Origin of the sequence: Cohnella nanjingensis, from assembly GCF_014212125.1 — a bacterium.
GTDB lineage: Bacteria > Bacillota > Bacilli > Paenibacillales > Paenibacillaceae > Cohnella > Cohnella nanjingensis.
Genome location: NZ_JACJVP010000020.1, coordinates 59,865 through 117,535, shown reverse-complemented (window position 1 = coordinate 117,535; position 57,671 = coordinate 59,865). Strand labels below are relative to the sequence as shown.

Here is a 57,671-nt window from a genome sequence, read left to right as displayed (position 1 = left end):
CGTGAAGTTGTTGCCGACCTTGTCGTTGATGAAGCTGAACAGACCAAGCGCGATCGTGAACTTCTCCGGCGTTCGGAGGATGATCCGCGGCGTCAGAAAATCCATGAACGGCGCCATGAACGTGAACAGCGCGACGACCGACAGGATCGGGCACGTCAGCGGGAACAGGATGCGGAAGTAGGACGCGAGATGACCCGCTCCGTCCATCTTGGCCGACTCGTCGAGATCCTTCGGGATGGTGTCCATGTAGCCCTTGACGAGGAACACGTTCATCGGCAGCCCGCCGACGACGTAGAAGATGACGAGACCCGCGAACGTATCGAGCAGGCCTACGAGATTCAACAGCAGGTAGATGGCCACCATCCCCATGAGCACCGGGAACATCTGCATCAGCAGCACGGCGTAGATGCTCGATTTGCGTCCCGCGAACGAATACCGGGAGAAGACGTACGCCACCAGGCCGACCAGAATGACCGAGGCCAACGCGTTGAAGCAAGCGACGATCAGCGTATTTCTGTACCAGAGTACGTAGTTGCTGCGGGGATCCTCGAACAGCCAGCGGTAGTGCTCGAGCGACAAATTGTCGGGGATCATCTTCGCGCTGAACATGCTCGTGCCGGGATTCAGCGAGATGCTCACCGCCCACAGGAGCGGATATAGAATGACGGCGAACATGACGAGCACGGTCAGGTAGATGCCGGCGACTTCCAGCTTGGATTTGAGCGCGCGTCCCATCTTAATACATGCCCTCCTCTCGGAAAGAGCGGGTTCGACGGAATTGGAAGAACGCGAACAGCGCGACGACGAGCCCCATGATGATCGAGATGGCCGCCGCCATCATGTAGTTGTTCTGGTCGAAGGTGAGATTGTACACCCAGGAGATCAGAATATCGGTCGCGCCGGAGCTCTGGCCCGGGACCGGCGGGCCGCCTTTGTTGAACAGGTAGATGATATTGAAGTTGTTGAAATTGTACGAGAACTGCATGATCAGCAACGGTGCGGTCGCGTACATCACATGCGGCAGGGTGATGTGCCGGAGCTTATCCCAGCGCGTGCCGCCGTCGACCTCGGCCGCCTCGTACCAATCTTTCGAGATGCTCTGCAGCACGCCGGTGACGAGCGTGAACACATACGGGAACCCGAGCCAGATCTGGACGAAGATAATCGCGATCCTCGCCCACGTCGGATCCGTCAGCCACGGAATCGTCATCCCGAACAGGGAGACGATATCGCGGTTGATCGTGCCGAACGTATCGTTGAACATCGCCGTGAAGACGAGCACCGTCATGAACGACGGGACCGCCCAAGGAAGGATGAATACCGTGCGGATCAGCCGCTTGAAGCGGACGCGGGCATCGTTCGCCATGACCGCCAGGAAAAAGGCCAGCGCAATCTGCAGCGAGGTTGCCACCAGCGTCCAGACGACGGTCCAGGTGAGGACGGCGAGCAAGCTGCGGGTCCAGACGCCTTCGGTGAACAGGGCGACGAAGTTCTGGAAGCCTACCCAGTCGAGCAAGTGCGCGGGAGGCGAGTTGTAGAGATTGTAATTCGTGAACGCCAGACAGATCATGAACAGCAGCGGAAACACGACGATCATGGTCAACAGGAGAAACGTCGGCACGACGACGAAGTAGGGGAACCCGTGCTCCCAGCTGTCGTGGAAGGCTTGCCGAACCGAGGGGATCCGATGGCCTTGGGATCTGCGCCGGGCGTCCCGCCAGGCATCGCGCAAGTTCAAGACGTACGCGCCCAGGAGGATCAGCGTGACGATGGCCGACAGGATGCCCTCGACGAGCAGCGTGCGGGAATCGTCGACCTCGGGATTCGAGCCGAGCGTGACCAGGCCGTAGATGCCGTTCGCCAGCGGCACGGCAAGCGCGATGCCCAGACAAGCTGCGAGAAGCAGGAACAGCGTTCCTTTGATATAGCGGCGGTTGTAGAACTGGCCGAGTCCGGGTACGATCGAGAGCAGGGCCGCCGTTCCCGGCCTCGCGCCGGCGTACCCGCTGCGGCCGGTTCCGTTCGTTGCGCGTTCTATCTGCATATTTGTGCACCTTCCTTAGGCAAGCAAAAACGGTTTCGCCGTCTTCCCGGAAGAGAGCGACTCGTTTTTACGGAGACGAAAACCTATATTCATCTGATTGGTTTGGCGATCGCACGGGAAGGCCCCGCGCATTTCTGCCTTTCGATGCTTGCCGTTTTGCCTGCTTATTTGGCGCCGGACATCTTGATCTTGTCTTCGATCTGCTTCACGGCGTCGTCCATCGAAGCTTGAACGTCCTTGCCGCCGGCGATGAACTTCAGCGCGTTGGCCATCGGATCCCAGACGGTGTCGAGCTCCGGCACGGTCGGGAACGGCATGCCGTATTGAATCTGCTGCGAGAAACCGGATACGAGCGGATCGTTCGTCAGCTCCGGGTTGTTCAGGACCGTCTTGACCGGCGGCACTTCGCCCGTCTGCTTGAAGTAGTCCAGCGCGTTCTCCCCGTTCGTGAGGAAGGCCGCGAAATCGGCCGCCCACTCCGGATTCTTGGCGTACTTCGAGAGCATCCAGCCCTTCACGCCGATGAAGGAGGTCGGGTTCTTGCCGTTCTCGAGCGTCGGCAGCGGCGCGACAGCGACGTTGTCGCCAAGCTGCTTCTTGTAGTCCTGGATGGCCCACGGCCCATTGATGACCGCGCCGACGTTTCCTTGGGTGAATAAGCCGCCGACGATGTCGCCGTTTACGTCTTTCGGCATGTAACCTTTTTGGAACCAGCTTTGGATCAATCGGGCGCCCTTGACCGCGCCTTCCTTGTTGAAGCCGATATCCTTCGTATCGTAGCCGCCGTTGCCGTCGGGCTTGAAGATGTATCCGTCATTGCCGCCCATGAACGCCCAAGCGTAGTAGAAGTTCGTTCCTTCGAACAGAAAGCCGTACTTTTGCTTTTTCGCGTCGGTCTGATCCTGCATGATCTTCTCCAGGTCGGCGATCGTCTTCGGCACTTCCGTCACGAGCTTCTTGTTGTAGAAGAGCGCGTACGTCTCGGTTACCGCGGGAAGGCCGTACAGCGTGCCCGCTTGGCTCAGCGCGTCAAGCGATTCGGCCGTGTACGTATCGAGCACCTCTTGGGAAGCTTTCAACGGCTGCACGAGTCCCTTGACGACCAATGCGCCGATCCCGGGTTGGTAGAACAGGTCCGGACCTTTGCCGGCCGGGCCGTCGAGCGCGAGCACGTCGGGCTGGTCGTTCATCGCCACCGGCTTGATGACGATCTTGATGCCGGTCTTGTCGGTGTACTTTTTCGCCATCGCTTTGAGCACGTCGACCTTGTCCGCGTTGTCGTCGGGCCAGATCGTCAGCTCCGCCGGCTTCTCCGGCAGGCTGGACGAAGGGGACGCGCTGGCGCCGGCCGAAGCGCTAGGCGAGGCAGCGGCATCGCTCGCGCTCGCGGATGCGCTGGCGGATGGAGAAGCCGCGCCGGCATTGTCTTTGTTGTCGCTGCCGCATGCCGACAGAGCGGTGGCCACGAGCAGGGTGCCAAGCGGAATCGCGATCGTTTTTTTGTTCAACATGTTTGAACTCCCTCTTTTCATCAGCGGTGGGTTGGCGTTGTTGCCTGCTTTCATCTTAAAAAAACCGGAGGCATGCCAACTACCAATTTGATGACCCGAGCGGCTAAGATTGTGACTAGATCGCATTTGCGCGGTATCCCCTTAGATCAGGAAACTTCCCTTCTGCTCGCCTTACGACGATATCCCCTTCGATCAGGAAACTTTCCCTTCTGCCGCTTTACGACGATATCCCTTTCGATCAGGAAACTCTCCCTTCAGCCCGCTTTACGACGATATCCCCTTCGATCAGGGAACGATCAAGTCGCGCCTGGAGGGGAATGCTTGATAACAAACAAAGGAATCCCCCCGCCGCTTACTATGGAAAAGGGATATCGTGCAGACCGCGATCCTGCCGTTCCCTGAGCGAAGGGGATATCGCACAAAATGGGGATCGTGGCGCGGGCTGCTTCGTGCAGGATGGAACCCGTCGTCTCCTGAGCGAGAGGGATATCGTACAAAGCAGAATCCCAGCCGAGCCGCTCCCTGAGCGAAAGGGATATCATGCAAAAGGGATATCGTGTAAAAGGGGATCGTGGCGACGCCTTCGTTCATGAAGAGACACTGTCTTCTCCCTGAGGTTGATTTGCACCGCAGAAGGGTTATAATGAAACGCACAATGTGGCTAGGAGGGAAACGAGAATGGAATATCGCAACTTAGGGGGAAGCGGGCTGAAGGTGTCCGCCCTCGGTCTCGGGACGAATGCGTTCGGCAAGCGGGCCGATCGCGAGACTTCGATCCGGATCGTCCATCAAGCGTTGGACAGCGGGATCACCTTCATCGACACGGCCAACATCTACGCCGGAACGGCTTCCGAGACGATCATCGGCGAGGCGCTGCGAGGAAAGCGGCATGAAGCCGTGCTGGCTACCAAGGCGGGACTCGTCGCCGGATCGGGACCAAACGACCGGGGCTCTTCGCGCTTCCATCTGCAGCGGGAGCTGGATGCCAGTCTGAAGCGGCTCCAGACCGACTACGTCGATCTCTATCAGATTCACACCTTCGACCCGTCGACGCCGCTCGAGGAGACGCTCCGCGCGCTGGACGACTTCGTACGCGCCGGCAAAGTCCGCTATATCGGCGCTTCCAACTATGCCGCCTGGGAACTGATGAAGGCGCTGGGCACCAGCGAACGGCTGGGGCTGAATCGGTTCGTCTCCACCCAGACCAGCTATTCGCTGGCCGACCGGACGCCCGAAGCGGAATTGGTGCCGCTCTGCCTCGATCAAGGCGTCGGCATCATCCCTTATTTCCCGCTGGCGGGCGGCATCCTGACCGGCAAATATGCCGGGACTGCGAGCGAAGCTCCCGCCGGATCGCGCGCGGAGACCGATCCCGGCTTTCAGCGCTTCCTCGGCGAGAGGACGCTCGCGCTCGGCGAAGAAGTGCTCCGGATCGCCGAAGCGGCCGGATTCGCGCCCGGGATTCTGTCGCTCGCTTGGCTGATGGCGCAGCCGGCCGTCGCGACGGTCATCGTCGGCGCCACCAAGACGGAGCAGCTGTCGGCCAACCTGGAGAGCGCCGAGCTGAAGCTGGACGAATCCGCGGTAGCGGCGCTCCGGCAAGCCAGCGATCCGTTCCGTTACGGCGAACCGTTTGCGGTTTATCGGCTGCCTTGAGCAACAATAAGCCCCTTCTCCGTCAGACCGGAGAAGGGGCTTTCGTTTGGCGGAACGGATCTTCATCGTGCCGCGTTCTGTGAACGGCGACTATCGGCGCCATAGACGCGCGCCGGGAGAGGATACGGCGCTTGTTAACGGGGATCCGCCGGCTTGATCGGCATTACGGTGGAGCAGCCCGTTTGGCAGGTCTCGCTGAGCGCGCAGCCTGCGCATTTGCCTTGCTTCGTCTTGCGGATGTACCGGACCAACGTCCAGCCGGCGTAGCCGAAGATCAGCAATCCCAGTCCGATGTTCAGAATCATGCCATTCCCGCCCTTCTGCTGCTGTTAATGAAAGCCCAATAACAATCCGACGCGATAGATGAGAAGCGCCAAAAGATACGCGACAATTAACGCATATCCGACGGAAAACCAAGTCCACTTCGCCGAGTTCGTTTCTTTGCGGATCACGCCGACCGTAGCGAGACAAGGCACGTAGAGCAAGATGAAGACCATGAAGCTGTATGCTTGCAGAGGCGTAAAGAATAAACCCAGCGTCTGCTGCAGGCTCGCTTCGCTAGAGGTCGCATAGATGATTCCCATCGTGGAGACGACGACCTCTTTGGCGAGAAAGCCCGTAATGAGCGCGGCCCCTGCCTGCCAGTTGCCGAAGCCCAGCGGCTCCAGAATCGGCGCCACGCCGCTCCCGATCGCGCGCATGAAGCTCTGGTCGATCGGGACGTTCCAACCGCGGATGCCCGTGTAACTGAGCAGCCAGATCAGCACCGAGCCCCCGAAAATGAAGGTGCCCGCCTTTCTCACAAAGCCCTTTCCTTTCTCCCAGGTGCTTCGAGCCAGCGTCTTCCACTGCGGAATGCGGTAGGGCGGAAGCTCAACGACGAACATCGACGCTTCGTTCCGCGCCAGCGTCCGGGAGAACAGCTTGGCTAGGGCAAGCGCTACGACAACCCCAAGCACATACAAGGAAAAGACGATGATCGCCTTGTGAGATTGGAAAAACACGCCGACGAACAAACTGTAGACGGACAGCCGGGCCGAGCAGGACATCAGCGGCGTCAGCAGGATCGTCAGCAGCCGCTCCCTGGGCTGCTCTATCGTACGCGCGGCCATGATGCCGGGCACGTTGCAGCCGAACCCGATGATCATCGGGATGAACGTCTTGCCGTTCAGTCCCGCGCCTTCCATCAGCTTATCCATAACCGTCGCGATTCGCGCCATATAGCCGGAATCCTCGATGAACGAGATGATGAGGAACAGCATGAAGATCTGGGGCACGAATACGAGCACGCCTCCGACGCCGGCGACGATCCCGTTCAGAACGACCGCCTGAATGAAGTCCGCCGCGCCAAGCTGCTGCAGCAGCCGCGCGAGGCCCGTCGATACGGGGCCGCTCAGAAGCGCGTCCAGCCGATCCGAGATCGGCGTGCCGAACCAGTCGAACGTCAACTTGAACGTGAGATACATGAACAGCAGGAAGATCGGAATGCCCAGCCATCTATGCGTGGCTAGCGCATCCAACTTCTCGCTCAACGAGCTCGATTCGGTCCGGGTCCGTTGACAGCAAGCTTCCAGAATGTCCTTGATGCGCTCCGCCCGCCGCTCGCGAATATACTGCGGCAAACCGCGGCAATTCGTCTGCGCGGCGATATCCGATTCGGTCGTACGATAGAATCGCTCCAGCCACTCCGCAGGGAACAGCGTCTTCAGCCATTCCGCGACGGTCTCATTGCCTTCCAGGAACTGAAGCGCCAGCCATCGTCCGGCTCGGGGCTGTTCCGGGATCCGCGCTTCCAGCTTGGCGATCGCCGCTTCCAGCAGCGGCCCGTAGTCGACCTTCGCCGGCGTCGGGTGAGCGCCCGGTTGAACGATCTCCTGCAAGAGCTCGACGCAGCCCTTCTCGGTTCGCGCGATGACCGGCACGACGGTGGCGCCCAGCAGCGCCGACAGCCGCGCCGGATCTATCTTCAAGCCGCGGCCTTCGGCCACGTCGGTCATATTCAGCGCAATGACGAGCGGATGCCCGTATTCCGCCAATTGAAGCGTCAGATGCAGATTGCGTTCGATCTGCGATGCATCCACGACGTTGAGCACGACATCCGGCGCCGACTGCAGCATATATTCGGTGGTGACGGCTTCGTCTTTGGACAAGGGGCTTAAGGAATAGACGCCCGGCAGATCGACGAGCTCTCCTCGTTTATCCAGCAGTACGCCGACCTTTTTCTCGACCGTTACGCCGGCCCAGTTGCCCACATATTCATAAGAACGCGTGAGCGCGTTGAAGAGGGAAGTTTTCCCCGTATTGGGATTGCCGACGAGCGCAACGGAGATCATAGCGCCTCGACTCTCATAGCCTGCGCTTCTTTGCGTCGAATCGCGATCCATTGGCCGTTGGACTCGATGGTACAGGGACCGCCGAACGGCAGCATCTTGCGCACCGAGACCACTGCGCCCTCTGTCACGCCCAGATCGCACAGCCGCCTGCGAACCAACATACTCACCGAACCCAAGTCCACCACTTTGCCTTTGGAGCCTCGTCGCATCTCCGTCAATGCCATCATGCGCTGTCACACCGATCCATGAAAATGATTATCACTCTTATCTGATGATTGTATTGTAGGAGAACATTCCGGTTATTGCAACGGTTTATTCATCCAAACGCCGGAAAATCCTCAATGCCATTCATCGCCGTACAAGTAAAAACGGCTTCGACGTCCTCAGAAGCTGTCGCGAGCTCGAACCCCTTCATGGCATCCCCGACAAAATATAGAGCCCCGCGCGTCTTCCGCGCGGGGCTGATTCGCATTGCGCCTTCCATCGAACGTTACTTGCGGCTGCGCGACCGCCTGAACGCCCATCGCAGCGGGACATAAGCGATCGATAGACAAACGAGTGCCGCCGCCGACGCGATCGCGAAAGGCCAGGCGTCAGGCATCCGTTGCTCGACATAGGCCCAGTCGGCCCCCTGCACGACGAACAGCGACGGGGCATGCCAGGCCGCCCATGCGACCGCCGCGACGAGCAGCACCGACAGCGCCGTTAAGCCGTTCGCGCCGACCGACCGGCGGTAGGCCCGCTCTCCCCCGGCGATCTGGCGCAGCGCCAGCAGGCAAAGGGCACCCAGCATCATCACCGGCGGCGCGCAGACGATAAGGGCGACGACGGAGAGGCGCTCTATCCGATTCGCCGCCGATGCCGACCCGAGCGAGAAGGCCAGGACGATCGACAGCAACAACACGATCGGGACTACTTTGATGATTCGCTTGCCCAATTCTTGCTCTCCTCTCTATTCCGCATCCCCATTGTTACCAGCATAATCCGAACAAGCGGGCGGCGACAGGATCGCAGGTCTATCGGAGGATGAGGCTTGGGAACTGGAAAAAACCCCGACGAAAGTCGGGGTTGGGCGGATGAAGCACAGGTGCGGCAATTCAGCCATTATGGCCCGACATGCGCTTTCAAGGGAACCCTTTCTTGCGATATTGGCGCTATAGCGCCGCGTCGGCCGGGTAGACGAGCCCCATCTGCCTGCGCGCCTCGTCCATCACTTCCATCACCGCGAGCGACAGCGCGTAGGAGTTCACCTCCGACTCGCGCTTCCCGGCGCGGATCAGGTCGATGAACGCTTGCACTTCGTAACGCATCGTATGCGCCGATTGCGGGACGGAGATGTCCTCCTCGCGGCCGTCCCTGTACCGCAGGACGACCTTGTCCGGCTGGCTGATCTGCTCGATCAGGATGCTGCCCTCTTCTCCCTGGATCTCGCTGTGCAGCGACGAATTCGAGATCTTGGAGTACATGATGACGCCTTCCATGTCCGGGTAGCGGAGGAGCAGGCTGCCTTCTCCGTCGACGCCCGACGCGAGCAGGTATCCGTTGGCTTGGACCGCTTCCGGTCGGCCGAACAGGGCGATGGCCGGATACAGGCAGTAGATGCCCAGATCCATCAGCGCTCCGTTGGAGTATTCGGGATTGAACGCATTCAGCACGGTACCCGCGCGGTACGCGTCGTAACGGGAAGAGTACTGGCCGTAGTTGCCGACGAAGCGGCGGATTTTCCCGATCTTCGGCAGATGCGCTTGAATGGCGCGGAAGTTCGGCATGAACGTCGATTTGAGCGCCTCCATGAGGAGGACGCCGTTCGCCCGCGCGGCTTCGGTCATGCGGCGCACTTCGGCCGCGTTCGAGGCGAGCGGCTTCTCGCACAACACGTGCAGGCCGTGCCGCATGCACAGCTCCGCCTGTTCGGCGTGATACGCGTTGGGGCTCGCGAGGTAGACCGCGTCGATCGTGCCGCTCGACGCCATCGCCGCCAGGTCCGCGAAAACATGCGGAATGCCGTGCTTGGCCGCGAATTCGGCTCCCCGTTCCTGCGTGCGAGAGTACACTGCGCCTAGCGAGAATCCTTCCGTCTCCTTGGCGGCTTCGATCAGGCGATCGGTAATCCAGTTCGTGCCGATGAGGCCGAATCGTATCATGGGCGATGTCTCCTTGGGCGATGAGGTTTCTTCTTGTTATATCACAAAAGCGCGCCGCCGCGAAGAACGGCCGGCCTCGCGCGGCGCTTTGGCCGACGTTGCGATTGCGCTCCCGCGAGCGCAGGAAAGAGGCCGAACGCCCCGCGCCCCGCCTCCTTCAGTCTCATGCACCAGGGATATCCTGGAAAAACAAATTCCGGTATTCGTACTTCGTCGATTTGAACTTGAACGTGAGCGCAACGCCGGACGACTCGATCGCGATCTCCTTCAACGCGGCCGTTCGGATCCGGCTGCGCACCAGCCGAATCGCCGCCGGCCGGTCGTTGCCTCGAATCGCCCGGGCCAAGGATGCCGCGAACCGCGGATTCCCGGCCAGCGACCGATACAGCGGGATGACGGCCTTGGCGACCGCGCGGTGGATCCGCGTCTCGAACGTGTATTGTACCGTTCCGGGCGGGATGGTCACCCCGTCCGCATACTGCCCGATCGGCTCGGCGGCCGAGAACGAGACGAAGTACCCGATCGCGTTGGTGCCGATGCCGAGCGGCTCCTTGCGCGCCCCTCTGGAGACGGCCCGCAGCAGCTTGAGCATGCGGTCCAGATCCAAGGCCAGCAGCGCCCGGGACCACTGGCGCGCGAAGCCGTCTCTGGCCGCTACGGCGCCATAGAAGGGCAGCATCACAGTCGCCATCCTGCGCAGCAGCTCCGCCGTGACGAACCGGTTCGGATTGGTCTTGCGCTTGCTTGCCATTCCCGTTGCCCCCTCCCCCTGCGCCTGGACGTTCCCTTCTATCACAGTATGCGGGAAGGGCGAATGCGTATGGGCGGGTCGGCATGGTTCGAGTTGTGCGACAAATGGCGAGTGCGCATGGGCGGGTCGGCATGGTCTGATTCGTCGGATAGATACCTAGGTCATGAGACCGGGAGGATCGGCTTCGCCTTCTTGCCGGGGCGACAGCTTCGAGAAGGCGTGCCGGACGGCGCTGGCGACGGTAACGTCAATAGATTTGAAATACCGGCTTGTCCGGGAGGAACCGGACGGGAATCGCCGGGTAAGCGCGCGCCAGGCCCGCGGCCAGATCGGCCATGCCCGGCTCTTCGCTCGCCGCGTGGCCGAGCAGGATCAAGGCCTTCGGTTTGCCTTGCGACACCGCGTCGCGCACGTATTCCGGCGATTCCCATTCCGGTCCTTCTCCCGCGAGGACGAGATCCAGCCCCTCGTTCCCGAGGAGCGGTATGACGAGATCTCCGCCGCCCCGGTATCCCGCCAGCAATCCTACGCGCGCGCAGGGCATCCCCGGATCGCCGACGACGCGGACGAACGGCAGTCCGAGCCGCTCCTTCGCCAGCGCGGCCACTTCGCCGACTGTGGCGCCCGGCAGCGTCAGCAGCGTCGCGGCGGGCCTGTGCTCGTCCACGAAGGATACCCAGCCCAACGCCTGCGCAAGCGCTGACGTGATGCCGTCCGGCCGATACAGATGGATGCCGTCGTGGAACCGGTAGACGGCCAGGCCCGATTGCGAGATGAACCGCCGTTTATCCTCATAAACCGCATCTCCCGCCAACGTATCCGTTCGGTCCATATGGCTGTAGTAGACGCCCTCGTGCACGATCAGCAGATTCGCGCCCATGTCGCGCGCCCGTTCGACGACGGCCTGCGATGCCGCGAACGCCACCGCGATCCCCCTTACCCGCGATGCGGGATCTCCGGTCAGGAGAGCGTCGACCGTCCGGGGCGGACGCGTCGCGACCGGCTCCCAGAGCCTGTCGATGATCTCTTGGATAACGATGGTCACCGTCTCAAGCCGCCTTCCTCGCAGCGTTCTCCCTTGCCGATCAGCTAGGGGGAGCGAATTAATAGATGACTCTTCCGCGCGTATCGGGTATGCCGCTCTTGCGCCAGAAGTAGGCGTTAAGGACGTCCCGCCACTCCTTCGCGTGAACCGCTTGCTCTTCGAGCCGCGCCTTCACCTGCGCATAGCGGCCGTCATCCACGCGCCTCTCGAGTCGCGTCCAGCTGTCGAGCAGCGCTTCGGCTCTCTCCGCGCCCTCGAAGCGGGAATCGTAGATGTGCTGAATGACCGTCTTGCCGGACTTCAGCCGGTACGTATAGGGCACGTGGTGAAAGAACAGCAGCAGTTCGTCCGGCGTCCGCTCCAACGACTCGTACTGCGACGCGTTCGGTTCCCGGTACTGCCGGGCATACCCGGTGCCGGTCGCCGCCGTCCGGTCGACGCCGATGCCGTCGCGATCGGCGAAGTGGTACGTCCCCCACATCGAATACTCGTAGCCGTCGACGTCCGGGCCGTAATGGTGGTTCGGCTTGACCATCCAGCCGACGCCGAGCGGCGCCGTGTAGGACTCGTAGATGCTCCAGGAATCCAGCAGCATCGCGCGTACCGTCCGCACGACGAGGTCGTCGGCGCCGAACGTGAGCCTCGTCCACTCCTCGGCGATCCCTTCCGCGGACAGCTCCGGATCCCATGCCAGACGGCCGAACCCGTACAGGTTCGCTTGCGCCAGCAGGTGGCCCGTCCAGTTCGCGTCGTCGCCGATGTTGGAGACGGCCGCGAAGCCGCCGTGCCGGGTGCCGAACAAGGAGCGGTCCACGACGCGCTTGACGGTCGAGCCCGCTCCGCGCGCGCGCGTATCGAAGTCGAGCGCTTCCTTCCATTGCGGCACCAGGTAGCACAAGTGACGCTGCTGGCCTGTATATTCTTGCGTCGCCTGGAATTCGATCGCGAGGTTGGTATGCGCCATCGCGCCGAACAGCGGCGAGACCGGCTCGCGCACCTGGAAGTCCATCGGGCCGTTCTTCACCTGCAGGACGACGTTGTCGCGGAACCGGCCGTCGAGCGGCGTAAAGTGGTCGAATGCCGCGCGCGCCCGATCCGTCTTGCGGTCCCGCCAGTCCTGCTTGCAGTTATAGACGAAGCAGCGCCAGATGACGAGGCCGCCGAACGGCTGCAGCGCCTCGGCCAGCATATTCGCCCCGTCCGCATGATCGCGGCCGTAAGTGAACGGACCCGGTCGGAACTCCGAGTCCGCCTTCACCAGATAGCCGCCGAAGTCCGGCATGCTGCGGTAGATCTCTTCCGTCTTCGCCCGCCACCAGGCGCGCACCTCCGGATCGAGCGGGTCGGCCGCGGACAGGCCGCCGATCTCGATCGGCGCGGCGTAGTTGACGCTGAGGAACAGCCGGATGCCATACGCGCCGAAGACGTCCGCGATCCGGGCGATGCGCGGCAGACAGCGCTCGGTCATGAACAGCGTCTCGGGGCGATGCACGTTGACGTTGTTGATCGCGATCGCGTTGACGCCGACGGAGGCGAGCAGCCGCGCATAATCGCGGATGCGGGACAGGTCCCGGACGATCTCGCCGTCGCGGTAAAAGATCGATCGACCCGCGTAACCGCGCTCGACGCTGCCGTCCGCGTTGTCCCATTGATTGATCATGCGCAGCTCGTTCGCCGGATTCTCGCATAGGTCTGCTCCGGCGAGCGCGGCGCCGGTTCCGATCATTCGCAGCAGGCGGAAGACGCCGTAGAGCACGCCCCGGCCCGTCGCGCCGGCAATCGTGATCCGGCCGCCGTCCTCGCGCACGCGAACGCGGTAGCCTTCGTCGCCGACGGCGGCCCGCTCGGCGGCATGGAAGGCCGCCGCAGCCTTCGCGCTTCCCCCGAACGTGCCTAGCACGATGCAGGGCGCGCCGTCGGACGCGCGGATCCGCGCGGGGCGCTCGCCCATCAGCTTCGTTAGACCGTCGGCAAGCTCCGCTGCCGCCGTCTCGATATGCGGATCGTCTTCCGCGACGTGAAGCGCTTGCCCCCAGGTTGCCTTCAGGGCAAGCCTCGCGCTGTCCGTCAACCGTTCGCGGCCGAGCCAGGCCGCGTACCCCGGCTCCGCGCTTAAGGTCGCATAGTCAGTCATGTTGTCGTCCTCCTGATCGAATAACGTCATATTCGGAAGTCCCTTTTCAGTCGACGAATACGTCCATCCTAGCAGGGGCGCGAAAGACAAACCATAGCCAAACCGGGCGATTATTTACCCAAATCGGGCGAACGGATATACTGAACCTACAGTTGACTGCCGGAGAGACCGAAAGGAGATGCGACGATGACCGCCCCGCGCCTGCCGACCGGCTTCGAACGAACGGATGCCGAGATTCTGTTCCCCGACGTCAAGACGACCTTGAACCTGTTCGGGATCCATATGCGCCGCGTGCCCGGGAATTGGTCCTATCCGTCCCACGAGCATCCGCAATACGAGATCAATTACCTGCTCGAAGGCAAGCAGACGATGACGGTGAACGGTAACCGCGTCGCGCAGCGGTCCGGCGATCTCCTCCTGCTGAAGCCCGGGGACGTTCACGACAGCCGGAGCGGGGACGGCGAACCGTTCACCTATTTCTGCATTCACTTCGACCTGGACGACCGGCTGTTCCTCTCGCTGCTGAGCCGGCTGGAGCAGGTCCTGTTCCCGGCCGACGGCACGGTCGCGCGCAAGGTCGCGCCGGCGCTCGGCAGGATGATGGAGCCGGGCAGCGCGTTCGACGCGGGCTCGATCGCCGGCCGCATGCGCCTCCAAGCCTGCGCGTTCGAGCTGTTCGCCCAGCTCTGGGAGGCGATCTCCGAAGAGACCGCCAGCCTGCCTATGCAATCCTACGGCAAAGTCGCGCTCGCGCACGAGATCGCCCGCCGGCTGCAGGCGCTCGCGAGCCAGACGTTCCATCAAGGCCAGCCCGCCGAATCGCATTACGGCATCGAGGAGATCGCGGACGAGCTCGGCATCAGCGGCTCCCATGCGAGCCGCACGTTCCGGGACGTATACGGCAAGTCTCCGCGGGCTTATTGGTCCGAGCTCGTCCTGCACGAAGCGAAGCAGCTGCTGGCCGACCCGAGACACGCCGTCCAGGCGATCGCCGCCATCCTCGGCTATCGGGACATTGCACACTTCAGCCGGCAGTTCAAGCGCTGGACCGGGTTCGCCCCGAGCGACTACCGCAGGCTGTCCGGCAGCCGGTCGGCCGAACAGCCGGATTAGATGCCGAAGTACGCCTCCGCGTTCCGGTAGCAGATATCGCGGACGATCTCCCCGACGTAACCGTAGTCCGCCGGAAGCTCCCCCTCTTCCATCCATCCGCCGAACAGGCCGCACAGCACCCGCCGGAAGTATTCGTGGCGGGGGAACGACAGGAAGCTGCGCGAATCCGTGAGCATGCCGACGAAGGCGCTGACGAGCCCGATGTTCGCCAGCGACTGCAGCTGCTGACGCATGCCTTCCTTCTGATCGTGGAACCACCATGCCGAACCGAGTTGAAGCTTGCCGCGCACGCCGCCGCCCTGGAAGTTGCCGATCGTCGTCGCGATCATGTCGTACTGCGCCGGATATAGCGTATAGACGATCGTCTTGGGCAGCCGATCCTGCTCGTCCATCGCATTCAGCAAGCCGTTGAGCGATCGGGCCAGGTGGTAATCGAGGATCGAATCGTATCCGCTGTCCTTGCCGAGGCGCGCCGACATGCGGGCGTTATTGTTGCGGATGGCGCCGATATGCAGCTGCATCGCCCAGCCGTGCGCATGGTACAGCTCGCCGAGCCGGAGCATCAGGAAAGTCTGATATTGGCGCGCCTCCGACTCCGACACCGTCCGGCCCTGTATGGCGCGCAGGAAGATCGCCGCCGCGGCTTGCTCGGTCGCGGGCGCGAAGGGCAGCTCGCCGAACCCGTGGTCGGACAAGCGGCAGCCCTGTTCGTGGAAGTAACGCACCCGTGACGCGATCGCTTCGAGCAGCTGCGGCAGCGCGCCGATCTCCACGTTCGCGGCTTCGCCGAGCTGCTTCATATAGTCGCGGAAGTCCGCTCTTCCGATATCGAGGATGCGATCCGGGCGGAAGGTAGGCACTACCTTCGCCTGAACGGACGAAGACGCCCGGATTCGCCGATGGTCGTCCAGCGCGTCCGCGGGATCGTCCGTCGTGCACGCCACCTTGACGCCGAACTTGTTCAGCAGTCCGTCCGCATGCAGCGAAGCCTCTCCCAACCGCGCGTTGCACCGCTCCCATATCTCCTCCGCATTCGCCTCCGTCAATCGTTCCCGGATGCCGAAGTGCCGGTCCAGCTCCAGATGCGTCCAATGATAGAGCGGATTGCCCGCCATCGCGGGCACCGCCCGCGCCCATGCCAAGAACTTGTCTTTGTCCGGGGCCTCCCCGGTGATATAAGCCTCGTCTACCCCTAACCAGCGGAGCGCCCGCCATTTATAGTGGTCTCCGTTCAACCACAGCTCCGTCAGGTTGCGGAATCGGTGGCCGTCCGCGATCTTGCGCGGGTCGAGGTGATTATGGAAGTCGTAGATCGGCATCGACGCCGCATAATCGTGGTACAAGATCCGGGCGGTCTTCGTCGTCAGCAGCAGATGTTCCGTATCGAAGATAGACATAAAGCTCCATTCCTCCTCTAAAATAATAAAATGATTCTTGCGTTCCATACTACCATACAAGTATGGTAGTATGGAATCCTAGGAGGTGATCAGATGGATCAATACCGAATGCCGCCGTCGACCTCCGCCCGGGAAGCCGTCTACGCGAAGCTCCGCCATCAGATTCTGATCCTGGAGCTACCGCCCGGAACGGCTTTGTCGGAGAAGGACGCCTCGCTCGCGTTCGGCGTCAGCCGCACGCCGGTCCGCGAGAGCTTCGTGCGGCTCGCGCAGGAAGGACTGGTGCAGGTGCTGCCGCAGCGGGGCACGTTCGTCTCCCTGATCGATTCGGAGCTGGTGGAGGAGGCCCGCTTCATGCGCGAGCAGCTCGAGAAGGCCGTCATCCGCCTCGCCTGCGAATCGTTCCCCGAGGATCGCCTCGAGGCGCTCGAGGAGAACCTGCGGGAGCAGCGCGAGAGCATGGCCCGCACGGACGACAAGCGCATGTTCGAATTGGACGAAGCCTTTCACCGCACGATCTTCGAAGGGTGCCGCAAGCTGAATACTTGGGCGGCGATCCAGCAGATGAACGTGCATCTGAACCGGAGCCGGCTGCTGCGGCTGGTGACCGATCATCAGTGGAGTCATCTGTATGCGCAGCACGAGCAGATGGCGATCGCCATCCGGAACCGCGATGCGGACCGCGCCGAACGGGTCATGCGGGAGCATCTCTCGCTCAGCATTGCGGATCTGACGATGTTGAAGGAGAAATACCCGCAATATTTTCAATGAGGACGAGGGGGAAATCGGAGATGCAAATGGGATTTCGCTGGTTCGGCGAGACGAACGACACCGTATCGCTGGACCATATCCGGCAGATTCCAGGCGTAACGGGCATCGTGTGGTCGCTGCACGACATGCCCGCGGGCGAGGAATGGCCGATGGACAAGATCTTGCACGTACGCGATCAAGCGGCGCGTGCGGGGCTGAACATCGACGTCGTCGAGAGCGTGAACGTTCACGAGGACATCAAGCTGGGGCTGCCGAGCCGCTCCGTCTATATCGAGAATTACAAAAAAACGATCGAGAAGCTGGCGCAAGTCGGCGTCAAGGTCATCTGCTACAACTTCATGCCCGTCTTCGACTGGCTGCGCACCGATCTGCGCAAGGAGATGGCGGACGGCTCGACGGCGTTGTTCTACGAGCGAAGCAAGATCGAGGATATCGATCCCTTCGAGCTGGTCGAGCGCATCAACGCGAATTCGGAGCTGACGATGCCGGGCTGGGAACCGGAGCGTCTGGCGCATCTGACTTCGCTCTTCGAAGCGTACAAGGACGTCACCGAAGACAATCTGTGGGACAATCTCGCTTACTTCCTGAACGAGATCATCCCCGTCGCCGCCAGGCACAACATCAAGATGGCGATCCACCCGGACGATCCGCCGTGGCCGGTGTTCGGCCTGCCGCGCATCATCACGGGCCAGGCCAATCTGCGGCGCTTTCTGAAGCTGCACGACAGCCCGTTCAACGGCATCACCCTTTGCAGCGGCTCGCTGGGCGCCAATCCGGCCAACGATATCATCGGCATGATTCATGAATTCGCCGACCGGATTCCGTTCGCGCACATCCGCAACGTACGCGTCTACGAGAACGGCGACTTCATCGAGACGTCGCACCGCACGGCGGACGGCACCGTCGATATTGCCGGCATCGTGCAGGCTTATCACGACATCGGCTTCGCGGGCTATGCGCGTCCGGACCACGGCCGCCACCTCTGGGGCGAAGTCTGCCGGCCGGGCTACGGTCTCTATGATCGGGCGCTCGGGATCATGTACTTGTGGGGCGTGTGGGATGCCGCGGAGCGTCGGGCAGAAAAGCAGGTGAAGCCATGACCGCCTCCCTGCCGATCCATCCCGCATTGGCCGGCAAAGTCGCGGTCGTCACTGGCGGCTCCGGCGTCTTGTGCCGGGTCATGGCGATCGAGCTCGCTCGCCAAGGCGTGAAGGTCGCCATCCTGAACCGGACCGTCGAGAAAGGTCTTCAAGTGGTCCAGGAGATCGAATCCGCCGGCGGCACGGCGATCGCGGTCGCGTGCGACGTCACGAACGCGGAGAGCGTCGAAGCCGCCGCCCGCATCGTGGACGGGCGGTTCGGCCCCTGCGACATTCTCTTGAACGGCGCGGGCGGCAACCATCCGAGCGCCAATACGACGAACGAGATTTTCCGGCCGGAGGACCTGAACCAGCCGGGCGTGACGACGTTCTACGATCTGAGCGTGACGGGCTTTCGCAACGTGCTCGATCTGAACTTCGTCGGCACCCTCATCCCGACGCAGATCTTCTCGCGATCCATGCTGGGCCGTCCGGGCGCCGTCGTCCTCAACGTCTCCTCGATGAGCGCGCCTTCGCCGATGACGAAGGTGCCGGCCTACAGCGCCGCCAAGGCGGCGATCGACAACTTCACGCAGTGGCTCGCCGTCCATCTGGCCGAATCGGGCATTCGCGTGAACGCGATCGCGCCGGGCTTCTTCCTCACCGAACAGAACCGCAAGCTGCTGAAGAAGGAAGACGGCTCGCTCACGGAGCGTTCGGGCAAGATCATCTCGCACACGCCGATGCGGCGGTTCGGACAGCCGGAGGACCTGCTCGGCACGCTGCTCTGGCTCGTGGACGAGACGACGTCCGGCTTCGTCACGGGCACGGTCGTGCCGGTGGACGGCGGTTTCATGGCCTATTCGGGCGTTTAAGCCGCCGCAAGTGCCGTCTGTCGGTCACCTCGAACGGCGTCAAGCCGCTGCCTCGCAAGAGGACGGCGGCTTTTTCGCGTGCGCGAAAGCCGGTTGCGCCCGCTCTCCTTCTGCCTTACGCGCACTCCCGATCTGCCTCGCGCCCGCTCTCCTTCTGCCTTACGCGCACTCCCGATCTGCCTCGCGCCCGCTCTCCGACCGCCACCAAGCGACCGGTTGCCGCCGAGCGGAAGCGCGCTTTTTCCCTCCCCCGCTTATGCGCATTCTGCCGAATGCCTAAAACTCGAAAATGACGCCTCCCCGCGAAACCTGCGCACAAGCGCAAAAAACCGTTCGGAAGCGCTTGCCAAACGGCGTCGAACTCTGTAGAATCAACAAAGGATTTAGGACTATAACCCCATTATCGGAGGAATTCGCCCCCCATGAGACGTGAGATCGGCGTACATGAAAGACCCCCGCTCGGCCAAAGCATCATGCTGAGCTTGCAGCACCTCTTCGCCATGTTCGGCTCTACGGTGCTCGTCCCGAACCTGCTCGGCGTAGACCCCGCGATCTGCTTGCTGATGAACGGCATCGGCACGCTGCTGTATATCTTGATCTGCAAAGGGAAAATCCCGGCCTACCTCGGCTCGAGCTTCGCCTTCATCGCGCCCGTCACCGCCATTATCGAAGCGCATACGATGCCCGATGCGGGATATGCGGCGGCGCTCGGCGGCTTCGTCGTCGCGGGCCTCGTGTTCATCGTCGTTGCCCTGATCGTCCAGCTCGCAGGCACGAACTGGATCCACGTCGTATTCCCCCCGGCCGCCATGGGCGCCATCGTCGCGGTCATCGGCCTGGAGCTGATTCCCGTCGCTGCGGGGCCGAATATGGCTGGCTGGATCGGCGGTGGCGTAGAAGGTTGGAAGCCGGACGCCGACACGATCATCGTGTCGACCGCCACGCTGCTCGTCACCGTGCTCGGCTCCGTCTTGTTCCGCGGCTTCATGCGGATCATCCCGATCCTGTTCGGGATCGTGTTCGGCTACGTGCTCGCTTGGCTGATGGGGCTTACGAACTTCGACAAGGTGAACGAGGCCTCTTGGATCACCCATCCTACCTTCACGTCCCCGACTTTCGAAGCTTCCGCGATTCTGACGCTCATCCCGGCGGCGCTGGTCGTCATCGTCGAGCACGTCGGACACTTGATCGTTACCGGCAACATCGTCGGCAAGGATTTGTCCAAAGACCCCGGTCTGCACCGTTCGCTGTTCAGCAACGGCATCTCCACGTTCGTCTCCGGCTTCGTCGGCGCGACGCCGAACACGACCTACGGCGAGAACATCGGCGTGTTGGCGATCACGCGCGTCTACTCGACCTTCGTCATCGGCGGCGCGGCCGTCATCGCGATCGTGCTGTCGTTCTTCGGCAAGTTCTCCGCCCTGGTGGCCGCGATTCCGGGCCCTGTCATGGGCGGCGTCTCCCTGCTGCTGTTCGGAGTCATCGCCGCCTCCGGATTGCGCATGCTCGTCGAATCCAAGGTGGACTACAGCAAGCCGACCAACATGTTCCTGACGACGGTCGTGCTCGTCACCGGCTTGTCCGGCGTGAAGATCACGATCGGCGACTTCTCCCTCTCGGGCATGGCGCTCGCCACCGTCGTCGCCATCGTCCTAAGCCTGCTGTTCAAGCTGTTCGAAGTGGCCGGCTTGTCCAACGACAAAGAAGCGGCGGATCATTAATCGGTCGCCGACATGGATCCATCAACAGAAAAAAGGGGCCGTCCCGTCAGTCATTCAAGATGACTAAGGGACGGCCCCTGCTTCTTCGTTAGCGATAGAAATTTTTGCGGGATGTATCCCCTTCCGGTTGCTGTTGCCGCCATGAAATCCGAATAAGTAACCCCGTAACAAGGGGATTTCACGGCGGCAAAGGCAAACGCTTCGCTCCTCCAGGAGATACATGCCCTTCTTTCCTCATCGTTTCTTCGAGAAAAACTACATCTCTAAACGCAGCCTGTCGTCCATCGGGTCGATGACGGCGATGCCGTTCATCGAGTATCGGCTGGCTTGTTCGAAGATCAACCATTGGCTCAAAGACGAAGCGATGTCCATCAATCGCCCTATCGGTTTGCACGGCAAAAAAAAAAAAAAACCGGTCCCGAATGGGGACCGGATCATCGCGGGGCCATCCTTCGCAGAAAATCATAGGCGGCTGCGGACGCAAATGGTAAGATGATGGAAAACCGGTCAGCCGGAGAACGCGGCGGACGATCGCCGCCCAACGCCTTTCTCTGGACGTCGCGAAAGGCAACCGCTTCGCATCCGGCAGCCGCATAGACGGGAGACCTGACGCATGCAAGCTTATACGGCCTTAAAAACGACCGCCCCCATCCGCATCGACGGCGATTTGAACAAACCGGCCTGGGCGGAAGCCGAAGAGGCGGTGCTCCTCGATTCGGCTTCGGGCTCGGCGCCCGAACAAGGAACGCGCGCGAAGCTGCGCTGGGACGACCTTTACTTGTACGCATCTTTCCGATGCGAGGACCGCGAGGTTCACGCGACGTACACGGCGTTCAACGAGCCGCTGTACGAGGAGGACGTGGTCGAGCTGTTCGTCAGCCACGACGGCGACTTGAAGCGTTACCTGGAATTCGAGCTCAACCCGCTGAACGCCGTTCTGCAGTATGCGATCTTCAACGACCTGAACGGCTCCATCTTCCCCTACGCACGCCTCGATAACCGGGTGATCAGCGCCGTGCGGCGCGACGATGATCGGCGGATCACCGACTATGAGCTCGCGATTCCGCTGACCGAGTTCGCCTCAGCCGCCCATATTCCGCCGCGGCCCGGCGACGAATGGCGTTTGAACCTGTACCGGATCGACCGCTCGCCGGGCCGCCCGTCTGAGCTGACCGCCTGGTCGCCGACGGGCAAGCCGAACTTCCATCTGCCGGCCGCGTTCGGAAGGCTGATCTTCGCGGAGTAACCGGCCGGTCGCGGATCAAATCCCCAGTCGAAAAAGCCATCCGGGCGTCAGCCCGCTCCCCGATCGGAACGTCTCCCGGCAATGGCTCAGTCCCCGGCGCCGAACGCCGACCGGGTGAAGGCGATCCATTCCCGGGCGGCGCGCGACAGGTAGCCTTCACGGCGCCAGGCCATCGCGAGCCGCCAGGGAATGACCGGGTCCGCCAGCGGGATCGCCCGGACCTTGTCCGGCGACAGCTGCCGGCATACGGTCCCCGGCAGCATCGCGATGCCGAGTTCCGCGCCGACCATCTCGCCGATGAAGTCCCACTGCGCGCTCTCGTGAACGATGCGCGGCGCGAAGCCGCGCGAAGCGCACGCCTCGACGATGCGGTCGTGCAGGGCGAAGTCGTTGTTGAACAGAATGAACGATTCGGCCGCGAGCTCCGCCAGTCCGATCTCGTCCCGGCCGGCCATCGCGTGCGACGGATGCAGAATAACCTTCATCCGGTCGTCGGAGAGCGGGAACGATTCGAATACGTCCTCGGCGATCGGCGCCAGGACGACCCCCGCATCCAGCTCGCCGTTTCCCAGCCGTTCCACGGTCTTGCGCGCGCCGTCCTCCGCGATCTTGATCGCGATGCCCGGATACCGCGACTGGAACCGCTTGAACACGTCCGGGAAAAAGTTCGCGCCCGCCATCGGCGGCAAGCCGATCCGGATGCTGCCTTTGTTCAGATAGGTCAAGTCGTCCAGCTCCGCCTGAAGCCGTTCGAAGCCTTGAAGGATCGGCCCCGCGTGGCGCAGGATCGTCTCGCCCGCATCCGTCAGCCGCAGCCGCTTGCCGTCGCGAACGAACAGCTCGGCGTTCAGCTCGGACTCGAGGTTCTTGATCATCTTGCTGATCGTCGGCTGCGTGATGTGCAGCGATTCCGCCGCCCGCGTGAAGCTGCGGCGGCGCGCGATCTCGGTGACGTATTGCAAGTGCCGGATGTCCACGCCTCGACCTCCCATAGACAATTGGAATGTAAGCGATGCTGTATATTCATTTTACCTATGATACAGCCGCTCGTATACTGAGGAGAGAGAGGAGTCGGAGAAATAAATGAGATCCTTCATCCTGACGGGGCTGCAGATCGCGGCCCTGATCGCGTTATCCCGGCTAGCGGACGCCGCCGTCCGGTTTCTGCATCTGCCCGTGCCCGGCAGCATCGTCGGCATCGGCCTGCTCTTCGTCCTGCTCCGCTTCCGGATCGTCCGTCCCCAGTGGGTCGAACGCGGAGCGAAGTGGCTGATCGCGGAGATGCTGCTGTTCTTCATCCCCGCCGCCGTCGGCATCGTCCAATACAAACAGCTGGTCGTGACCAGCGGCTTCCGCATCGCGGCGACCATCCTGCTGAGCACGCTCGCGGTCATGCTCTGCGCCGGCTGGATCGGCGAGCGCATGACCGGCCGTCAACGGCGCGAGGGGAAGACCTCCTCATGACCGCCCTCTTCTGGCTGGCCGTCACCGTCGCGATCTATGCGGCTTCCAAGCTCTTGTACCGCCGGTGGCCGAAGGTCTATCTGACGCCGCTCGTCGTTACGCCTGCGATCCTGATCGCGGCGCTCGCGTACGCCGGCGTCCCCTACGGGTCCTATGACGCGGGCGCGGGCTGGCTGAGCGATCTGGTGGAACCGGCGACGATCGCGCTAGCCGTCACCTTATACAAGCATACCGATGCCTTGAAGCGGAATATCCGGGCGATCGTATGGGGCGTCGGCTGCGGTGCCGTCGCCGCGATCGTGACGTCGGCCGGGCTCGCGCGCCTGATGGGCTTGACGACCGACATCGTCGACAGTCTGGCCCCGCGGTCGGCGACGACGCCGATCGCCGTCTCCGTCTCCGGCGCGATCGGAGGCTTGCCGACGATCACGGCCGTCGCGACGATGATCACCGGCTTGACGGGCATGGTGCTGGGGCCGCTCGTCGTCCGCTGGTTCGGCATCCGCAGCCCGGCCGCGCGCGGCATCCTGTTCGGCACTAGCGCGCACTCCGCCGGCATCAGCAAAGCGTTCGAATACGACGCCGAAGCCGGCTCGGTGGCCGGCATCGCGATGCTGTGCACCGCCTTCGTCACGCTCTGCGCCGCCCCCTGGCTCATGATGGGGTTCCGGCCTTGACGTCGGCCAGGCCCCCAAGGCCCGCCGACATGGCGGACACCCGGGGGCCTGGCTTCTGAATCCGGCGGCGGTGCGGCTCCTTCCGCTCCTTTGGCTGCCTCCGCCCCGTCCGTCACCACTCCGCGAACGAGCCGTCCTCATGGAACAGCAAGGGCGTATCCCATTCCCCGGGGTACGCACGCTCGCGCAGCATCTCTTCGTTCACCTCGATGCCGAGTCCCGGTCCCCGGGGCAAGTCCACGTACCCGTCCCGAATCTCGAACGGCATCTTCAGGTAGCCTTCCCCCAAATCCCATCGTTCCGCCATCGAAGGATGCTCCTGGATCAGGAAGTTCGGCGTGCAGGCGTCGAGCTGCAGGCAGGAAGCCAGCGAGATCGGGCCGAGCGGATTGTGGGGCGCGACGGAGCCGTAGTACGTCTCCGCCATCGCGGCGATCTTCCTGGCTTCGAAGATGCCGCCCGCATGGCAGAGATCCGGCTGCACGATCGCCACCGCCTGCTTCTCCAGCGCATCTCGAAAGCCCCAACGGGTGAACAGCCGCTCGCCCGTCGCGATCGGGATCGAGGTAGACTGCGCGACGCGGGCTAGCGCATCCACGTTCTCGGGCAGGCACGGCTCTTCGATGAACATCGGATAATACGGCTCGTAAGCCTGCGCGAGACGGATCGACATGGCCGGGCTCACGCGCCCGTGAAAGTCGATCGCGACGTCGAGCTCTCCGCCGACGGCTTCGCGGATCGCCGCCAGCTTCGCGACCTGGCTCTCCACGAACTTCAGCGTGTCCACGTGGCGGACGGGCGCGTCCACGCCGATCTTGATCGCGGTGAACCCGGCTTCGCGCTTGCGCACGGCGTTCGCGGCCATCTCCTCGGGCGTCGCGCCGCCGCAATGGCTGTACATCCGGATCTTGTCCCGGCAGCTGCCGCCGAGCATCTCGTAGACCGGCAGGCCGTAATACTTGCCCTTGATGTCCCATAGCGCCTGCTCGATCCCGCTGATCGCGCTGACGAGCACCGGACCGCCCCGGTAGAAAGTGCCGCGGTACATGACCTGCCAATGGTGCTCGATCTTGAGCGGATCCTGTCCGATCAGATACCGCTTCAGCTCCCCGATCGCCGCGGCGACCGTCTGCGCGCGGCCTTCGACGATCGGCTCGCCCCATCCGCTGATGCCTTCGTCCGTCTCGATCTTCAAGAACTGCCATCTCGGCCGGACATGGTACAGCGTCATTCCCGTGATCTTCACGTTATCCCACGCTCCTCAAGGTTGGTCCGCCAGCACCGGGAGCAGCGCTCCCCCGTCCATATACAGCGTCGTGCCGGTGATGTAGCCCGCTTGCGGCGAAGCGAGATAGACGCACGCCTCGCCGACTTCGTCCGGGGTCGCGAAGCGCCCCATGGGGATGCGCGCGGACGCCTTCTCGATATACGGCCGCGCCTCTTCCCCGCTCGCGCGCTCGATCATCGTGTAGCCCGGCGCGATGCCGACGACCCGGATGCCCTCCGGCGCGAGATCGAGCGCCATGTTCATCGTCAGCTTGTTCACGCCGGCCTTCGCCGCCGCGTAGACGGTCGCGTTGGACCAGGTGCCCAGCGTGTGGTTCGAACTGATATTCACGATCACGCCTCTAGTTCCGTTCGCCTTCATGAGGCGCGCGGCGCGCTGCGAACAGAAGTACAGCCCTCTAAGATCGGTATTCACGACCTCGTCGAACATGGCGGGCGTCGTGTCCAGGAACGGCGCCATCCGCGTGATGCCGGAGTTGTTGACATGCACGTCCAGACGGTCGAACTTCCGGGCGTACGCGGCGAAGAGCGCGTCGACGCCTTCGATCGTCGAGAGGTCCGCCTGTATCGCCTCGGCGCGGCCGCCGAGCGCCGCGATCTGCCGGACGGTATCCTCCGCCAGCTCCCCGCTCGACCGGTAGTGCACGCCGATCTCGTAGCCCGCCCGCGCCAACGCGAGGGCGATGCCCTTGCCGATGCCCCTGCCGGAGCCCGTCACGAGCGCCGTTTTGCGTTCCATAGCGATTACCGCCTTTCCTTAGCCTTTGAGTCCGGTGAAGGATACGCCCTTCTCGATTAACCGCTGGCACGAGATGATGATGATCATGAGCGGCACCGTCGCCACGATCAGGCTGGACATGATGACGTTCGCGCCCATGCTCTGCCGGTTCTGAAAGTCGTTCAGCGCCACGGTGAACGTCCAGACGTCCGGCTTGCGCGCGACGACGAGCGGCCAGAGAAATTCGTTCCAGACGCCGATGAACGTCATGACCGAGACGACCGTGAAGATCGGCGCCGCCATCGGGACGATGATCCGCCAGTAGATCGAGAATTCCTTGGCGCCGTCGATTCTCGCCGCTTGCAGGAGCTCGCCGGGCAGCTGCTCGAAGAAGCCCTTGAACAGGAAAATGACGATGCCCCATGCCGTATGCGGCAGGATGATGCCCCACAACGTATTGACTAAATGCAGCTTATCCATCGTCAGATATAGCGGCACGAGGATCGCGATCTCCGGGATCATGATCGTCGCGACGAAGAACAGCGTCCACCATGCGGACGCGCGGCCGCGAACGAGATGCGCGAGCGCGTAGCCGGCCATGCCACCGATCAGCATGTGGCTCAGGATCGTGCCGAAGGTGACGATCGTGCTGTTCAGCAAAAAGCGGGGAAAGTCGTACGCGTTGTCTTTGCCCCCGGCCATCTGCCAGAGGACGATGTAGTTGTCGAACAGCCGCGTCCAGTCGCTTCGCTCCGTCACCGCAAGCACGCGGCCGTCGATGTAGTTGGCGCCCTCGAGCGTATTCAGCACGCTCGCCGCGGTGTCCGGCAATTCCGCCTCCGACTCCGACGGACCTGTGTAGGCGCTCCTGTCCGGGATCCAGTCGAAGCGCGTCAGCTTCCGCTCGCGGATCATCGGCAGCTTGAGGCGCATCGTCGCGTCGGTGAAGAGCTGCGTCGGCACGATCTGGGGCCTGCCCGAGGTGAAGTTGTAGGAAGGCATCTCCGCTTTGAAGATCGTGACGCCGTCTTTGACCCCGGTGACCCCCAGCGAACCGATCGCGGCGTTCTGCATTTTTTTCCATGTGAACCAGATCGCCTTCATCGCTTCAAGCTCGTAGTCGTCCTTCGTCGACAGCGCCGTCCCGTCGTAATCGAGCGTGACGGTTACCGATTTCGGTACCGTCGGCACCCAAGTCGGCGGGAACCTATAGATCGAGATGTTATCTTTCATAGACGAGCTGATCATCCAGGCCAGCGGGATGATCGATGCGATGATGAACAGCAAGGCGACCGAATAGGATACGGCGCGTACGGAGGCGGCTCCCCGTTCCCGAATGCGTGTGCGTGCCATGGCTTGCTCCTTTCCGCCGGCCTTGGGCGTTCAGTCCGTTCGCGAGAGCCGGATCTGCAGATAGGTGATGAGCGCGATGATGACGAACATGACGAACGAGATGGCCCCCGCCACGCCGAACCGGAATTCCTTGAAGGAGCTGTCGAAGACGAGCATCGACAAGGTCCGGGTGGAATTCGCCGGTCCGCCCCCCGTCATGATGTACATCGGATCGAAGGTCAGGAACACGCCGGAGATGAAGGCGATGAATTGAATGCCGATGACGAACTTCATGCTCGGCAGGATGATGGAGCGCATCCGGCGCCAGGGTCCCGCGCCGTCGATCTTCGCGGCCTCGACGTTCTCGATCGGCACCCCCTGGATCGCGGAGTAGTAGATCAGCACGCTCATCCCCGTTCCGAAGAAGGCGGGCAGGACGATCGCCCACTTGGCCATCGCCGGGTCGTTCAGCCAGCCGTAGGGACCGAGGTGCACGAATTCCAGCAGATAGTTCAGCAGACCGTAATCCGGGTTGTACAGCCACTTCCAGAGCAGGAAGCCGGCGACGGCCGGCACCGCGGTCGGCACCAGGTAGAGCACCCGGATCGACTTGTTCGCGAACTTCACTTCGTTCAGCAGAATCGCTTGCACGATCGGCACCCAGAAGGTCAGCACGAAATAGATCAGGAAAAAGGCGAACGTATTCCAGAGCGCGTTCCAGAACTCGGTGGAGTGGAACAAATACGCGTAATTGTCGAGTCCGACGAACCGGCCGGGCGGGTGGATGACCTTATAGTCGAAAAAGCTCATGTAGACGGCTTGGAACAACGGGTAGTACTTGAACAGCAGGAACGAGACGACGGCCGGCGCGAGGAACAGCGCCGACAGCAGCACGCTTCTCCGGCGGGCTCGCGGCACCGGCATCCAGCGCGGTCTCGCGGAGGGTTTGGGCGCGGTCACCGTTCTCATGGACCGTCATCCTTTCGCAGGCGCCGGACGGGGGGAGCGGTCCCATTGGGCGGCCGCCGCTCCCGTCCGGCCCGGGATTATTTGTGCACGGAGGCGTTGTAGGCGTCGACGACTTCCTTCTGGGCGGCGTCCTGCGCCGTCTTGAGCAAAGCGGCGGGATCGGCGTTCTGATCCGTCAGCGCCTTCTGCACAGCCTTCACCACATAGGGCGTTAGGCGTTCCTTTAGGTAATATTCCAGGTGCGTGTCGGAGGCCGCCCTGTTCACGCCGTCCACGAGATCCTGCGGCACGTTCTGCGTAAACTTGGACGGATCGACGTCCTTGCGGACAGACAGCAGGTTCGGGAAGATGCCGTTGTCCGATTGGAACTGCAGCATCCGCTCCTTCGCTTCCTTGGAGACCATGTACGTCACGTACTTCCATGCGGCATCCTGCTTGGCCTTGGACGACTTCGGATTCAGAATCCAGTAGGCGCCGCCGATCTGCCCCGGCCCCTTGCCGGACGGTCCGACCGGATACGGGGCGAAGCCGATATCGTTCAGATCGAGCCCGTTCGCCGCGAAGTCGCCAAACCCGCCGGAGGCGCCGTTGGACATCGCCGCCCGGCCTTGATAGATGTCGTTCATATTGTCCTGGTAGCTCTGCAGCACGTTGTTCTGGACGATCTTGTGCTTCCACTTCAGGTCTTTGTAGAATTGCAGCGCCGTCACGGCGGGCTCGCTGGTGAAGGTCAGCTTGACCGTCCCGTCCGGCTGGAGCTCCGTCAGATCTCCGCCCGCCTGCCAGACGTAATACTCGAACCACCAATCCGCCCACTCCATCCCGAGCAGCGTAAGGCCGTATTGCTTTTTGCCCGGATCGGTCAGCTGCTTGCCCATGCTGACGAGCTCGTCCCAGTTCGAAGGCGGCTTGTTCGGATCGAGTCCGGCATCCTTGAACAGCTTCTTGTTCCAGAACAGGCCCGTCACGTACATGTCGTTCGGCACGCCGTACACTTTGCCATCGATGCGGCCCGCCGCCATCGAGGATTCGATATACTGGGCGTTGTCGGCATACGAATCCCAGTAAGGGGTCAAATCCAGCGCGAGCCCCTGCCCGACCCAGTCGCCGATGATCGGGAAGTGCGCGGCATGATAGGCGTCCGGCCCGTTGCCGCCGGCCATCGCCGTTACGAACACTTCGCGGTCGTTCGTGCCCTGGGGCATGGCTTCGTGCGTCACCTTGATGTTCGGATTGGCTTTGTCGAAGTCCGCGAAGAGCTGCTCTTTGAGGGATTTGGTCGGATCTTCCGGCGTCGGTTGATCCCATACCGTAATCTCGACCGTGCCCGCATCGGCGGATGAACCGCCGGACGATGCGCTGGGTTGGGCGGACGAAGCGCTCCCGCCGCCGGCGCCGGGGGAAGCGTCCGACGATCCGCCGCCGCTGCACGCCGCAGCGACGACGAGGAGCGAGGCGGCCGCGAGCGCCGCGAGCGTTCTTTTGCCGATAGATCCGTTGTTCGCTGTCAAGGGTAACCCTCCCTTAGGTGAGATCGTTGGAACAATTTCAGTGTAGCCTCTCTTTGGCAGCGCTTTCTATGGATTTTTCTAACCTCTCTTTAGCAAATTTCTAACCAAGTCGCCTTCTTGTCCCGTTGCGAGAGGATTGCGGGGCGGACCGTCGAATACTCACTTACGGCACGAGGAGGTGAGTGATTGGCTGGCCTTGGATTTCGCTTCGGCGGCTACCGCGCGCAATTCCGCACCCGGCTCATTCTTTCGTTTTTTATCGTCGTCAGCCTGACCGCCGCCATCATGGGCTTCTCTTACTACAGGATCATGCGCGAAGAGCTGAAGACGTCGACCGTCCAGGGCTTCGAGCGCCTGATCGGCCAATCGGCGGACGCGCTCTCCCTGCAGCTCGAGACGATCCGCAACATCGGCCTCAGCTATTTCACGGACGTCTCGCTGCAGAAGTATCTGGACAACCCCGTCTCCTTCGAAGACAAGCAGTATTACCGCAACAAGCTGGAAGTGCAGCGCATGCAGATTCCGACGCTTTCCAACCTGACGATCGTCACCCTCGATCAAGACCAAATCTCGAGCATGTATTATTACAATCAGAAGCTGCGCTCGCTGATGAACGACGAGCTGATGCGCGTCGCGCGCCTGGCCGCGGAACGCGACGGAGCGCCGTTATGGACGTCTTCGGTCGCCACCGGCCGCAATTCGCTGACGCCGACGCCGACGATCAGCTTCGTGCAGCAGTTGAAGCGCGTCACGTCGAACGAGCAGCATCCCGTCGGCTATCTCAAGATCGACCTCGATCCCGCCGTCATCCGCCACGCCTTTCAAGGCCTGCGCGGAGAAGCCGCGAACGCCTACTACATCGTCGACGACGCGGGGACCGTCGTCTTCGCGGAAGACGAGACGGAGATCGGCCGCTCGCTCGCCGGCGATCCGCTGTTCGTCGGATACCGGCAGGCCGTAGCCTCTCCGGCGCAAGCGGCCAGCTTCGCGGTGGCCGACGACCGGGCGTCCTACATCGGACTGTACCGCCAGCTGAACCTCAGCGGTTGGGTCGTCCTCGGGAAAGCCCCGCTGAATCGCGTCTACGAGAAGGTGAACCGGTTCCGGAACACGATGCTCGCGATCGGCCTGGCGGCCATCCTGGCGGCCATGCTGCTCTCCTCGCTCATCTCCGCCGGCGTGACCCGTCCGCTGAAGATGCTGAACAAGAAGATGAAGCAGGTCGAGATGGGCGACTTCGACGCCTTCATCGAGGTCAAAGGACGCAACGAGTTCTCGACCATCCAACACAGCTTCAACAAGATGACCGCGGAGATCCGGCATCTGATCACCAAGGTGTACGAGACCGAACTGCTCAAAAAGGAGGCGGAGATCAAAGCGCTGCAATCGCAGATCAACCCGCACTTCCTGTACAATACGCTCGGCACGATCGACAGCCTCTCCGCCATCAACGGCGAGATGCGCATCGTGCATATCTGTCAAGCGCTGGGCGGCATGCTCCGCTACAACTTGAACGGAGGCAGCTTCGCGACGATCCGGGAGGAGCTCAACCATCTGGACCAGTATCTGTCCATCTATGTTATCCGCTTCGCCGGCGACTTCCGCTACGAGATCGAAGCCGAACCGGGTACGGAGACAAGGACGGTGCCGAAGTTCCTGCTGCAGCCGCTGGTGGAGAATGCCGTCATCCACGGTCTGGAGCCGAAGATCGGGACCAAGGAGGTGAAGATCCGGATTCGCTTCGACGGCGGCGAACTGGCGTTCACCATCGAGGACAATGGCGTCGGCATGGCGTCCGAGACGCTGCTTCGGCTGCAAGACCGTCTCTGTTCGCCGGGCGGCTTCGTCTCCGAACGGGTCTCCCCTACCCGCGCGGAGATCGGTCTCGCGAACGTCTGCAGCCGCATCCAGACGACGTACGGACGCGATCCGAGGATGGTCATCCGCAGCCTGCCCCAGACAGGCACCCGCATCGACTTCTCGATTCCCCAAACCGGACTGGAGGGTACGCGATGAAGATCATGATCGTCGAGGACGAGCCTTTGCTGCGGCAAGGACTCATCAGCAAGATCGATTGGAACGGACGCGGCATTCGCTTGGTCGCCGAAGCCGGCAACGGCATCGAAGCGCTCGAGCAGCTGTCGCGGTGCGAGCCGGACGTCGTCTTGACGGACGTGCGGATGCCCGGCATGGACGGCTTGCAGTTGATCGACGAGGCCCGCCGGGCTTACCCGCGGTTGAAGTTCGTCATCCTCAGCGGGTTCAACGAGTTCGACTACGTCCGCGAGGCGATGCGGCATCAAGTGAAGGACTATCTGTTGAAGCCGGTCGACGCCCGCAAGCTGCACGAGCTGCTGGCCGAGATTGGCAACGAAGTCCGCATGGAGCAAGAGGAAGCGATCCGCCGTTCCGAGCTGACGGCATGGGCCCCTCTGCTGGACGAGAGCGACGCGCGGGCGACGGATCACGTGCTGACGCATCGCATCCTGGTGCCCGAAGGCAGCTGGAACCGCCTCCCGCAGCATCTGCTCGGCAGGTCGCGCTACGCGGCCGCGACGGCTCGCATCGCGCTCCCGGCCGGCGGCGGACGCTTCGGAGAGCGGGACCTGCCGCTCGGACGATTCGCGATGCAGAACGTGCTGCAGCACGCGCTCTCTCCGCTGCCCATGGACTGTCTCGTGTTCAAGCACGCTTACGAGCCGGATGAAGTCGTGCTGTTCCTCGGATGCGACGACGCCGATATCGTCAGGGACGCCGTCGCTTGCCTGTCGGACGCGCTCGCATGGACGCGGGAGCGGCTGGGACTGAACGTCGTCGTCGGGCTCGGCGGCGTGCACGGGAGCATCTCCCGCTTGCGGGATTCCTATCTCCAGGCGAAGGAAGCGATGAACGACAGACTGCTGCGAGGAGACGGACGGGTGTACGTCTACGAGGACGACGCGACGGCCACGGGCGAATCCGGACTGCCTCCGTTCGGCGAGGACGCGGAGCGGACGCTGCTGATGCTCCTGGAGGAGAACAAGCGGGAGGAATTCATCGCCCGCGTCCACGAGCGGTTCCGCGAGATCGCGGAGCGGCCGGACGCCCGCTACGGCCGGCTGGCCTACGCCTACGCGGAGATCTGGCACCTGGTTCGCCGGCATGCCGCGAAGCGCGGCGTCGTCCTGCCCGCGCCGCTTTCCGGGGACCCGGCGTCCGAGCTGGCGTCCCTGTCCGCCTGGACGGAGCTGGCCGGCCGGTTCCGCGATGCGCTGCGTTCATGGGGACCGCCGCGGGAGCGCGAGGACGATTGCTCGGGGGACCGCGTCGTCGCGGCCGTGAAGGCCTATGCGGATTCCCGCTTCGACGAAGATCTATCCTTGCAGTGGGTGGCGGATACGTACTTCATTCATCCGAATTACTTCGCCAAGCGGTTCAAACAGCTGGTCGGCGTCAGCTTCGGCGGCTACGTGACGCAGCGGCGCATCGAGCGGTCCCGGGAGCTGCTGCTCACGACGACCCTCAAGATCGCGCGCGTCGCCCAGCTCGTCGGCTACGAGGACCAGAACTATTTCTGCAACGTGTTCAAGAAGCATTCGGGGGTGAGTCCTTCGGCCTTCCGGGGGGAGAGCTGAACGGTTCGAGGACGGCGCCGGGTAGCGCTGAGGACGCCCGGGGAGGACGGAGGGCCGGATAGCGCTGAGGACGCCCGGGGAGGACGGATAGCCGGTAGCGCTGAGGACACCCGGGGAGGACGGATAGCCGGGTAGCGCTGAGGACGCCCGGGGAGGACGGATAGCCGGGTAGCGCTGAGGACGCCCGGGGAGGACGGATAGCCGGGTAGCGCTGAGGACGCCCGGGGAGGACGGATAGCCGGGTAGCGCTGAGGACGCCCGGGGAGGACGGATAGCCGGTAGCGCTGAGGACACCAGGGGAGGACGGATAGCCGGGTAGCGCTGAGGACGCCCGGGGAGGACAGAGGGCCACTCCTGCGCCCGATCTCGCGCCATTTCCCCGTACAGTCGCCCTCCGGCTTGAATGGAACGGGCTCCCCCCCGCCGACATACCATAGTTCAGGTTGGTCCTGATTATGAGCCGGGAGTTGACGACTGGGTGAAGATCGACGTGATGATCCCCGCGATCGAGAAAGATTTAGGCACGCTTCCTCACGTGATCGACGCCGTCCGCCTTCACGTGCGGCATCCGATCGGCCGAATTTATGTCGTCTCGCCGGAGAGCGAGCGCATCCGCAAGCTTTGCAAGCGCAAGGGCTGCACGTTCGTGAACGAGCGCAAGGTGCTCCCGATCACGAAGAACGACATCCATTACAGCTCCAAACGATGGGAGCGCTCCGGCTGGCTTTACCAGCAGCTGCTGAAGCTGGGCGGCACGTCGGTCGTCTCCCGGAAGCACTACCTCGTCGTGGACGCCGATACCGTGTTTATCCGCCCGCACCGCTTTCTCGTCGATGGCAAGACGGTATTCTACTGCCGCAAATGGAGCCAGCCGGAATACTTCGTCACTTACCGGAAGTTGACGGGCGAACGGGCGAAGGCTCCCCGCTCTTTTGTCACCCACTACATGCTGTTCGACAAAACGAAGGTATCCGCGATGAAGCGCGACTTCGAAGCGAAGCATGGCACCCGCTGGTACCGTGCGATCATCCGCAGCATCAACAAGAAAAAGCAGTTCGGCTTCTCCGAGTACGAGACGTACGGCAATTATCTGTACGCCCGCCATCCCGGCAAGGTCGTCATGAAAAGCGCGCAGAACAAGAGCCTGCATTCGAACGCCGGCGCCCTCTCCGCGGAACGGATCCGGAAGCTGGCGACGAAGTTCCGCTCTCTGTCCTTCCACAAACGCAAAGGGTACGCGAAATAATCGCGTATCCTTCGTGTTAAACCAAATGGACATAAAAAAGACTGCCGAGACTTTCTCGACAGTCTGAGGGTACGCGAAATAATCGCGTACCCTTTTTATTTTGAGAAAGCATGAAGGCTGACGGCATATCCATACGATGCCGGCAGCGAAGGCGCGGAACCGGCAGCGCCGGTCAAACCGTCCCTACCGCCTGGCGGCGCTTCGCCTTGCCGGCCGACGCGAATCTGACGATCGCGTACAGCACGAGGAACAGCACCATGAAGCCCGCCGAATACCGGTACATTTGCCCGTAGTCGGTCAGCGTCGCGATCCCGCCCAGAATCATGGCGCCTGCGGCGACGCCCAGGTCGGTGGAGTTGTAGAACATGCTGTTCGCCATCCCGTGCTGCTCGGGGGTCGAGGAGCGCAGCATCCAGGCTTGGATCGTCGGCTGGATCGCGCCGAAGCCGAGCCCGTACAGGAGCGCGGATATGACGAGCGTCGGCGTCGCCGTCGTGTAGGAGAGCACCGTCAGGCTCGCCACGACGCAGACGGCGGCCGGAATGAGGACCGCTGCGTGGCCGTGCTTGTCGAACACCCGGCCGGAGATCGGTCGGATGATGATGATCGTCACCGCGTTGAACAGGAAGAACAGGCCGACCTGCGCCAGTTGCACGGATTCGCCGAACAGGGCGATGAAGCTGAGCAGTCCGCTGTAGGTTACCGCCAGGAGTACGTTCAGCAAGGCGGGAAACAATAACTTCGCGTTAAACCCGGGAGCCGGCTTGAACGCTTCGTCCGGGCGAGCAGCCGGCTTCGCCGGGGCGGACGGGATGGCGCGGGTGAGCAGCAGCGTCGGGATGGCCAGCAGGACGGCTGCCGTGCCCGCGAGCGACAATGTGCCGAATCCGGCATGCTTCATGACGTTGAGGCCGATCATCGGCCCGATGGACATGGCCAGGCTGGTGGACAGGCCGAAGTAACCGATCCCCTCGCCCATGCGGTTGCGGGGAATGATCTGGGAGACGAGCGTCGGAATGATCGTGCTCGCCATGCCGAAGCCGATGCCGTAACCGACCCGCATGAGGAGGAGCGAGCCGATCGTATCGGCGGCCACATAGATCCCGGTGATGAGGCCCGCGATAGCCAGTCCCACGTACAATAGCGCATTCCGGCTGTACCGCCGCATGAGCGCCGCGGTGGCGAAGCGCGTGCCGATGGCGGACAGCGCGAAGAGGCTGGTGACGAGACTGACCGTCATATCGCCGACGCGGAACTCGTCTTTGACGTACGCCGGGAAAGAAGACAGCAGCATCTGCAGATTCAAAAACAACAAAAACGAGCTGATCGTTAACGCAACGAACGGCTTCGTCCATAGTCGGGTATTCGGTTCGGATTGCAGCATTGATTTCTTCTCTCCTATTCTCTTGCACGCTCTATACGCTCTTATTCTCTCTGTTCTCTCTATTCTCAATATTCTCTTGCTTCTGTTCTCTTGCCCCTATTCTCCCGTCTATCCGATTATTTCTCTAACCGATCGAGCCGCTCGTCGATACGCCGAATCAGCGACAGGAGTTGATCGTATTCTTCGGCGGTCATGCAGCTCGCCACCTCCGCGATGAAGGATGCCTCGATCGGCAGCGTCTCCGCGACCAGCCGCTTCCCCTTCTCCGTGATGAACACCAGGAAGGATCTGCGATCCTGCGGGTCGGCCTTCTTGAAGACGAGCTGCTTCTCCGCGAGATGATCGAGGATGCGCGTCGTCGCGGGCCGGTCCTTGCCGGTGCGGTCGGCGATCTCCTTCTGAATCAGGCCGTCGGACAGCGAGATCTGATAGAGGGTCGACCACTGCTCCGGGGTGATCTCGTAAGCCTTCAGCCGATGCTGGAAAACATTCGTCAGCTTGCGATAGGTGAGCCCCATTCGGAAGCCGATCGAGCGTTCGTTGACGGGATGCTTCGGGTTATCGATCTCCGTTCGCCTCGATTCCGTGTAAATGATTTATTAGTTGTTATGACAACTATATACCTGGCAACTAATACTGTCAACCCGGACGGGGCGGCATCGTTCGCGAAATGCGCAAAAAACACGCATGACCTTACCAGGTCACAGACTATAATGAAAATTGCGACAGACTATAAAAGGATCGTACAGCGGCGAATCCGGCCTTTACGAGCTGCAACGATGAAATCCACATGGCCTATCTGATTCTTATTTGGAAGCGGACATTCTGACATTCTAAGCACCTATTGTTCCGTCATCATAGATTTGTCGGACCTCCAAACCTCCGGACCTCCAGACCGCTAGACCTCCAGACCTCCAACGCCGACCGAACAATTGTAAATGTACAACTTTTTNNTTTCTGCTGAATAAGTTGTACTTTTGCAAGTAAATGCCTTTTCTCCGCCGATAGGGGCCAAATAAGTTGTATGAAAAGTCAATTTCATAATTAAGACGATTCAGAAGTAGCACTTGGCCAAGGGCCAGCGAGCCCTTTTAAAAAAATTACGCAGCTTGCACGGTCTTGCGGCGATACTTGTTCAAACGATCTAATCCCAGCTTACACAGGTTGTACGTCAGACAACTTAAATCCAGATCCACTAACGCGCGTTTCTTCCGTTTACGGCTAGAACCCATCTCAAAATAGAGTTTCAAGTATGCAAAGACGCGCTCGATTGCGGTTCTCTGCTTAAACAGCTCGGCAAACTTCGCGCTGCCGCGACCGGGCGCGGTGTACTTGCGGGCATCGTCAGCTACTTTCGTCTTATGAACCTTTTGACAGCCGTGGTTTTGCAGCGGACAAGTGGCGCATTCCTTCGGCCGAGTCCATTTCAGCGTTCCCCGCTTGGCATCGTAGCTGTCATAGCGGTAAGGATGACCCTGCCTACATAGAGGGCGAAAATGTTCATCGACACCTTCCGGCACCTTATATCGGTGGACGAGCGGAATGAGACCAAATGCGCCGGCTGCCCGGATTTGCTTATAGACCGGCTCACCGTCATAGCCCTTGTCTGCCAAGATGTGCTTGACACGCAGGCGCGGGAACCGCGCTTTTAACCGCTTAAGCAAAACAATAGCGGGCCGCTGGTCGCTCACATGGGCTGAGCAGGTTACCCCGGTTACGATATACTGGCTCGCGGTGTCGACCAATAGATTGACCTTATACCCGTACCAGAATTTGACGCGATGGGTTCCCCGCGGATCGCCCTTCGCACCGGTGCTTGGAAACTGCGGCATGTCGGCAATGAGTGCTTCGTAGCTTTCAGGCAGCATGTCCGCTACCTCTCGCTCAAAGAGGTTCAGCGACGCTTCGTAAGCATCGACTTGCTCGCGCCATGCTGCCGCTTCGGCTTTGGGAACCCTGCCGCGCTTGGCACGTTTGGGCTTCGTGGGTTTTGCGACCTCGGGCGGCTGGCACGACGTTTCCGAAAGCAAAGCCGATTCCTCTTCGGTGGGAGAGGCTGCTCCCGGTTTCGTTTTGGATTTGTCCAACTTGGGATTACGATCGAAGGCTTCGATGTGCGAAGAATCCACAGCCAGCACTTCACCTGAAAGAAAGCCTTCGGCAATGGCCTGATCCACCACAATGTCTTGAACGTCTCGGAGGACGCCGCATTGATCGAGTTTAGTGACAAGACGGGAATAGGCGGCTTCACTGGGTACCCGGTCCGAATCTGTAAAACGGCACCATCTTCTAAATTCAGAACTGGAGCGCAAACGACTGACCAAGTCTTTAGTGAAGCGGATATGTTCCATTTTGCCGATCAGGAGCGAGTAGATCATAGCGCGTGTATTCAAGCTCTCTGGCCGGCCGAGATGACTACTTTTGCTAACGGCGTGCAGAATGCGTCCCAACGGCGCATGTTCCAGCACAACGCTGTATTTCGACTCCGCCGACATTTTCATCAACTCGTCGAAGGAAAACAGCTCTTCTTGTTGAATAGAATACATGGGAGTACTCCTTTCTCGTGTATTGGTTGGGTAACCTTAACTTCGAGAAAATGGGGAGGTACTCCTTTTTTGTGCGCTCAAAAACCCAAGCGGTATAAGGGTTTTTGAATTATGAAATTGACTTTGAATACAATTTATTGGGGAGCAGCCACCACGAGAAAGCACCACCAGCGAGCACCACCATCAAGCACCACCGGACAGGTCTCATCCCATGAAGTCCGGGCGGCCTTTGCCCAACAGAAGACGAATATTCCCTACGATTATTAGGTGTGTAAGCCCTGAAAGCGTTAATGGCCAAGACCCATTTTAATAAAAAAAACGAAGCGGATCGCGTCCGCTTCGCCTGTACCCGGGAAAATAGCTAAGAGCTTGCTTCATTCTTTGATGATGAGTCCGAACAGGTTCGCGAATACGGCGGCCTGTCCCGCCGAGATGATGCAGCCCTGCAGATTGTCCGCCTCGACGCCGAGCTGCATGAACTCGCAGTCGCTCAGGTCGACGCCCGCGAGCTTCGTGCCGGACAGCTGGGCGCGGTCCAGATCCGACTGGCCGAAAGCGACCTTCTCGAACTTTGCGCTGTAAAAGTCCGCTTGGCGCAGGGCGCATGCTTGAAACGACACCCGCTTCAGATCGGCGAACCGGAAGTTGGCGTAATCGCCCGAGCAGCCTTCGAATAGGACGTTGCGCAGCGTCGCCTCCGACAGGTCGAGTCCCATGATCTTGCAGTTTCGGAACACCGCCCGGTGCACGTTCGCGCGCGCGAAGTCCGCGTTGGACAGGTCGCACTTGTCGAAGAGGACGTCGGTCATCTCCAGCTCGGCGAACGCGTTCCGGCTGAAGGTTACGTTGCGGAAAACGATCTCGTCGAACGAGACGCGGCTCGCGGCTTGCTCTTCGATCGCGCCGCTGCTCATGATTCCCCGCCGGAAAGACTCCTCCGTCGGGATACCCGCGGGCAGCGGCAGCTCCGGCAGATCGCGGGGCAGCTTGGGCGCTTCGGGCGCGGTCTTCGCATCCGGGGCTCGGTTCGCCATCGCTACAGCCCCATAATGTGATAGCCGGCGTCCACGTGCAGTACTTCGCCGGTCACGCCGCGCGACAAGCCGCTCAAGAGGAACATCGTCGCGTCCCCGACTTCCGCTTGGTCGACGTTGCGGCGCAGCGGCGCCCGCTCCTCGATCGCGGACATGATGTCGTTGAAGCCGGAGACGCCCTTGGCGGCGAGCGTCCTGATCGGTCCGGCGGAGATCGCGTTCACCCGGATGCCGTACTTCCCAAGGTCCTCCGCCAAGTACCGGACGCTCGCTTCCAGCGCGGCCTTGGCGACGCCCATGACGTTATAGTTGCGGACGACGCGTTCCGCGCCGATATAGGTCTGGGTGACGATGCTTCCGCCTTCGGGCATGATCTTCCGGGCTTCGCGCGCCACGGCCACGAGCGAGAACGCGCTCGAGTCCTGCGCCAGCATATAGCCCTCTCTCGTCGTATCAACGAATTCGCCCTGCAGCTCGTCCTTGTCGGCGAACGCCACGGAGTGCACGACCCCTTGGACGGCGCCGGCTTCCGCGCCGATTCGCGCGAACGCTTCGGCGACGCTCTCGTCGCTCGACACGTCGCAGGAGACCGTCAGCAGCGGCGCGATGTCGTGCTCGGCGAGCAGCTTGGTCAGCTTGTCCAGCGAACGCTCCTTCCGGTACGTAAAGATCAGCTTCGCGCCTTCGCGGTGCAAGGCTTTGGCGATCCCCCAAGCGATGCTGCGCTCGTTGGCGACGCCCATGACGACGATCGTCTTGTTGCTCATTAAATTCGACACAATGATTCCCTCCAGCGAATGATGCCCTGAACCTCTATTATATCGGAACCGCGTCGCGAAGGGTAGCCGAGCCGGGATGCGCGCCTCGGCAGGTCATCCCGCTCGGGCGTCCGGGTCGACCCCCTTGGTCTCGGGGCCGAGGATCAGAAGCGCGAACGCACCCGCGACGATCGCCGTGAAGAACACGAAGAATACCGTCTTCACGTCCGTCCCCCGGGCGACCAGATCGCCGACGAGATAGGGACCGATCACCCCGCCGATGCGGCCGAAGGATGCCGCCAACCCGACGCCCGTCGAGCGGACGGCGGTCGGATAGAGCTCCGGCGTATAGGCATACATCGCGCCCCATGCTCCCAGATTGAAGAAGGACAGACAGGCGCCCGCCGCGACCAGCATGCCGGCCGAGCCCGCGTTCCCGAACCAGACGGCGCATGCGGCCGTCAGCAGCAAGTAGGTGACGAGCACGAACTTTCGCCCGAACCGCTCAATCAGGTAAGCCGCCGTGAAGTAGCCGGGCAGCTGGGCCAACGTGATGATGAGGACGTACTGAAAGCTCTTGACGAGCGCGAATCCCTTCAGCACCATCAAAGTCGGGAGCCACAGGAACATGCCGTAATAGGAAAAGACGACGGTGAACCAGAGAATCCAAAGCGCGATCGTAGACTTGCGGTAGGAAGCCGACCATACGGACGCGATTCGCGCCCGGATCGTCAGACGGCGGCCGCGGTCCGCCGTATCGCGGTAAACCGGCGAGTCCTGGATAGCCCTGCGAAGATAGAGGGCGTAGAAGCACGGCAAAGCGCCGATGACGAACGCGATCCGCCAGCCGTAGTCCGGGATGACGAAGTAGGAGATTAGGGCGGCTACGATCCATCCGCCCGCCCAGAAGCTCTCCAGCAGCACGACGGCGCGGCCGCGTTCCGGCGCCGGGACGGATTCCGAGACGAGCGTCGATGCGACGGGCAGCTCCCCGCCCAGCCCGAATCCCGCCACGAACCGGAGCGCGCACAGCGCCGCGAAGCTGGCGGCGAGCGCGGACAAGCCGCTGGCCGCTGAGAAGACGAGCAGCGTCCAGAGCAGGATCGCCCGCCGACCGTATCGGTCCGCCAAAGAGCCGGCCACCGCCGCCCCGACGGCCATGCCGACCGAATTCAGCGCGGTCAGCAGGCCGATCTGATGGGCGCCGAGCTCCCACTCAACGGCAAGGGCCGCCACGATGAACGACACCATCCCGACGTCCATCGCGTCGAACAGCCAGCTGAGGCCCGCGCTGATGAGCAGCTTCCGATGCTTGGTTTCCCGCATGAGCGCTAGCGAGTTCATGGCCTTATCGCTCCCTCTCCTCTTTTTGTCGTATCAGAAGTATAGGTTCCGCCGAATATTTGCCAATACGTCTCGGTTCAAAACGCTTCGCCGCTTCCGGGAAGACGGCGAAACCGTTATTACTTGGCTACTATGGTCTACCTTTACCCTTTTTATCCAATCCGGCCGCACCTCTCCCCTCCCCGGGACGGACGCCCCGTCCGCGGCGTTCAAGGCACTCGTCCACACCGCTCGTCCGCTTCCCGCACATGATAATAAACGTCACGCCGAAGGGAGTGATCGATCTGTACAAGAAGCTTCTGCATGCGACGGCCGGCGTTTTCGCCGGGATGGCCTTGGTGATGGCGCCGTTCGGCCGCGTGGTCTCCTCGGGACTCGCGGACATCGTCGACGCCGTCGGCTTGATCGCGATCGTCCTTTTCTCGGTAGTGATCCTCTACAAAGCGGTCGTGGTGCTGATGAACAAGGAGTAGCGCCGGACGGCCGATAGACGCGCCAAGAGGCTGCGCCCTCCCGGTTCTTGCCGGATGGGACGCAGCCTCTTGGCCGTCCTAGTCTCGCCTCCGCCTTTGCTGCTGCGCCGCTGCAGGGGTGGCGCGTTCGAGGGCGGGACGCGCTCCGATCCGGGAAGCGTTCGCAACCTAGGTGCCCCGGCATAAGCTAGCTGTAAGCGGCATGCGGGCGGTTGCTCGCGACGGCGCCCGAAGACGACGCGGCCGTTTTTACTTAACCCCCCATTTTTGGTATGCTTAATGGATGAGAGAGGAGCTGTGAATGGTGATGATCGCGGTTCTTCTCGCGGGATGCGCCGTCTTGTTGGGCGCCGTCTCGATCGTCGCGTACAGCGTAGCGGTGGAGCCGAGGAGACTGTCCGTCACCCGGCGCGAGATCGCATCCCCCTACGTGCCTCCGGGCTTCGAAGGCAAGCGGATCGTCCAATTCAGCGATACGCACGTCGGTCCCCATTATCCGATGGAACGGTTCGAAGCGCTCATCGGCACGTTGAATGCGCTGGAGCCGGATCTGCTCGTCTTCACCGGCGATCTGTTCGATTCCCGCCGGCGCAATGCCGAGGCGAACCCCGGCGCCTCCCATGTCCTGTCCCGTCTCCGTGCGCCGCTGGGCAAGTATGCCGTCTACGGCAACCACGACTTCGGGTACAGCCGGATGAAGCGGTCCGCCGGACCGATCTTGACGAGGGCCGGCTTTACCGTCCTCGTCAACCGGACCGAGCGCGTGCGGCTGCCGAACGGCGAATCCATCGTCCTGGCCGGCTTGGACGATTGCGTCCTCGGCCGACCGGACGCGAGGAATACGCTGTCCAGGCTGCAAGCCGGCGACTTCAACCTGCTGCTCGCGCACGAACCCGACCCCGCCGACGGCTATACGCGTTATCCGGTCGATCTCCAGCTCTCCGGCCACAGCCATGGCGGGCAAGTCCGCCTGCCTGGACTGGGCGCGCTCGTCCGCACCAAGTTGGGGCGCAAGTACGTCGCCGGCCTGTACCGGCTCACGGGCCGGTTCGATCCGGCGCGGCCTTATCTGCTCTACGTCAATCGGGGCGTCGGGACCACGCGCATGAAGCTGCGTTTCGGGAGCGTGCCCGAAGTCGCGGTGTTCACCCTGCGGCGCGCGCCTTAACCCCGCCCTCCCCCTTCGTTGCCGGCCGGCCGCCGCTACTTCGCCGCCTTTGCCCGCTTGGCCTTCTTGTCCGTCTTCGGTACGGGTTCCTGCCCGATATGGGCGAGACTCCGCTCGACGGCGGACAAGAAGTCGACCAGGTTCTCCCCGTCCTCTGCGACCGGCGCAGGATGCGGGCCGTTCGGAATCCGATGGGCGATCTTGGCATCGATCAGCCGCTTGACCGCCTCCTGGTAGACGTTCCTGTATTCGGTCGGATCGAAGGGGACGGACATGCCCGACACGAGCGAACCGAACGCTTCCAGCAGCTCCGGCTGCGCGAAGGGTCCGGCTGCGGGACTCCCTGCCGACAAGGCCGGACGCACTTCATCCGCGTAATGCAGCGTCGTGAGCATAAGCCCCTCCTTGGTCGCCCAGAGCGCCGCGAGCTGCTGGACCGACCGCAGCGTGATATAGCCGATGCCCGTCCGCTTCAGCTTGAACAGCCCGGCATGGAGTACGCGGAACGCCTGCTCCCCCACCTCGTCCATCCCGATAAAGTAATGCTTCTTCATATAATAGGGCTCGATGTCTGCCGAACGGACGAAATGCTCGATATAGAAAGTCTTGTCCGACGCGGGCGCGAGCAGCTTGAGCTCGCTCTCTTCGATCTCGATGAACTGACCACCCCCGAGGTCGTACGCCTTCCCGACCTCCGCCGGCTCTACCGCCGTCTCGCAGTGCGCGCAGTATTTTTGATAAGCGATCGCATGGCTGCAAGCCCGGTGCTGCTGCCGGAAAGAAACGGTCTTCTCCTCGGTAGCGGCATAAAGCTTGATCGGAACTTGAAGCTTCGCGATCTGTACGGTTCCTTTCCAGAACGCTTGCATAGGCACTCTCCTTCTAGCGGAATAGTACCTATCATTTCCATTCTGAGCCGTGAAAATACTAGCTTTAGAGGAAATCGGCTTGTTGCGCGAGGGGTGCGGGTCAGCAGAGGGAGAGCGTCACCGAACTGTAACGATAAAATGTATCGTTACAGCACCTGTCGGAGTGCTCTCCCCACCTGTAACGATAAAAAGGGCTCTTCGGAAAATATAGTTGAAAGACGCTCAATAACATTGTGTTGTTATATCAAGGAGGTATACATGGATTACATTTCACCGATTGAAGCGGCGTTAAAGGTGAAACGGTGGCCTAAAGATACCATAGCGGCGGGTCGTCGTCATACCGTTGGCCTTAAATCGGACGGAACGGTGACGGCTGTGGGTGATAATAAATATGGCCAATGTGATGTAAGCGGCTGGCGCGATATCGTGGCGGTTGCGGCGGGTAATGTTCATATGGCGACGAACACGGGTAATGCTCATACAATCGGTCTTACATCTGACGGAACGGTGGCGGCTGTGGGTTGGAATAAGCATGACCAATGCGATGTAAACGACTGGCGCGATATTGTAGCGGTTGCGGCGGGTTGGCGTCGTACCGTCGGGCTTAAATCGGATGGCACGGGGGTGGCTGCGGGTCGAAATCATGAAGGCCAATGCAATGTAAGCGGCTGGCGTGATATGGTGGCGGTTGCGGCGGGTGACTGGCATACCGTCGGGCTTAAATCGGACGGCACGGTGACGATTGTGGGTAATAATCGGTATGGCCAATGCAATGTAAGCGGCTGGCGCGACATAGTAGCGGCAGCGGCGGGTTACCTTCATACCGTCGGGCTTAAACCGGACGGCACGGTGGCGGCTGCGGGTTTGAATAAGCATGGCCAATGCGATGTAAGCGGCTGGCGCGGTATTGTGGCGATAGCGGCGGGTAGTAATCATACCATCGGCCTTAAATCGGACGGTACTGTGGCGGCTGTGGGTTGGAATGAACATGACCAATGCAATGTAAGCGGCTGGCGCGATATTGTGGCAGTTGCGGCAGGTTGCGCTCATACTCTCGGCCTTAAATCGGACGGCACGGTGGTTGCTGTGGGTAATAATGAATATGGCCAATGCGATGTAAGCGGCTGGCGCGGCATCCAACTGCCCGGCAATTAGTTCGGGCTTCTTGGTATCGACATTTCCACCTTGATTGAGAAATTGGAGAAGGGCGAATTATTAGCCCTGTTCCACTATAAAATCCGAATACCCATAAAAAGTATCGTTACAGCTCCTGTCGGTGCGCTCTCCCCTCCTGTAACGATAAAAAGTATCGTTACAGCTCCTATCGGTGCGCTCTACCCCCCTGTAACGATAAATAGTATCGTTACAGCTCCTGTCGGCGGGCTCTCCCCCCCTGTAACGATAAAAAGTATCGTTACAGCTCCTGTCGGAGTGCTCTCCCCACCTGTAACGATAAAATGTATCGTTACAGCTCCTGTCGGAGCACAGCTCCAATAGAATCATGTCCTTGCCCTTCTCACGCTTTAGCTGCGCCGCCCTATGTCAAGCATAAGAAGAACAGAATCTTGGCCGGAACACCTCAATAACGAAAAAGCGTTCCTCCGAAGAGGAACGCTCAAGACCGAGTAGTCCGGACGCGCGGATTATCTTAACGAGCAGGTGCCCAGCCGGTTGCGGACCGATGCCGGGACGTTGGACGCTTCCTCGGCGCTGCCGGAAGCACTCCGAATATCGCGCAGCTTGCCGGACAGTTCGTTAAACCAATGCTCGTCATGCGTCATCAGCGCCAGGTCGATCATGCTCAGGATCGGTTCGGCGCGATCAAACGCGAATTCGGGCATCTTCTTCGTGCCGCGCTCGCGGACGTCGATCGCCCTGCCGACCGCCTCTTCGTGATCCGAAGCGACCACGTGAATGCCCAAAGTCCCCTGCAGGACATTAACGCGCTCCACGAATCCCTGTACCAGCTCGCCTTCTCCCGTATGGCCCATGACCCAATCGCCGATCTCGAAGTTCATGACATTCACCGCCGTTTCGCGTAGTGGGGATATACTGTAATTATATTTATTACAGTATCGAATGTCAAATCGTTCTTGCGATGGCAGCGAGCCTGCGAACGCCTTCCCGCACGAGCGATTCGTTCGCGAAGGCGTAGCTCAGCCGGATATGCGATGCCGATCCGCCGAAGGGATCGCAGATGGCGCCGGGCACGAACGACAACGACTGCCGCAGGCTCTCCCGCAACAGCGCTTCCACCTCTAGGTCTTCGTTCGTCCGGAGCCACAGATTCAATCCGCCTCGCGGCGTCGTCCACTGCCATCCGGTCGCGCAAAGCTCTTCCTCCATGATGTCCCGCCGGATCTGAAGGGCAGTACGGAGCTTCTCCACGTGCTGCCGCATCCGTTCGGAGAGCAGATAGTGAAGGAAGATCTTCTGGTTCACGAGCGGCGTCCCGTTGTCCGCCAGCGACTTGGCCGTCACGAGCGGGGCGATCGCGGTCCGGTGCCCGGCGACCGCGCAGATCCGCAAGCCTGGCGCGACGTATTTGCTGTAGCTGCGAAGATAGACGACCCAGCCCTCCGTGTCGTAAGCGAACAGAGGCGGCGGCGGCGGTTCCTCGAAGTACATCTCGCGGAAGGCGTCGTCCTCGACCAGCAGGCAGCGGTAGCGCTCGGCGAGCTCCACCAGCCGTTTGCGCTGGGCGGTCGGAACCGTGTACCCCGTCGGATTGTGGAAGGTCGGATTCATATAGAACAGCCGGGGCCGATGAACCCGCATCAACGCCTCGACTTGCGCCAGATCGTATCCGTCCGGCCGGATGTCGACGGGCAGCATGCGGACGCCTTGATGCCGGAAGATCGCGATGGCCGCGCTATATGTAGGCCTTTCGATCAAGATGGCGTCACGGGACCGGAGGAACGTGCGGGAGATGAGGTCGATCGCTTGCTGGGCGCCCGTCGTGATGAGCAGGTCGTCCCGCCGCAAGTCGTCCCGCATGTCGGCGGACATCCGTCCGGCCAGCGCTTCGCGCAGTTCTTCGTCTCCCTGCGCCGTCGCATACGTGCCGATCAGCTTCGGATACAGGTCGAAGACGCGCTTCACGTATTCGGACATGTACAAATTCGGAAGCAGGTTCGGATCGATCAGCGCCTGCGAGAACTGATAAGCGACCGGTATGCCTTGAATGTCGAACATCTCGTTGCGCAGCCTGCCGGATACGCGCAAGCCTTCGGGAGCGTCCGGCGGTGCGGCCGCGCTCTCCGGAGCAGGCTCGTCCCCGCTGACGTAATAGCCGGATTTTTCCTTCGCGTAGATCCATCCGTCCGTTTGGAGGAGGCGGCATGCTTTGTACGCCGTGAGCCGGTTCACTTCATATTGCGCGGCTAGCTGCCGGACCGACGGCAGCTTGTCGTGCGCCCGCCATTCGCCGCCGGCGATGCGCTGCGCGAGCGCGTCCCTGATCCGGACGTACCGCCGCCGCTCCTCCAGCCCATCTTCCAAGCTTTCCATTCCGATCCCCCCTTGACCTATCGTACCCCATCGCGCGCGAATCTGTTCTAGGGAGATCCATCTGTTCTATGTTTCTTTCCGGTATGATGAGCAGCAGAAAGGGGAGTCTCCCATATGCTGGTTCTGTTTAATTACGCTTTCATGTGCCTGATCTTCGGCACGACTTTCCTTGCGATCAAGGTCGGGGTGAGCGCCGAGGCGCCCCCGTTTTTCCTCGCCGGCATTCGTTTTCTGGCCGCCGGGGCCATCCTGTTCCTGTGGATGGCGCTTAGGGGCAAAGCCCGGTTCGGTCTGCTGCTGCGCAAGGCGTTGGCCCTGTCGGGCTTCTGCCTGACCTTCGTCACGTTCGCCGCGCTCTATTGGGCCGAACAGTACGTCTCCTCCGGCATCGCCGCGGTCTTGTCCGCCACGGGGCCGATGATGATCCTCGTCCTGCAGGCGGTCGTCTGGCGGCAGCGGACCTCGCTGCTGTCCGCAGCCGGGTGCGCCGTCGGCTTCGCGGGCGTCGTCTTGATCATGCTCCCTCATCTCGCCGAAGGCGCCCATCCCCGCTGGTGGATCGGCAGCGGCGTCGTCCTGCTCGGCGAGGCGGGCTACGCGCTGGGCGCGATCTACGCCAAGTCGGTCACGCAGCGCCATGCGTCCGAATCGCCGATCGCCATCAATGCCGTGCAGATGGCGTACGGAGGGCTCATGCTGCTGGCGCTGTCCGCCTTCACCGAACGCGTGCCGGTCGGCGCGCTCGCCGATTCGGCCGCCGCCGGCTCCCTGCTCTACCTGACGGTCGTCGGGTCGATGTTCGGCCACAGTCTGTTCTATTGGCTCGTCGCGAGGACCAACCCCGTCTTCCCGGCCACCTGGCTCTATGTCTCGCCGCCGATCGCGCTTGCCGTCGGCGCGCTGTTCCTGAACGAGCGGGTGGCTTGGATCTCGGGCCTCGGCGTGGCGACGGTGATGGCCGGGACCGCGCTAGCCAACGGGCCGACGTTGAAGCGTCTCCTCCGGCGGCCGTCTCCGGACGGGACGCGCCTGCCGTCCCCCGAAGCGGCCCGCAACCGCAGGCGGTCGCACGGAGCTTAAGTGCCTCGCGCGCCGCCGCGGCGATGCCGGGTCATGCCCGCAAGCGGTAGCCGGCGCCCCACACCGTCTCGATCATCGCCGGATTGGCGGGATCGGACTCGATCTTCTCGCGCAGCTTGCGCACGTGAACGGTCACCGTCTGCGTGTCGCCCATGGCGTCGATGCCCCAGATCCGCTCGAAGAGCTGGTCTTTGCTGAATACCCGGTCGGGGTGCATCGCCAGAAAATGCAGCAGGTCGAACTCCTTCGTCGTCAGGGCGACTTCCGCGTCCCGGACGAACACTCTGCGCGTATCCGGGTCGAGGCGCAGCTCGCGGATCTCGACTTCGCTCGTCGCGCCGCTCCGGCCCTTGAGCCGCTCGTAGCGGGCCAGATGCGCCTTGACCCGCGCGACGAGCTCGGCGGGCTTGAAGGGCTTCAGGATATAGTCGTCCGCGCCCAGCCCGAGGCCGCGGATCACGTCGATGTCTTCCCGCTTGGCGGTGACCATCAAGATCGGCAGATCGAGCTGCTCGCGGATCTGTCTGCAAACCTCGAACCCGTTAAGCTTCGGCAGCATGAGATCGAGGACGATCATGTCGAAGCGCCCCGTCAAGCCCATCTCCAGGCCGAGCTCCCCGTTCACGGCGATCTCGGTCCGGAAGCCGCTGGCTTCCAAGTAGTCCCGCTGCAGCTTGGCGATGCTCCGTTCGTCTTCGACGATCAGGATAGATTTGGTCAATTTGGCGTCGTCCCTTCTTGATGAATGGGGAGGATAAGGGTAATGCGCGTACCCTCGCCTACCGTGCTGTCGGCGCGGATATCGCCGCCGTGGCCCTCCATGATCTGCTTCGCGATCGCGAGCCCCAGTCCGCTCCCGCCGGTGTCGGCGTTGCGCGACTGCTCCGCCCGGTAGAACCGGTCGAAGATGTGCGGCAAGGCTTCCTCATCGATGCCGGGCCCGTTGTCCGCAATCGTCAGGAGGAGCTCGCCTTCCCCGGCGGAGGCTACCAGACGGATGCGCTTGTCGGGTTTGTCCATGTACTTCAAGCTGTTCTGAATGACGTTCGTCAGCACCCGGCGGAAGGAGTCCCGGTCCACCGAAGCCACGACGTCGTCCCCCAGGGAGAGCTGCTGTTCCAGCCGCACCTGCTGCTTCTCCAGCTCGAACGCCAGCTCCTCCGCCCAATCCGCCAGGAAGGCCTGGACCGGGACAGGCTCGAAATGGAACGGGAGCCGATTCAGATCCAGCTTGGAGTAGAGGAACAATTCATCGATCATGTGGTCCATCTGGGCCGCCTTGGCCGCGATCGTCCGGATATAGGCCTCGCTCTTCTCCGGCGAATCGGCGACGCCTTCGAGAATGCCGTCCACGTAACCGCGAATGGCGGTGATCGGCGTCTTCAGATCGTGGGAGATGTTCGCCACGAGCTCTTTGCGGTTCACTTCGTACTGGGTCTGAACCTCGAGCGAGTGCTGGAGCTTCATCCGCATCTCCTCGAACGCCATGCCGAGCTGGCCGATCTCGTCTTTGCCCTGAACCTGCACGCTTCGCGCAAGGTTTCCTTCCTTGATCTCGACTGCCGCCCGGCGCAGCTCGCGCAGCGGGCGGATGATGTGCTTGGACATGAAGTAGGTCAGCAGCGCATGCGTCAGGATGAGGATCACCAGGGAGCTGGCGAACAAGATCGGGAACGACTGGCGGGCCAAATGAACGAGCGGGTCCATGCGGGTCAGCACGAACAGGCTGACCGGCTTGCGGTCCGCGGACAAGAGATCGTATTGGTAAATGGAATACAGCTCGTTCCCGAACGGCTTCGCGTAAGCCGAGTTCTGGTAGTCGTTGTGCCGGTATGCCGGAAGGGCGGCGACGACGTCCCCCCGGGACCGGATGCCTTCCGAGGCATACGCGGTCTCGCCTCCCAGCCGAACGACGAGAAACGTGTCCTGGTCCTTCATCTCGGCGGAGAGCTCGTCGAGGTAGCGGCGATCCTGCAGCAGGTCGGGATTCCGTAGGATGGTCTGGTGGACGAGGCGCTGGAAGTCCCCTTTCTCGAAGCCTTCCACCTCGGTCTCGTAGAGATGGGCGACATTGCGCAGATCGCCCCGGAACACGACGACGAGCAGCAGCGCGGTCGTCAGCAACAGGACGAGCGGAATGATCAGCATCGCGGCGTACGACAAGAGCAGTTTGGTTCGAATAGACATGACTAGGATACTCCGTTTCATTGGGATCGGCGACCCGCGGCGCCTCTCCCTACTTTCTCCGCGGCGCCCCCCGATCCCTGCCGATCGCATCGTTCAGGCCGGGCTCTTGCCGAGATCGGCAGATGTCGGATGCGGATACAGACTGGATGGGGCGCGCAGGTACCACACGGAGAGCGCCCCGAAGATCGCGGCGCTGACCCAGAACGGCGCCGCGGCGCCGCCGGCAGACGCGAGGGCGCTGCCGAGCAGCGGTCCGACCACGACGCCGATCCCCTCTACGGAGGAAAAGACGCCCCATCCCATGCCTGCGGCGTCAGCGGGCACGTGATGCGCCATCAGCGCATTCCAGGCGGGCAGCAGCGTCGCGTAAGCGCAGCCCATCAGCAGTGCGGCGGACACCGCGCCGGCGAACGAATGGACGCCTGTCAAGCCGCAGAGCGACAGCGCGAACGCGGCCAGTCCCGCGACCAGGAACGATTTGCCTCCGCGTGAATCGTACCATTTGCCCATCGGGACGAGCAAGAGGACGACGCTTCCGCCGCCCGTTATCATCGCCGCGGAGAACTGGGCGTGCGACAACCCCAATTGGTCGGTCGCGAAAGTCGACAGAAAGGGAACGAGCATGCCGGCAGCCAGCGTCTGCAGCAGCATGCCCGGCAGGAGCAGCTTGCTCCGCTTCAGCCCGTCACGCAGCCTGCCGATCTGCTCCCGCAGCGGAACGTGCGCTTGCGCGCGCGACACGACGCGAGCCGGCGCCCCGGCGGCGAGCAGCCAGCCGATCGCGAAGACCGCGGCGATGGCGGCGACGGCCGCCCGGTCTCCCGCCCCCCATACGAGATTCAGCAGCACGGGTCCGAGGCCGAGGCCCGCCATCCAGTATATATACAGTTTGCCCATGCTTGCCGCCCGATTCTCTTCGGACACTTGACTCAGACAGACGATCCAGGCCGGGGACAAGCCGGCGCCCAGCAAACCGGACGCCGCGACCAGCTCCCAACCGTGCCGGGACGTCGCCATGAGGACGAAGCCGGCCAAGGCCAACGCGAATCCCCCGTTCAAGACGAGCCGCGGCCGGTACTTGTCGAGCAGGTAGCCGGCGAAGGACTTGATCGCGCTGTCCGTCAAATAATGGACAGACACGGCCAACCCGACGACCGCGGGCGAGAGTCCGATCTGCGATACCGCGAAGACCGGCAAGTAAGCCACGAGAAAGGCGCCGCGCACCCACTCGATGCACAGGAGCATGGCCGCGAGGCGGGTAAACGCGCCCGCCGCCTTGTCGGCAGAATTAACGGAAGCCATGGACGGTCACTCCCTTCCGGTCGGCGGACAGCGACACGCGCTGCTGCATCAGCGCGTATCGCGCAGCCGTGTCCAGCACGTCGGAGACGATGCGGTCGGCCGCTGCGCCCGCATAGGCGGCGCGCGCAGCCTCCTGCATCCGCTCGCGGTTCGACGGATGCGCCAGCAGTCTCAGCTTGCCGGCGAGCTCCCCTAGATCGTTCGCCGTATAGAGCGCGCCCATCGCGGATAGCGCCTCGGCGTTGCCCTGCTCCTGACCGGGAAGCGGCCGGTAGACGATGACCGGCAATGCCTGGGACAGCGCTTCGGTCAAGGTCAGTCCGCCTGCCTTGGTCAGCAAGCAGGACGATACGGCCATGAGCTCCTCCATCCGGTCGGTATACCCCAGGATGAGGACGCGCAATTGGTCCGAATACTGCGCCTCCAGCTCCGCGCGGAGCCGCTCGTTCCTACCGCAGACGACGATCGCGTCGAGATCAGTATCGTCCAAGACGGTCCGGATCATCGCCCGGACGTCCTTCAGCACGCCGTAGGCGCCGGCCGCGAGGAGCGCATAGCTTCTGTCGCTCCGAAGGCCGTACGACCGGAGCAGCGACGGCCGGTCCAGGGAGCGTCGGAACGCATCGCGAATCGGAATGCCGCTGACCGCGATCCGGTGATCCGGGATGCCCTTCTCCCGCAGCGATTGCCGCAGCGCTTCGTTCGCGACGAAGTAGCGGTCGGTGTCTGGGTGAACCCACCTGGCGTGCAGCACGTAATCGGTCAGCACCGTAAACGTCGGGATGGACAAGCCTAAGTCTTTGTTCAACTGCGCCATCGCGAGATAGGGAAAGGTGTGAACGACGGCGTCCGGCCGAAACGACCGAACGATCTCGGCGAGCTTGCGCTTCCCAAGTCCTTGGAGCATCCGGTTGAACGGTCCGTCGGACCGCATCCGGTCGGACCGCGCATAGAAGTAGCCATAGAGCTTCGGCGCGAGGGCCGCGCTCTTTAAGTAACAGAACCGGGAGACCGCGTTGAGGCCGGGATGGGCTTCGGCCAGCAGGTCCAACATATGAATCCGTTCGACGCCTTGGGCCAGCAGCGATTGGCGTATCGCTCTGGCGGCTTGCACATGACCGTCGCCGAACGAGGAATAGACGATTAAGACGCCTGGTTTGCCAGTCATGAACGTTCCTTCTTCCGAATTGAGGCGTGGCGGACGCGACGGGCGTCCTCCCTCCAATGTAGCTCGCAATCCTCAACACGTTGTGAAGCAAATATTAAATAAAGATGAAGTTGCCTCGTCGGGAAGCCGTCGGACACGACAAAGCCCCCAAATCCGAAGACTTGGGGGCAGCTGCGGTCCGCCGGGGCGGGCGGGATTGAACTTAGATGTACTCGATCGTGCCGCCGGCTAGGTAGTTCTTCACCAGGACGAATCCGCCCCAGGCATCCTGGAACCATTCGACGGTCTCGTCGTTCTGATTCTTGGATACGAACACGCGGGAATGATGGTTGAGCGGCAGGTTCGGGAATTCGCGTTTGACGACTTGGACTTGCTTTTCGATCGGCGTCTTTTCACTCATGATCGTTGGCTCCTCGTGATTAAGGTACGTCTCCTAAGGTAGTAATTTTAACATCTGAGGCCTCGAATGGCAATCCTGCCGCAGCCGCTATTCCGCGCCCGGGGTCGCGAGCAAACGCTTCGGCGCTTCGTCGATACACGCCGTGTCGGCGGCGTGAATGCCCCGGCCGGCGAAGTGGGCCCAGACCGATTCGATCGGGCGGAATGCCGCGTTCGGCATCCGGCTCGTCTCGTTCGCGCTGTCGTCGGGCGTAAAAAATCGCCCTCCCGCCAGTTGCAAGTCGACGTAGTCGTAGATCGTCGCCCGCGGGTTGCGTGTCCGGGCGCGTGCCCCGGCGCGAATGCCGCTGCGTCTGTGTGAACGTACAATCGCCCCGCTTTCCGGTGAATAGATTGTATAATACCGGAAGGCGAGGTGATCGGAATGAAGGCAAATCCCAAGTCGTCGCGGCTGAGCAAGCAAGCCGGCATGCTGGCCGGCCAGCCCGTATGCGTCGTCTTGAACGACGGACGCTACTACGTGGGATGGGTTGCAGGCGTGGAGAGCGGAGAACTGGTGCTCTCCGGCAAGCAGGGGGACGGTCGGATGCGCATGTCCGAACCGCTCCGTTCGCGTCAAGCCAAGATCGCCGGGCTGCTGCCCGCCGCTGCGGAAGGCGCCGGGGCTGCCGCGGGAGGCGCGGCAGCCGGCGGACTCGGCGGGTTCGGCGGATTCGGACTTAGCGGGCTGACGGATCTGTTCGGCTTCATGCAGAAGGCGATGCCCGTGATCAAGATGGGGATGAGCATGGTGAAGACGATTATGCCCCTGCTCGGCGGTCTGAAGTAACCCGCCCTCCCGGCAGCCTGCCGGAACGCCAAGAACGGAGCACGCGCCGTCGCGAAGCTCCGTTCTTTGTCATGCCGACGATCGCCGCCCGGACAGGCCGGGGCCGGCCGGTCCGCCGGCCCGTCAGACCGATCGCTTCGCGAAGTACGTCCAGCCGGCCGCGAAGAAGACGCAGAAACTGCCGAGCACCACGATCGTCAGCGTCTCCAAGGATAAATTGAACGCGCCGAAGCCGTAGTCCTCCCGCGGCAGCATCGCCAGCATGGGCTGTGCCCATGGGTAGTACGGTCCGACCCGCGCCGAGTTGACCACGAGCATGTTCGGCAGCGTGCAGATCACGTTCACCGCAAGCGGCGCCGCAAAGCTCTGGAACGCGACCGACGCGAATAGCTGCAACGCCGCGAGCGGCAGGCAAGCGATCCATCCGCCCCCGAGCGAGGCGAAGATCGTCCGCCAGGGGACGGGGCTCGAGATGCCGTTCGCCCAGCCGACGGCCAACAGCGCGGCCAGGAGGAGGAGCTGCGTCGCGGCCAGCAGGAGCATGAGGACCGCAAACTTCACGAAGTAGACCTGCGTGCGGGAGACGGGCAGCGCCAGCATCATCTTCCATCCGCCGCCGGCATGCTCGTACCGGCAGAGCAGCGCCGCGTAGATGCCGGTCAACAGCGGCAGGAACAGCATCGCGTGCAGCGCGGAGAGCAGCGACAGCGCTTCGATCCAAGGGAACGATCCTTCCTGCTTGAAGCCGAACAGGCCGAACGCCAGCGCGATGAGCGGGCTGACGGCGATCAGCAGCCACATGACGGAACGCCTGATCTTCAGCCATTCCGAGCGGAACATTCGCAGCATGGCTACTTCACATCCTTTCGGGCGAATTCGAGCATGCCGATCAGGAACACGGCAGCGCCCAGGAGTAGGCCCAGGCCTACGGAATACAGCGGCTCATGCCAAGCGTTGACCAGCAGCGGCCACTTCCAGGGCATCCAATCCGGGAAGCGGGAACCGAACATAGCGGCAATCATGCCAATGATGCCGACCGTGAGCGGCAGCGCCTGATTGGCGAACGTGACGGACAGCCACGACTGCAGCGCGACGAACGGCATGCACGCCAGAAACGGATAGTAAGCGGCCCTCAGCAGCTCCCCCGCCGGGATCGGCGCGGCGAAGCCGAGCGCCCAGCCGAGCGCAAGCGTGAACGGAACGAGCAAGGTGCAGGAGACGAACAGCAGCAGAACGTTGAGCAGAAACTTCGCTCCGAACGCCTGCCGCTTCGAGATCGGCAGCGCGAGCGTCATCTTCCAAGCGTTCGTCTGATGCTCGATCCCCGCGGACATGGAAGCCACGATCGCCAGGCCGATGAACATCGCAGGCAGCGCGAGGAGCGACACGTTGGTGATGAGACCGCCCCATAGATCCCGCGCGTACTGCTTGGTAAGGTAGTCGTAGCGGAGCCCGAAATTGACGGCCTGAAGGCCGACGACGCCGACCGGGCCGAGCGCGACGAGCAGCCAGAGCAGCTTCTTGCGGATCTTCAGAAATTCGGCGGACAGGAGGCGGAGCATCATAGGCTCCCCTCCGTGCCGGTCATCTCCAGGAAGATGCGCTCGAGCGAGGCCGTCTCCTCTTCGACCCGGTAGACCTGGTGGTCTTGCCGGACCAGCTGCGCGACGATGGCGGCCACCGTCCGGTCGTCCGTCCGGTCGACGGAGAGCTGGCGCCGGTCCCAATCGGCCTGGTAGCCGTGCGACAGCAGCAGCCGCCAGGCCGCTTCGGGATCGCTCACGCCGAAGCGGATTCGGCTCTTGGCCCGTTCGCGCAGCATCTGGATGCCGTCCTGATAGATCAGGCTCCCCTTGGCGATGATCCCCACCCGCGTCGCCATCTGCTCCACCTCGGACAGCAGATGGCTGGAGATGAGGATCGTGACCCCGTGCGAGCCCGGCAAGCTCTTGATGAGCTCCCGGATCTCCTGGATGCCCGCGGGATCGAGCCCATTGGTCGGCTCGTCCAGCACGAGCAGCTCCGGAGAGCCCAGCAGCGCCGTCGCGATGCCTAGCCGCTGCTTCATGCCGAGCGAGTACCCTTTCACCGCCCGGTCCGCTTCCTTCGTCAGACGGACGATGGACAGCACTTCGCCGATACGCGACTTCGGCACGCCCAGCAGCCGTCGCACCGCCTCCAGATTCTCGGTCGCGCTAAGGTGCCCGTAATACGAAGGGTACTCCACCAGCGAGCCGACTTTGCGCAGAATTTGAATCCGCTCCTTGCGGATGTCGTGGCCGAAGATATGGACGCTCCCCTTCGTCGGTTTGGCGAGGCCGAGCAGCATCCGGATCGTCGTCGTCTTGCCCGCCCCGTTCGGCCCGAGGAAGCCGTAGATCTCCCCCCTTCCGATCGCGAGATTGACTTCGTTCACGACGGGTTTCCCGCCGAGTCGCTTCGTAAGCTCCCGCGTTTCCAGTATCCATGTTGGATTGGCCATATTCGATCACCTCTGACTACATCCTAGCGGACGAAGGTTAAGGCGGCGGGTGGCCGGCGTTTAAGATTCGGTTAAAAAAACACGCATGACCTTACCAGGTCACAGGCAATAATGAAAATTGCGACAGGCTAATAGGTTCGCACAGCGGCGAATCCGGCCTTTACGAGCTGCAACGATAAAATCCACCTGGCCTATCTGATTCTTATTTGGTGGTTAGCNNTAAGCACCTATTGTTCCGTCATCCTAGATTTGTCGAACCTCCAGACCTTCAGACCTCCAGACCTCCAGACCTCCAGACTTCTGGAACTCCGGACCTCAAGACCTCAAGACCTCCGGACCTCCGGACCCCCAGACCTCCAACGCCGATCGAACAGTTGTAAATGTACAACTTTTTCCACAGTATGACCTTCATTTCGATCAATAAGTTGTAAACATACAACTAATTCGTCCATTTTTTGATTGTTTTTCGATTTTCTTCTGAATAAGTTGTACGTTTGCAA

Annotated in this window: 53 protein-coding genes (1 of these 53 only partly in view); 17 read left to right on the top strand and 36 right to left on the bottom strand. The window is 62.0% G+C overall.

Translation table 11 applies throughout. The features are described from left to right. The 3 genes from H7C19_RS11980 to H7C19_RS11970 all read right to left on the bottom strand — a co-directional run. Positions 1-735, bottom strand: partial view of a sugar ABC transporter permease gene (locus tag H7C19_RS11980; protein ID WP_185142874.1) — the 5' portion only. The gene continues 108 nt to the left of window position 1, outside the view; only the first 735 of its 843 coding nucleotides appear in the window; the start codon lies at positions 733-735; the stop codon falls past the left edge of the window. 1 nt (position 736) lies between these two features. Continuing rightward, positions 737-2,044: a carbohydrate ABC transporter permease gene (locus H7C19_RS11975; RefSeq protein ID WP_185142873.1), complete on the bottom strand. Its 1,308-nt coding sequence runs from the start codon at positions 2,042-2,044 to the stop codon at positions 737-739. A gap of 164 nt (positions 2,045-2,208) precedes the next feature. Beyond that, positions 2,209-3,555 carry an extracellular solute-binding protein gene (locus H7C19_RS11970; RefSeq protein ID WP_185142872.1) on the bottom strand — a complete coding sequence of 449 codons (1,347 nt, stop codon included), beginning with the start codon at positions 3,553-3,555 and terminating at the stop codon, positions 2,209-2,211. 678 nt (positions 3,556-4,233) lie between these two features. Here H7C19_RS11970 and H7C19_RS11965 point away from each other — a divergent pair. Next, on the top strand, positions 4,234-5,211 hold the full coding sequence (locus H7C19_RS11965; RefSeq protein ID WP_185142871.1) for an aldo/keto reductase: 978 nt from the start codon (positions 4,234-4,236) through the stop codon (positions 5,209-5,211). Positions 5,212-5,345: 134 nt separating this feature from the next. Here the strand turns inward: H7C19_RS11965 and H7C19_RS11960 are convergent, their stop codons facing one another. The 8 genes from H7C19_RS11960 to H7C19_RS11925 all read right to left on the bottom strand — a co-directional run bounded on the left by H7C19_RS11960 (position 5,346) and on the right by H7C19_RS11925 (position 13,618). Then, positions 5,346-5,516, bottom strand: a complete 171-nt coding sequence (locus tag H7C19_RS11960) for a FeoB-associated Cys-rich membrane protein (RefSeq protein WP_185142870.1) — start codon at positions 5,514-5,516, stop codon at positions 5,346-5,348. 24 nt (positions 5,517-5,540) lie between these two features. After that, the gene (gene feoB / locus H7C19_RS11955) at positions 5,541-7,544 is read right to left on the bottom strand and encodes a ferrous iron transport protein B (protein ID WP_185142869.1); all 2,004 of its coding nucleotides are present in this window, start codon (positions 7,542-7,544) and stop codon (positions 5,541-5,543) included. After that, positions 7,541-7,768, bottom strand: coding sequence for a FeoA family protein (locus tag H7C19_RS11950; RefSeq protein ID WP_185142898.1), 228 nt, complete (start codon positions 7,766-7,768; stop codon positions 7,541-7,543). The genes feoB and H7C19_RS11950 overlap by 4 nt, the downstream gene beginning before the upstream one ends. Positions 7,769-8,034: 266 nt before the next feature. Beyond that, on the bottom strand, positions 8,035-8,481 hold the full coding sequence (locus tag H7C19_RS11945) for a hypothetical protein (protein WP_185142868.1): 447 nt from the start codon (positions 8,479-8,481) through the stop codon (positions 8,035-8,037). 217 nt (positions 8,482-8,698) lie between these two features. Then, complete coding sequence (locus tag H7C19_RS11940) at positions 8,699-9,688, bottom strand: Gfo/Idh/MocA family protein (RefSeq protein WP_185142867.1); 990 nt, start codon at positions 9,686-9,688, stop codon at positions 8,699-8,701. A 163-nt stretch (positions 9,689-9,851) separates the two neighbouring features. Continuing rightward, positions 9,852-10,439: a hypothetical protein gene (locus H7C19_RS11935; protein WP_185142866.1), complete on the bottom strand. Its 588-nt coding sequence runs from the start codon at positions 10,437-10,439 to the stop codon at positions 9,852-9,854. 247 nt (positions 10,440-10,686) lie between these two features. Continuing rightward, on the bottom strand, positions 10,687-11,484 hold the full coding sequence (locus H7C19_RS11930) for a Nif3-like dinuclear metal center hexameric protein (RefSeq protein ID WP_185142865.1): 798 nt from the start codon (positions 11,482-11,484) through the stop codon (positions 10,687-10,689). 58 nt (positions 11,485-11,542) lie between these two features. Then, complete coding sequence (locus tag H7C19_RS11925; protein WP_185142864.1) at positions 11,543-13,618, bottom strand: alpha-glucuronidase family glycosyl hydrolase; 2,076 nt, start codon at positions 13,616-13,618, stop codon at positions 11,543-11,545. 186 nt (positions 13,619-13,804) lie between these two features. Between H7C19_RS11925 and H7C19_RS11920 the strand changes: the two genes are divergently transcribed. After that, positions 13,805-14,731, top strand: a complete 927-nt coding sequence (locus H7C19_RS11920; RefSeq protein ID WP_185142863.1) for an AraC family transcriptional regulator — start codon at positions 13,805-13,807, stop codon at positions 14,729-14,731. Here H7C19_RS11920 and uxaC read toward each other — a convergent pair. Further along, entirely contained in the window at positions 14,728-16,128 is a 1,401-nt protein-coding gene (gene uxaC / locus H7C19_RS11915) for a glucuronate isomerase (RefSeq protein WP_185142862.1), read from the bottom strand. The two genes, H7C19_RS11920 and uxaC, sit on opposite strands and share 4 nt — an antisense overlap. A 93-nt stretch (positions 16,129-16,221) precedes the next feature. Between uxaC and H7C19_RS11910 the strand changes: the two genes are divergently transcribed. The 5 genes from H7C19_RS11910 (at position 16,222) to H7C19_RS11890 (ending at position 21,820) form a co-directional block, all read left to right on the top strand. Further along, complete coding sequence (locus tag H7C19_RS11910; protein ID WP_185142861.1) at positions 16,222-16,899, top strand: GntR family transcriptional regulator; 678 nt, start codon at positions 16,222-16,224, stop codon at positions 16,897-16,899. 20 nt (positions 16,900-16,919) lie between these two features. Further along, the gene (gene uxuA / locus H7C19_RS11905) at positions 16,920-17,999 is read left to right on the top strand and encodes a mannonate dehydratase (protein WP_185142860.1); all 1,080 of its coding nucleotides are present in this window, start codon (positions 16,920-16,922) and stop codon (positions 17,997-17,999) included. Next, on the top strand, positions 17,996-18,853 hold the full coding sequence (locus H7C19_RS11900; RefSeq protein ID WP_185142859.1) for an SDR family oxidoreductase: 858 nt from the start codon (positions 17,996-17,998) through the stop codon (positions 18,851-18,853). The genes uxuA and H7C19_RS11900 overlap by 4 nt, the downstream gene beginning before the upstream one ends. 422 nt (positions 18,854-19,275) lie before the next feature. Further along, positions 19,276-20,574 (top strand): uracil permease, encoded by a 1,299-nt coding sequence (gene uraA / locus H7C19_RS11895; RefSeq protein ID WP_185142858.1) that lies wholly within the window; start codon positions 19,276-19,278, stop codon positions 20,572-20,574. Positions 20,575-21,187: 613 nt separating this feature from the next. Then, on the top strand, positions 21,188-21,820 hold the full coding sequence (locus H7C19_RS11890; protein ID WP_185142857.1) for a carbohydrate-binding family 9-like protein: 633 nt from the start codon (positions 21,188-21,190) through the stop codon (positions 21,818-21,820). Between the two features lie 86 nt (positions 21,821-21,906). On the opposite strand, the gene H7C19_RS11885 is transcribed toward H7C19_RS11890, so the two are convergent. Next, the gene (locus H7C19_RS11885) at positions 21,907-22,797 is read right to left on the bottom strand and encodes a LysR family transcriptional regulator (RefSeq protein ID WP_185142856.1); all 891 of its coding nucleotides are present in this window, start codon (positions 22,795-22,797) and stop codon (positions 21,907-21,909) included. A gap of 106 nt (positions 22,798-22,903) precedes the next feature. Between H7C19_RS11885 and H7C19_RS11880 the strand changes: the two genes are divergently transcribed. Together H7C19_RS11880 and H7C19_RS11875 are read left to right on the top strand one after the other, a co-directional pair. After that, the gene (locus tag H7C19_RS11880) at positions 22,904-23,284 is read left to right on the top strand and encodes a CidA/LrgA family protein (protein WP_185142855.1); all 381 of its coding nucleotides are present in this window, start codon (positions 22,904-22,906) and stop codon (positions 23,282-23,284) included. After that, positions 23,281-23,961, top strand: a complete 681-nt coding sequence (locus tag H7C19_RS11875; protein WP_185142854.1) for an LrgB family protein — start codon at positions 23,281-23,283, stop codon at positions 23,959-23,961. Before H7C19_RS11880 ends, H7C19_RS11875 begins: the two co-directional genes overlap by 4 nt. A gap of 112 nt (positions 23,962-24,073) precedes the next feature. Here the strand turns inward: H7C19_RS11875 and dgoD are convergent, their stop codons facing one another. From dgoD to H7C19_RS11850, 5 genes are all read right to left on the bottom strand, one after another. Next, on the bottom strand, positions 24,074-25,207 hold the full coding sequence (dgoD, locus tag H7C19_RS11870) for a galactonate dehydratase (RefSeq protein WP_185142853.1): 1,134 nt from the start codon (positions 25,205-25,207) through the stop codon (positions 24,074-24,076). A 15-nt stretch (positions 25,208-25,222) separates the two neighbouring features. Continuing rightward, on the bottom strand, positions 25,223-25,987 hold the full coding sequence (locus tag H7C19_RS11865) for an SDR family NAD(P)-dependent oxidoreductase (RefSeq protein ID WP_185142852.1): 765 nt from the start codon (positions 25,985-25,987) through the stop codon (positions 25,223-25,225). Between the two features lie 18 nt (positions 25,988-26,005). Further along, positions 26,006-27,319, bottom strand: a complete 1,314-nt coding sequence (locus H7C19_RS11860) for a carbohydrate ABC transporter permease (protein ID WP_185142851.1) — start codon at positions 27,317-27,319, stop codon at positions 26,006-26,008. Between the two features lie 30 nt (positions 27,320-27,349). Continuing rightward, a complete protein-coding gene (locus H7C19_RS11855; protein WP_246469447.1) occupies positions 27,350-28,267 on the bottom strand; it encodes a carbohydrate ABC transporter permease in 918 nt (305 codons plus the stop codon). A gap of 77 nt (positions 28,268-28,344) precedes the next feature. Beyond that, entirely contained in the window at positions 28,345-29,778 is a 1,434-nt protein-coding gene (locus H7C19_RS11850; protein ID WP_221469203.1) for a sugar ABC transporter substrate-binding protein, read from the bottom strand. A 186-nt stretch (positions 29,779-29,964) separates the two neighbouring features. Between H7C19_RS11850 and H7C19_RS11845 the strand changes: the two genes are divergently transcribed. The 3 genes from H7C19_RS11845 (at position 29,965) to H7C19_RS11835 (ending at position 34,638) form a co-directional block, all read left to right on the top strand. Further along, the gene (locus H7C19_RS11845) at positions 29,965-31,794 is read left to right on the top strand and encodes a cache domain-containing sensor histidine kinase (RefSeq protein ID WP_185142850.1); all 1,830 of its coding nucleotides are present in this window, start codon (positions 29,965-29,967) and stop codon (positions 31,792-31,794) included. Continuing rightward, positions 31,791-33,392 (top strand): response regulator, encoded by a 1,602-nt coding sequence (locus H7C19_RS11840; RefSeq protein WP_185142849.1) that lies wholly within the window; start codon positions 31,791-31,793, stop codon positions 33,390-33,392. Before H7C19_RS11845 ends, H7C19_RS11840 begins: the two co-directional genes overlap by 4 nt. 493 nt (positions 33,393-33,885) lie before the next feature. Beyond that, a complete protein-coding gene (locus H7C19_RS11835) occupies positions 33,886-34,638 on the top strand; it encodes a DUF6492 family protein (RefSeq protein ID WP_185142895.1) in 753 nt (250 codons plus the stop codon). Between the two features lie 172 nt (positions 34,639-34,810). Here the strand turns inward: H7C19_RS11835 and H7C19_RS11830 are convergent, their stop codons facing one another. From H7C19_RS11830 to H7C19_RS11805, 6 genes are all read right to left on the bottom strand, one after another. Further along, positions 34,811-36,022 carry an MFS transporter gene (locus H7C19_RS11830; protein ID WP_185142848.1) on the bottom strand — a complete coding sequence of 404 codons (1,212 nt, stop codon included), beginning with the start codon at positions 36,020-36,022 and terminating at the stop codon, positions 34,811-34,813. A 116-nt stretch (positions 36,023-36,138) separates the two neighbouring features. Continuing rightward, on the bottom strand, positions 36,139-36,540 hold the full coding sequence (locus H7C19_RS11825; protein WP_185142847.1) for a MarR family winged helix-turn-helix transcriptional regulator: 402 nt from the start codon (positions 36,538-36,540) through the stop codon (positions 36,139-36,141). A 582-nt stretch (positions 36,541-37,122) separates the two neighbouring features. After that, on the bottom strand, positions 37,123-38,568 hold the full coding sequence (locus H7C19_RS11820) for a transposase (RefSeq protein ID WP_185142846.1): 1,446 nt from the start codon (positions 38,566-38,568) through the stop codon (positions 37,123-37,125). Between the two features lie 374 nt (positions 38,569-38,942). Continuing rightward, positions 38,943-39,602 (bottom strand): pentapeptide repeat-containing protein, encoded by a 660-nt coding sequence (locus tag H7C19_RS11815; RefSeq protein ID WP_185142845.1) that lies wholly within the window; start codon positions 39,600-39,602, stop codon positions 38,943-38,945. A gap of 2 nt (positions 39,603-39,604) precedes the next feature. Then, complete coding sequence (gene fabI, locus H7C19_RS11810; protein WP_185142894.1) at positions 39,605-40,369, bottom strand: enoyl-ACP reductase FabI; 765 nt, start codon at positions 40,367-40,369, stop codon at positions 39,605-39,607. Between the two features lie 105 nt (positions 40,370-40,474). Continuing rightward, a complete protein-coding gene (locus H7C19_RS11805; RefSeq protein WP_185142844.1) occupies positions 40,475-41,704 on the bottom strand; it encodes a niacin permease NiaP in 1,230 nt (409 codons plus the stop codon). Between the two features lie 248 nt (positions 41,705-41,952). Here H7C19_RS11805 and H7C19_RS11800 point away from each other — a divergent pair, with 248 nt between their 5' ends. Further along, the gene (locus tag H7C19_RS11800; RefSeq protein ID WP_185142843.1) at positions 41,953-42,177 is read left to right on the top strand and encodes a hypothetical protein; all 225 of its coding nucleotides are present in this window, start codon (positions 41,953-41,955) and stop codon (positions 42,175-42,177) included. 307 nt (positions 42,178-42,484) lie between these two features. Continuing rightward, on the top strand, positions 42,485-43,345 hold the full coding sequence (locus tag H7C19_RS11795; RefSeq protein WP_246469446.1) for a metallophosphoesterase: 861 nt from the start codon (positions 42,485-42,487) through the stop codon (positions 43,343-43,345). Between the two features lie 35 nt (positions 43,346-43,380). On the opposite strand, the gene ku is transcribed toward H7C19_RS11795, so the two are convergent. Beyond that, positions 43,381-44,214: a non-homologous end joining protein Ku gene (gene ku / locus H7C19_RS11790; RefSeq protein ID WP_185142841.1), complete on the bottom strand. Its 834-nt coding sequence runs from the start codon at positions 44,212-44,214 to the stop codon at positions 43,381-43,383. A 258-nt stretch (positions 44,215-44,472) separates the two neighbouring features. Here ku and H7C19_RS11785 point away from each other — a divergent pair, with 258 nt between their 5' ends. Next, entirely contained in the window at positions 44,473-45,369 is an 897-nt protein-coding gene (locus H7C19_RS11785; protein WP_185142840.1) for an RCC1 domain-containing protein, read from the top strand. Positions 45,370-45,857: 488 nt separating this feature from the next. Here H7C19_RS11785 and H7C19_RS11780 read toward each other — a convergent pair whose 3' ends face one another. Further along, a complete protein-coding gene (locus H7C19_RS11780) occupies positions 45,858-46,241 on the bottom strand; it encodes a hypothetical protein (protein ID WP_221469201.1) in 384 nt (127 codons plus the stop codon). A 55-nt stretch (positions 46,242-46,296) separates the two neighbouring features. After that, positions 46,297-47,724, bottom strand: coding sequence for an aminotransferase-like domain-containing protein (locus H7C19_RS11775; RefSeq protein ID WP_185142838.1), 1,428 nt, complete (start codon positions 47,722-47,724; stop codon positions 46,297-46,299). A 114-nt stretch (positions 47,725-47,838) separates the two neighbouring features. Between H7C19_RS11775 and H7C19_RS11770 the strand changes: the two genes are divergently transcribed. After that, positions 47,839-48,804, top strand: coding sequence for a DMT family transporter (locus H7C19_RS11770; RefSeq protein WP_313731580.1), 966 nt, complete (start codon positions 47,839-47,841; stop codon positions 48,802-48,804). A gap of 31 nt (positions 48,805-48,835) precedes the next feature. Here H7C19_RS11770 and H7C19_RS11765 read toward each other — a convergent pair whose 3' ends face one another. From H7C19_RS11765 to H7C19_RS11740, 6 genes are all read right to left on the bottom strand, one after another. Next, entirely contained in the window at positions 48,836-49,525 is a 690-nt protein-coding gene (locus H7C19_RS11765; RefSeq protein ID WP_185142837.1) for a response regulator transcription factor, read from the bottom strand. Continuing rightward, positions 49,522-50,991, bottom strand: coding sequence for a sensor histidine kinase (locus H7C19_RS11760; RefSeq protein ID WP_185142836.1), 1,470 nt, complete (start codon positions 50,989-50,991; stop codon positions 49,522-49,524). Before H7C19_RS11760 ends, H7C19_RS11765 begins: the two co-directional genes overlap by 4 nt. A 93-nt stretch (positions 50,992-51,084) precedes the next feature. Next, positions 51,085-52,293: an MFS transporter gene (locus H7C19_RS11755; RefSeq protein WP_185142835.1), complete on the bottom strand. Its 1,209-nt coding sequence runs from the start codon at positions 52,291-52,293 to the stop codon at positions 51,085-51,087. Further along, entirely contained in the window at positions 52,280-53,461 is a 1,182-nt protein-coding gene (locus H7C19_RS11750) for an MGDG synthase family glycosyltransferase (protein WP_185142834.1), read from the bottom strand. The genes H7C19_RS11755 and H7C19_RS11750 overlap by 14 nt, the downstream gene beginning before the upstream one ends. 202 nt (positions 53,462-53,663) lie before the next feature. After that, positions 53,664-53,861, bottom strand: a complete 198-nt coding sequence (locus tag H7C19_RS11745; protein ID WP_185142833.1) for a hypothetical protein — start codon at positions 53,859-53,861, stop codon at positions 53,664-53,666. A gap of 87 nt (positions 53,862-53,948) precedes the next feature. After that, a complete protein-coding gene (locus H7C19_RS11740) occupies positions 53,949-54,140 on the bottom strand; it encodes a hypothetical protein (RefSeq protein ID WP_185142832.1) in 192 nt (63 codons plus the stop codon). A 144-nt stretch (positions 54,141-54,284) separates the two neighbouring features. On the opposite strand from H7C19_RS11740, the gene H7C19_RS11735 reads away from it, so the two are divergent. Beyond that, the gene (locus H7C19_RS11735) at positions 54,285-54,689 is read left to right on the top strand and encodes a hypothetical protein (RefSeq protein ID WP_185142831.1); all 405 of its coding nucleotides are present in this window, start codon (positions 54,285-54,287) and stop codon (positions 54,687-54,689) included. Between the two features lie 123 nt (positions 54,690-54,812). Here the strand turns inward: H7C19_RS11735 and H7C19_RS11730 are convergent, their stop codons facing one another. Genes H7C19_RS11730 through H7C19_RS11720 form a run of 3 tightly spaced genes read right to left on the bottom strand, consistent with a single transcriptional unit; the run spans position 54,813 to position 57,171 of the window. Beyond that, the gene (locus H7C19_RS11730; protein ID WP_185142830.1) at positions 54,813-55,538 is read right to left on the bottom strand and encodes an ABC transporter permease; all 726 of its coding nucleotides are present in this window, start codon (positions 55,536-55,538) and stop codon (positions 54,813-54,815) included. A gap of 2 nt (positions 55,539-55,540) precedes the next feature. Beyond that, complete coding sequence (locus tag H7C19_RS11725) at positions 55,541-56,254, bottom strand: ABC transporter permease (RefSeq protein ID WP_185142829.1); 714 nt, start codon at positions 56,252-56,254, stop codon at positions 55,541-55,543. Beyond that, positions 56,251-57,171, bottom strand: coding sequence for an ABC transporter ATP-binding protein (locus H7C19_RS11720; protein ID WP_185142828.1), 921 nt, complete (start codon positions 57,169-57,171; stop codon positions 56,251-56,253). Before H7C19_RS11720 ends, H7C19_RS11725 begins: the two co-directional genes overlap by 4 nt. Positions 57,172-57,671: the final 500 nt, after the last annotated feature.

Coding starts and splice junctions, on each gene's coding strand:
- H7C19_RS11730 (WP_185142830.1), bottom strand. CDS start 55,538: ATGCTGCGAATGTTCCGCTCGGAATGGCTGAAGATCAGGCGTTCCGTC.
- H7C19_RS11950 (WP_185142898.1), bottom strand. CDS start 7,768: ATGGCATTGACGGAGATGCGACGAGGCTCCAAAGGCAAAGTGGTGGAC.
- H7C19_RS11750 (WP_185142834.1), bottom strand. CDS start 53,461: ATGACTGGCAAACCAGGCGTCTTAATCGTCTATTCCTCGTTCGGCGAC.
- H7C19_RS11855 (WP_246469447.1), bottom strand. CDS start 28,267: ATGAGAACGGTGACCGCGCCCAAACCCTCCGCGAGACCGCGCTGGATG.
- H7C19_RS11965 (WP_185142871.1), top strand. CDS start 4,234: ATGGAATATCGCAACTTAGGGGGAAGCGGGCTGAAGGTGTCCGCCCTC.
- H7C19_RS11840 (WP_185142849.1), top strand. CDS start 31,791: ATGAAGATCATGATCGTCGAGGACGAGCCTTTGCTGCGGCAAGGACTC.
- H7C19_RS11725 (WP_185142829.1), bottom strand. CDS start 56,254: ATGATGCTCCGCCTCCTGTCCGCCGAATTTCTGAAGATCCGCAAGAAG.
- H7C19_RS11935 (WP_185142866.1), bottom strand. CDS start 10,439: ATGGCAAGCAAGCGCAAGACCAATCCGAACCGGTTCGTCACGGCGGAG.
- H7C19_RS11785 (WP_185142840.1), top strand. CDS start 44,473: ATGGATTACATTTCACCGATTGAAGCGGCGTTAAAGGTGAAACGGTGG.
- H7C19_RS11910 (WP_185142861.1), top strand. CDS start 16,222: ATGGATCAATACCGAATGCCGCCGTCGACCTCCGCCCGGGAAGCCGTC.
- H7C19_RS11860 (WP_185142851.1), bottom strand. CDS start 27,319: ATGGCACGCACACGCATTCGGGAACGGGGAGCCGCCTCCGTACGCGCC.
- H7C19_RS11960 (WP_185142870.1), bottom strand. CDS start 5,516: ATGATTCTGAACATCGGACTGGGATTGCTGATCTTCGGCTACGCCGGC.
- uxuA (WP_185142860.1), top strand. CDS start 16,920: ATGCAAATGGGATTTCGCTGGTTCGGCGAGACGAACGACACCGTATCG.
- H7C19_RS11875 (WP_185142854.1), top strand. CDS start 23,281: ATGACCGCCCTCTTCTGGCTGGCCGTCACCGTCGCGATCTATGCGGCT.
- H7C19_RS11745 (WP_185142833.1), bottom strand. CDS start 53,861: ATGAGTGAAAAGACGCCGATCGAAAAGCAAGTCCAAGTCGTCAAACGC.
- H7C19_RS11925 (WP_185142864.1), bottom strand. CDS start 13,618: ATGACTGACTATGCGACCTTAAGCGCGGAGCCGGGGTACGCGGCCTGG.
- H7C19_RS11865 (WP_185142852.1), bottom strand. CDS start 25,987: ATGGAACGCAAAACGGCGCTCGTGACGGGCTCCGGCAGGGGCATCGGC.
- H7C19_RS11920 (WP_185142863.1), top strand. CDS start 13,805: ATGACCGCCCCGCGCCTGCCGACCGGCTTCGAACGAACGGATGCCGAG.
- H7C19_RS11735 (WP_185142831.1), top strand. CDS start 54,285: ATGAAGGCAAATCCCAAGTCGTCGCGGCTGAGCAAGCAAGCCGGCATG.
- H7C19_RS11970 (WP_185142872.1), bottom strand. CDS start 3,555: ATGTTGAACAAAAAAACGATCGCGATTCCGCTTGGCACCCTGCTCGTG.
- H7C19_RS11770 (WP_313731580.1), top strand. CDS start 47,839: ATGCTGGTTCTGTTTAATTACGCTTTCATGTGCCTGATCTTCGGCACG.
- H7C19_RS11815 (WP_185142845.1), bottom strand. CDS start 39,602: ATGGCGAACCGAGCCCCGGATGCGAAGACCGCGCCCGAAGCGCCCAAG.
- ku (WP_185142841.1), bottom strand. CDS start 44,214: ATGCAAGCGTTCTGGAAAGGAACCGTACAGATCGCGAAGCTTCAAGTT.
- H7C19_RS11800 (WP_185142843.1), top strand. CDS start 41,953: ATGATAATAAACGTCACGCCGAAGGGAGTGATCGATCTGTACAAGAAG.
- H7C19_RS11880 (WP_185142855.1), top strand. CDS start 22,904: ATGAGATCCTTCATCCTGACGGGGCTGCAGATCGCGGCCCTGATCGCG.
- H7C19_RS11795 (WP_246469446.1), top strand. CDS start 42,485: ATGATCGCGGTTCTTCTCGCGGGATGCGCCGTCTTGTTGGGCGCCGTC.
- fabI (WP_185142894.1), bottom strand. CDS start 40,369: ATGAGCAACAAGACGATCGTCGTCATGGGCGTCGCCAACGAGCGCAGC.
- H7C19_RS11825 (WP_185142847.1), bottom strand. CDS start 36,540: ATGGGGCTCACCTATCGCAAGCTGACGAATGTTTTCCAGCATCGGCTG.
- feoB (WP_185142869.1), bottom strand. CDS start 7,544: ATGATCTCCGTTGCGCTCGTCGGCAATCCCAATACGGGGAAAACTTCC.
- H7C19_RS11805 (WP_185142844.1), bottom strand. CDS start 41,704: ATGAACTCGCTAGCGCTCATGCGGGAAACCAAGCATCGGAAGCTGCTC.
- H7C19_RS11775 (WP_185142838.1), bottom strand. CDS start 47,724: ATGGAAAGCTTGGAAGATGGGCTGGAGGAGCGGCGGCGGTACGTCCGG.
- H7C19_RS11940 (WP_185142867.1), bottom strand. CDS start 9,688: ATGATACGATTCGGCCTCATCGGCACGAACTGGATTACCGATCGCCTG.
- H7C19_RS11890 (WP_185142857.1), top strand. CDS start 21,188: ATGCAAGCTTATACGGCCTTAAAAACGACCGCCCCCATCCGCATCGAC.
- uxaC (WP_185142862.1), bottom strand. CDS start 16,128: ATGTCTATCTTCGATACGGAACATCTGCTGCTGACGACGAAGACCGCC.
- H7C19_RS11720 (WP_185142828.1), bottom strand. CDS start 57,171: ATGGCCAATCCAACATGGATACTGGAAACGCGGGAGCTTACGAAGCGA.
- uraA (WP_185142858.1), top strand. CDS start 19,276: ATGAGACGTGAGATCGGCGTACATGAAAGACCCCCGCTCGGCCAAAGC.
- H7C19_RS11760 (WP_185142836.1), bottom strand. CDS start 50,991: ATGTCTATTCGAACCAAACTGCTCTTGTCGTACGCCGCGATGCTGATC.
- H7C19_RS11820 (WP_185142846.1), bottom strand. CDS start 38,568: ATGTATTCTATTCAACAAGAAGAGCTGTTTTCCTTCGACGAGTTGATG.
- H7C19_RS11975 (WP_185142873.1), bottom strand. CDS start 2,044: ATGCAGATAGAACGCGCAACGAACGGAACCGGCCGCAGCGGGTACGCC.
- H7C19_RS11830 (WP_185142848.1), bottom strand. CDS start 36,022: ATGCTGCAATCCGAACCGAATACCCGACTATGGACGAAGCCGTTCGTT.
- H7C19_RS11835 (WP_185142895.1), top strand. CDS start 33,886: ATGATCCCCGCGATCGAGAAAGATTTAGGCACGCTTCCTCACGTGATC.
- H7C19_RS11755 (WP_185142835.1), bottom strand. CDS start 52,293: ATGGCTTCCGTTAATTCTGCCGACAAGGCGGCGGGCGCGTTTACCCGC.
- H7C19_RS11900 (WP_185142859.1), top strand. CDS start 17,996: ATGACCGCCTCCCTGCCGATCCATCCCGCATTGGCCGGCAAAGTCGCG.